This window comes from Pseudomonas sp. NPDC086278 (genome assembly GCF_050280905.1).
Lineage (GTDB): Bacteria > Pseudomonadota > Gammaproteobacteria > Pseudomonadales > Pseudomonadaceae > Aquipseudomonas.
On record NZ_JBNNWE010000022.1, the window covers coordinates 1 to 55,782 of the forward strand.

General features: G+C 60.5%; 52 protein-coding genes, 2 tRNA genes and 3 pseudogenes. 36 read left to right on the forward strand and 21 right to left on the reverse strand.

Features of this window, described 5'->3' with window-relative positions; translation table 11 throughout:
• Positions 1-78 (forward strand): annotated as a pseudogene (locus ACQKP4_RS09275) (hypothetical protein); the annotation flags it as partial.
• Positions 79-95: 17 nt separating this feature from the next.
• On the forward strand, positions 96-758 hold the full coding sequence (locus ACQKP4_RS09280) for an ABC transporter ATP-binding protein (RefSeq protein WP_427632541.1): 663 nt from the start codon (positions 96-98) through the stop codon (positions 756-758).
• Positions 759-954: 196 nt separating this feature from the next.
• Here ACQKP4_RS09280 and ACQKP4_RS09285 read toward each other — a convergent pair whose 3' ends face one another.
• Positions 955-1,863 (reverse strand): LysR family transcriptional regulator, encoded by a 909-nt coding sequence (locus tag ACQKP4_RS09285; protein ID WP_427632429.1) that lies wholly within the window; start codon positions 1,861-1,863, stop codon positions 955-957.
• A gap of 105 nt (positions 1,864-1,968) precedes the next feature.
• Here ACQKP4_RS09285 and ACQKP4_RS09290 point away from each other — a divergent pair, with 105 nt between their 5' ends.
• A complete protein-coding gene (locus ACQKP4_RS09290) occupies positions 1,969-2,565 on the forward strand; it encodes a short chain dehydrogenase (protein ID WP_427632431.1) in 597 nt (198 codons plus the stop codon).
• Positions 2,566-2,586: 21 nt separating this feature from the next.
• Here the strand turns inward: ACQKP4_RS09290 and ACQKP4_RS09295 are convergent, their stop codons facing one another.
• Positions 2,587-3,687: an acyltransferase family protein gene (locus ACQKP4_RS09295; RefSeq protein WP_427632433.1), complete on the reverse strand. Its 1,101-nt coding sequence runs from the start codon at positions 3,685-3,687 to the stop codon at positions 2,587-2,589.
• A gap of 134 nt (positions 3,688-3,821) precedes the next feature.
• On the opposite strand from ACQKP4_RS09295, the gene ACQKP4_RS09300 reads away from it, so the two are divergent.
• Both ACQKP4_RS09300 and ACQKP4_RS09305 read left to right on the forward strand, forming a co-directional pair.
• Positions 3,822-4,487: a COG3650 family protein gene (locus ACQKP4_RS09300; RefSeq protein WP_427632435.1), complete on the forward strand. Its 666-nt coding sequence runs from the start codon at positions 3,822-3,824 to the stop codon at positions 4,485-4,487.
• A 95-nt stretch (positions 4,488-4,582) separates the two neighbouring features.
• On the forward strand, positions 4,583-6,196 hold the full coding sequence (locus ACQKP4_RS09305; RefSeq protein ID WP_427632437.1) for an NAD(P)/FAD-dependent oxidoreductase: 1,614 nt from the start codon (positions 4,583-4,585) through the stop codon (positions 6,194-6,196).
• Positions 6,197-6,327: 131 nt separating this feature from the next.
• On the opposite strand, the gene ACQKP4_RS09310 is transcribed toward ACQKP4_RS09305, so the two are convergent.
• Positions 6,328-7,425, reverse strand: a complete 1,098-nt coding sequence (locus ACQKP4_RS09310; RefSeq protein ID WP_427632543.1) for a PLP-dependent cysteine synthase family protein — start codon at positions 7,423-7,425, stop codon at positions 6,328-6,330.
• Between the two features lie 246 nt (positions 7,426-7,671).
• Here ACQKP4_RS09310 and nhaA point away from each other — a divergent pair, with 246 nt between their 5' ends.
• From nhaA to ACQKP4_RS09330, 4 genes and pseudogenes are all read left to right on the forward strand, one after another.
• The gene (nhaA, locus tag ACQKP4_RS09315) at positions 7,672-8,859 is read left to right on the forward strand and encodes a Na+/H+ antiporter NhaA (protein WP_427632439.1); all 1,188 of its coding nucleotides are present in this window, start codon (positions 7,672-7,674) and stop codon (positions 8,857-8,859) included.
• Positions 8,860-8,979: 120 nt separating this feature from the next.
• Positions 8,980-9,111: pseudogene (locus tag ACQKP4_RS09320) on the forward strand (toxin); the annotation flags it as partial.
• Between the two features lie 38 nt (positions 9,112-9,149).
• Positions 9,150-9,209, forward strand: a pseudogene (locus ACQKP4_RS09325) (hypothetical protein); the annotation flags it as partial.
• On the forward strand, positions 9,206-9,475 hold the full coding sequence (locus ACQKP4_RS09330; RefSeq protein WP_427632441.1) for a pyocin S6 family toxin immunity protein: 270 nt from the start codon (positions 9,206-9,208) through the stop codon (positions 9,473-9,475). The pseudogene ACQKP4_RS09325 and the gene ACQKP4_RS09330, both read left to right, overlap by 4 nt.
• Before the next feature lie 68 nt (positions 9,476-9,543).
• Here ACQKP4_RS09330 and ACQKP4_RS09335 read toward each other — a convergent pair whose 3' ends face one another.
• Positions 9,544-10,008: a glycine zipper 2TM domain-containing protein gene (locus tag ACQKP4_RS09335; protein WP_008086349.1), complete on the reverse strand. Its 465-nt coding sequence runs from the start codon at positions 10,006-10,008 to the stop codon at positions 9,544-9,546.
• Between the two features lie 165 nt (positions 10,009-10,173).
• Between ACQKP4_RS09335 and ACQKP4_RS09340 the strand changes: the two genes are divergently transcribed.
• Positions 10,174-10,419: a hypothetical protein gene (locus ACQKP4_RS09340; protein ID WP_427632444.1), complete on the forward strand. Its 246-nt coding sequence runs from the start codon at positions 10,174-10,176 to the stop codon at positions 10,417-10,419.
• On the opposite strand, the gene pdxH is transcribed toward ACQKP4_RS09340, so the two are convergent.
• The 5 genes from pdxH to dinG form a co-directional block, all read right to left on the reverse strand.
• On the reverse strand, positions 10,416-11,063 hold the full coding sequence (gene pdxH / locus ACQKP4_RS09345) for a pyridoxamine 5'-phosphate oxidase (protein ID WP_427632445.1): 648 nt from the start codon (positions 11,061-11,063) through the stop codon (positions 10,416-10,418). The genes ACQKP4_RS09340 and pdxH overlap by 4 nt on opposite strands.
• 24 nt (positions 11,064-11,087) lie before the next feature.
• On the reverse strand, positions 11,088-12,200 hold the full coding sequence (locus tag ACQKP4_RS09350) for an OmpA family protein (protein ID WP_427632447.1): 1,113 nt from the start codon (positions 12,198-12,200) through the stop codon (positions 11,088-11,090).
• Between the two features lie 113 nt (positions 12,201-12,313).
• Positions 12,314-13,459 carry a serine hydrolase domain-containing protein gene (locus ACQKP4_RS09355; protein WP_427632545.1) on the reverse strand — a complete coding sequence of 382 codons (1,146 nt, stop codon included), beginning with the start codon at positions 13,457-13,459 and terminating at the stop codon, positions 12,314-12,316.
• A 195-nt stretch (positions 13,460-13,654) separates the two neighbouring features.
• Positions 13,655-16,168 (reverse strand): beta-agarase, encoded by a 2,514-nt coding sequence (locus ACQKP4_RS09360; RefSeq protein ID WP_427632449.1) that lies wholly within the window; start codon positions 16,166-16,168, stop codon positions 13,655-13,657.
• A 95-nt stretch (positions 16,169-16,263) separates the two neighbouring features.
• Positions 16,264-18,408: an ATP-dependent DNA helicase DinG gene (gene dinG / locus ACQKP4_RS09365; RefSeq protein WP_427632451.1), complete on the reverse strand. Its 2,145-nt coding sequence runs from the start codon at positions 18,406-18,408 to the stop codon at positions 16,264-16,266.
• A gap of 99 nt (positions 18,409-18,507) precedes the next feature.
• Between dinG and ACQKP4_RS09370 the strand changes: the two genes are divergently transcribed.
• A complete protein-coding gene (locus ACQKP4_RS09370) occupies positions 18,508-18,972 on the forward strand; it encodes a CopD family protein (RefSeq protein WP_427632453.1) in 465 nt (154 codons plus the stop codon).
• Positions 18,973-19,101: 129 nt separating this feature from the next.
• Here the strand turns inward: ACQKP4_RS09370 and ACQKP4_RS09375 are convergent, their stop codons facing one another.
• The 4 genes from ACQKP4_RS09375 to ACQKP4_RS09390 form a co-directional block, all read right to left on the reverse strand.
• Positions 19,102-19,860, reverse strand: coding sequence for a collagen-like triple helix repeat-containing protein (locus tag ACQKP4_RS09375; RefSeq protein WP_427632455.1), 759 nt, complete (start codon positions 19,858-19,860; stop codon positions 19,102-19,104).
• Positions 19,853-20,131, reverse strand: a complete 279-nt coding sequence (locus ACQKP4_RS09380; RefSeq protein ID WP_427632457.1) for a DUF1145 domain-containing protein — start codon at positions 20,129-20,131, stop codon at positions 19,853-19,855. Before ACQKP4_RS09380 ends, ACQKP4_RS09375 begins: the two co-directional genes overlap by 8 nt.
• A 147-nt stretch (positions 20,132-20,278) precedes the next feature.
• Positions 20,279-21,001 carry an OmpA family protein gene (locus ACQKP4_RS09385; protein WP_427632459.1) on the reverse strand — a complete coding sequence of 241 codons (723 nt, stop codon included), beginning with the start codon at positions 20,999-21,001 and terminating at the stop codon, positions 20,279-20,281.
• Positions 21,002-21,091: 90 nt separating this feature from the next.
• Positions 21,092-21,787, reverse strand: coding sequence for an OmpA family protein (locus ACQKP4_RS09390; RefSeq protein ID WP_427632461.1), 696 nt, complete (start codon positions 21,785-21,787; stop codon positions 21,092-21,094).
• Between the two features lie 189 nt (positions 21,788-21,976).
• Between ACQKP4_RS09390 and ACQKP4_RS09395 the strand changes: the two genes are divergently transcribed.
• From ACQKP4_RS09395 to ACQKP4_RS09410, 4 genes are read left to right on the forward strand one after another with little or no spacing between them, the layout of a single operon-like run.
• On the forward strand, positions 21,977-22,474 hold the full coding sequence (locus ACQKP4_RS09395; RefSeq protein WP_427632463.1) for a DUF6231 family protein: 498 nt from the start codon (positions 21,977-21,979) through the stop codon (positions 22,472-22,474).
• A 4-nt stretch (positions 22,475-22,478) separates the two neighbouring features.
• Complete coding sequence (locus ACQKP4_RS09400) at positions 22,479-22,955, forward strand: YchJ family protein (protein WP_427632465.1); 477 nt, start codon at positions 22,479-22,481, stop codon at positions 22,953-22,955.
• Between the two features lie 46 nt (positions 22,956-23,001).
• Positions 23,002-23,496 (forward strand): LEA type 2 family protein, encoded by a 495-nt coding sequence (locus ACQKP4_RS09405; protein WP_427632467.1) that lies wholly within the window; start codon positions 23,002-23,004, stop codon positions 23,494-23,496.
• Entirely contained in the window at positions 23,493-23,708 is a 216-nt protein-coding gene (locus ACQKP4_RS09410) for an SEC-C metal-binding domain-containing protein (protein ID WP_427632469.1), read from the forward strand. The genes ACQKP4_RS09405 and ACQKP4_RS09410 overlap by 4 nt, the downstream gene beginning before the upstream one ends.
• 139 nt (positions 23,709-23,847) lie before the next feature.
• Here ACQKP4_RS09410 and ACQKP4_RS09415 read toward each other — a convergent pair whose 3' ends face one another.
• The gene (locus ACQKP4_RS09415) at positions 23,848-24,468 is read right to left on the reverse strand and encodes a cysteine hydrolase family protein (RefSeq protein ID WP_427632471.1); all 621 of its coding nucleotides are present in this window, start codon (positions 24,466-24,468) and stop codon (positions 23,848-23,850) included.
• Between the two features lie 145 nt (positions 24,469-24,613).
• Between ACQKP4_RS09415 and ACQKP4_RS09420 the strand changes: the two genes are divergently transcribed.
• The 11 genes from ACQKP4_RS09420 to pdeM all read left to right on the forward strand — a co-directional run bounded on the left by ACQKP4_RS09420 (position 24,614) and on the right by pdeM (position 38,933).
• On the forward strand, positions 24,614-25,258 hold the full coding sequence (locus tag ACQKP4_RS09420) for a glutathione S-transferase N-terminal domain-containing protein (protein WP_427632473.1): 645 nt from the start codon (positions 24,614-24,616) through the stop codon (positions 25,256-25,258).
• Between the two features lie 538 nt (positions 25,259-25,796).
• Entirely contained in the window at positions 25,797-28,247 is a 2,451-nt protein-coding gene (locus ACQKP4_RS09425; protein WP_427632475.1) for a penicillin acylase family protein, read from the forward strand.
• 155 nt (positions 28,248-28,402) lie between these two features.
• Positions 28,403-29,437, forward strand: a complete 1,035-nt coding sequence (locus tag ACQKP4_RS09430; protein ID WP_427632477.1) for a ligase-associated DNA damage response exonuclease — start codon at positions 28,403-28,405, stop codon at positions 29,435-29,437.
• Positions 29,434-31,122 carry an ATP-dependent DNA ligase gene (locus tag ACQKP4_RS09435; RefSeq protein WP_427632479.1) on the forward strand — a complete coding sequence of 563 codons (1,689 nt, stop codon included), beginning with the start codon at positions 29,434-29,436 and terminating at the stop codon, positions 31,120-31,122. Before ACQKP4_RS09430 ends, ACQKP4_RS09435 begins: the two co-directional genes overlap by 4 nt.
• Positions 31,123-31,397: 275 nt before the next feature.
• Positions 31,398-32,180: a transporter substrate-binding domain-containing protein gene (locus ACQKP4_RS09440; RefSeq protein ID WP_427632481.1), complete on the forward strand. Its 783-nt coding sequence runs from the start codon at positions 31,398-31,400 to the stop codon at positions 32,178-32,180.
• A 56-nt stretch (positions 32,181-32,236) separates the two neighbouring features.
• On the forward strand, positions 32,237-32,965 hold the full coding sequence (locus ACQKP4_RS09445; protein WP_427632483.1) for an ABC transporter permease: 729 nt from the start codon (positions 32,237-32,239) through the stop codon (positions 32,963-32,965).
• Positions 32,962-33,672, forward strand: a complete 711-nt coding sequence (locus ACQKP4_RS09450; RefSeq protein WP_427632484.1) for an ABC transporter permease — start codon at positions 32,962-32,964, stop codon at positions 33,670-33,672. The genes ACQKP4_RS09445 and ACQKP4_RS09450 overlap by 4 nt, the downstream gene beginning before the upstream one ends.
• A gap of 30 nt (positions 33,673-33,702) precedes the next feature.
• Positions 33,703-34,821 (forward strand): succinylglutamate desuccinylase/aspartoacylase family protein, encoded by a 1,119-nt coding sequence (locus ACQKP4_RS09455; protein ID WP_427632486.1) that lies wholly within the window; start codon positions 33,703-33,705, stop codon positions 34,819-34,821.
• 13 nt (positions 34,822-34,834) lie between these two features.
• Positions 34,835-35,599 carry an ABC transporter ATP-binding protein gene (locus ACQKP4_RS09460; protein ID WP_427632487.1) on the forward strand — a complete coding sequence of 255 codons (765 nt, stop codon included), beginning with the start codon at positions 34,835-34,837 and terminating at the stop codon, positions 35,597-35,599.
• Between the two features lie 194 nt (positions 35,600-35,793).
• Positions 35,794-38,280, forward strand: coding sequence for a ligase-associated DNA damage response DEXH box helicase (locus tag ACQKP4_RS09465; protein ID WP_427632489.1), 2,487 nt, complete (start codon positions 35,794-35,796; stop codon positions 38,278-38,280).
• The gene (pdeM, locus tag ACQKP4_RS09470; protein ID WP_427632491.1) at positions 38,280-38,933 is read left to right on the forward strand and encodes a ligase-associated DNA damage response endonuclease PdeM; all 654 of its coding nucleotides are present in this window, start codon (positions 38,280-38,282) and stop codon (positions 38,931-38,933) included. Before ACQKP4_RS09465 ends, pdeM begins: the two co-directional genes overlap by 1 nt.
• A gap of 42 nt (positions 38,934-38,975) precedes the next feature.
• On the opposite strand, the gene ACQKP4_RS09475 is transcribed toward pdeM, so the two are convergent.
• Positions 38,976-39,185: a hypothetical protein gene (locus ACQKP4_RS09475; protein ID WP_427632493.1), complete on the reverse strand. Its 210-nt coding sequence runs from the start codon at positions 39,183-39,185 to the stop codon at positions 38,976-38,978.
• Between the two features lie 106 nt (positions 39,186-39,291).
• Complete coding sequence (dcd, locus tag ACQKP4_RS09480) at positions 39,292-39,858, reverse strand: dCTP deaminase (RefSeq protein WP_074874089.1); 567 nt, start codon at positions 39,856-39,858, stop codon at positions 39,292-39,294.
• Positions 39,859-40,212: 354 nt separating this feature from the next.
• Between dcd and ACQKP4_RS09485 the strand changes: the two genes are divergently transcribed.
• Positions 40,213-40,422, forward strand: a complete 210-nt coding sequence (locus ACQKP4_RS09485) for a cold-shock protein (RefSeq protein ID WP_002554837.1) — start codon at positions 40,213-40,215, stop codon at positions 40,420-40,422.
• 115 nt (positions 40,423-40,537) lie between these two features.
• Here the strand turns inward: ACQKP4_RS09485 and ACQKP4_RS09490 are convergent, their stop codons facing one another.
• The gene (locus tag ACQKP4_RS09490) at positions 40,538-41,545 is read right to left on the reverse strand and encodes a DUF481 domain-containing protein (protein ID WP_427632495.1); all 1,008 of its coding nucleotides are present in this window, start codon (positions 41,543-41,545) and stop codon (positions 40,538-40,540) included.
• A gap of 164 nt (positions 41,546-41,709) precedes the next feature.
• On the opposite strand from ACQKP4_RS09490, the gene ACQKP4_RS09495 reads away from it, so the two are divergent.
• From ACQKP4_RS09495 to ACQKP4_RS09510, 4 genes are all read left to right on the forward strand, one after another.
• Positions 41,710-42,063 (forward strand): MGMT family protein, encoded by a 354-nt coding sequence (locus ACQKP4_RS09495; protein WP_427632497.1) that lies wholly within the window; start codon positions 41,710-41,712, stop codon positions 42,061-42,063.
• A gap of 44 nt (positions 42,064-42,107) precedes the next feature.
• Entirely contained in the window at positions 42,108-43,667 is a 1,560-nt protein-coding gene (locus ACQKP4_RS09500) for an AmpG family muropeptide MFS transporter (protein ID WP_427632499.1), read from the forward strand.
• A 130-nt stretch (positions 43,668-43,797) separates the two neighbouring features.
• Positions 43,798-45,513 (forward strand): proline--tRNA ligase, encoded by a 1,716-nt coding sequence (locus tag ACQKP4_RS09505; RefSeq protein ID WP_427632501.1) that lies wholly within the window; start codon positions 43,798-43,800, stop codon positions 45,511-45,513.
• Positions 45,514-45,530: 17 nt separating this feature from the next.
• Positions 45,531-46,484 carry a hypothetical protein gene (locus ACQKP4_RS09510; RefSeq protein WP_427632502.1) on the forward strand — a complete coding sequence of 318 codons (954 nt, stop codon included), beginning with the start codon at positions 45,531-45,533 and terminating at the stop codon, positions 46,482-46,484.
• A gap of 114 nt (positions 46,485-46,598) precedes the next feature.
• On the opposite strand, the gene dinB is transcribed toward ACQKP4_RS09510, so the two are convergent.
• Entirely contained in the window at positions 46,599-47,660 is a 1,062-nt protein-coding gene (dinB, locus tag ACQKP4_RS09515; protein ID WP_427632504.1) for a DNA polymerase IV, read from the reverse strand.
• A gap of 301 nt (positions 47,661-47,961) precedes the next feature.
• Here dinB and ACQKP4_RS09520 point away from each other — a divergent pair.
• From ACQKP4_RS09520 to ACQKP4_RS09535, 4 genes are all read left to right on the forward strand, one after another.
• A tRNA-Met gene (locus ACQKP4_RS09520) sits at positions 47,962-48,038 on the forward strand.
• A 193-nt stretch (positions 48,039-48,231) separates the two neighbouring features.
• A tRNA-Met gene (locus ACQKP4_RS09525) sits at positions 48,232-48,308 on the forward strand.
• Positions 48,309-48,586: 278 nt separating this feature from the next.
• Complete coding sequence (mprF, locus tag ACQKP4_RS09530; protein ID WP_427632506.1) at positions 48,587-51,229, forward strand: bifunctional lysylphosphatidylglycerol flippase/synthetase MprF; 2,643 nt, start codon at positions 48,587-48,589, stop codon at positions 51,227-51,229.
• On the forward strand, positions 51,229-52,539 hold the full coding sequence (locus ACQKP4_RS09535; protein WP_427632508.1) for an AcvB/VirJ family lysyl-phosphatidylglycerol hydrolase: 1,311 nt from the start codon (positions 51,229-51,231) through the stop codon (positions 52,537-52,539). Before mprF ends, ACQKP4_RS09535 begins: the two co-directional genes overlap by 1 nt.
• 124 nt (positions 52,540-52,663) lie before the next feature.
• On the opposite strand, the gene ACQKP4_RS09540 is transcribed toward ACQKP4_RS09535, so the two are convergent.
• From ACQKP4_RS09540 to ACQKP4_RS09550, 3 genes are read right to left on the reverse strand one after another with little or no spacing between them, the layout of a single operon-like run.
• Entirely contained in the window at positions 52,664-53,335 is a 672-nt protein-coding gene (locus ACQKP4_RS09540) for a PP2C family protein-serine/threonine phosphatase (RefSeq protein WP_427632510.1), read from the reverse strand.
• Positions 53,332-54,030 (reverse strand): hypothetical protein, encoded by a 699-nt coding sequence (locus ACQKP4_RS09545; RefSeq protein WP_427632512.1) that lies wholly within the window; start codon positions 54,028-54,030, stop codon positions 53,332-53,334. Before ACQKP4_RS09545 ends, ACQKP4_RS09540 begins: the two co-directional genes overlap by 4 nt.
• Position 54,031: 1 nt before the next feature.
• The gene (locus ACQKP4_RS09550; protein ID WP_427632514.1) at positions 54,032-54,799 is read right to left on the reverse strand and encodes a MarR family transcriptional regulator; all 768 of its coding nucleotides are present in this window, start codon (positions 54,797-54,799) and stop codon (positions 54,032-54,034) included.
• A gap of 495 nt (positions 54,800-55,294) precedes the next feature.
• Here ACQKP4_RS09550 and ACQKP4_RS09555 point away from each other — a divergent pair, with 495 nt between their 5' ends.
• The gene (locus ACQKP4_RS09555; RefSeq protein WP_427632515.1) at positions 55,295-55,621 is read left to right on the forward strand and encodes a DUF3077 domain-containing protein; all 327 of its coding nucleotides are present in this window, start codon (positions 55,295-55,297) and stop codon (positions 55,619-55,621) included.
• Positions 55,622-55,782: the final 161 nt, after the last annotated feature.

Consider the following 55,782-nt stretch of genomic DNA (forward strand, 5'->3'; position numbering starts at 1 on the left):
TGGCAGATCGCCTTCGGCCCTTACGTGGCTGACTATTCGCGTTACCTGCCGAGCAAGACTTCTTCGGTGAAAACGTTTCCACCTTCTACGGCAAGATCCAGGCGCTGCACAGCGTCAACGTCGAAGTCCGCCAGGGCGAGATCGTGACCCTGATCGGCGCCAACGGTGCCGGCAAGTCGACCCTGCTGATGACCCTCTGCGGTTCGCCGCAAGCCCACAGCGGCAGCATCCGCTACATGGGTGAAGAGCTCGTCGGCCAGGACTCGTCGCAGATCATGCGTAAAAGCATCGCCGTCGTGCCGGAAGGTCGTCGGGTGTTTGCGCGCCTGACCGTGGAAGAGAACCTCGCCATGGGCGGATTCTTCACCGACAAGGGCGATTATCAGGAACAGATGGACAAGGTTCTCGGACTTTTCCCACGCCTGAAAGAACGCTTTGCCCAACGCGGCGGCACCATGTCCGGCGGCGAACAGCAAATGCTCGCCATCGGCCGTGCGCTGATGAGCAAACCCAAACTGCTGCTGCTCGATGAGCCGTCGCTGGGCCTGGCGCCGATCATCATCCAGCAGATCTTCGACATCATCGAACAGCTGCGCAAGGATGGCGTGACGGTGTTCCTGGTCGAACAGAACGCCAACCAGGCGCTGAAAATCGCTGACCGTGCGTACGTTCTGGAAAACGGCCGGGTGGTGATGCAAGGCACTGGCGAAGCGCTGCTGACTGATCCGAAAGTGCGCGAAGCGTATCTGGGTGGATGAGGTTTTGCGGTAAAACAAAAAACGGCCTTCGGGCCGTTTTTTTGTGCCTGCCACACCCCCCAAAACAATGGAGATCCCCTGTGGGAGCGGGCTTGCTCGCGAAAGCGGTGGGCCAGTCAGCATTGATGTGTCTGATAATCCGCTTTCGTCGGATCGCCGCCCGGAGCAAGCCCGCTCCCAGGGTCGGCGTGCAGACTCAAAGTCGATCCAGCGCCTCGCCGCTGCGCTTGAACCAGCCCATCAGATAATCCGCCAGCACTTGCGTGCGTTTCGGCAAACCGCCCTGATACGGATGCACCAGGTACATGGGCATGCGCCGCGTCTGATAGTCGCGCAGCAACCAGCGCAATCGCCCGTCAGCCAATTCCGCTTGCAGCAGGTACGACGGCAATCGCGCAATGCCGGCGCCGGCCAGTGCGGCTTTTTTCAGCAAGCTGTAATGGTTGCTGGCGAACGGCCCCGACACACGAACCCGCAATAATTCGTGTTGCTGGTGATACAGCCATTCTTCGCGGCCGCTGTAATGGCTGTTGAGCAGGCAGTGGTGTTCGGCCAGGGACTGGGGCGTCGTCGGTTCGCCGTATTGCTCAAGATAGGCCGGGCTGGCACAGGTCATTTCGTGCCAGGCCAAGAGCGGTCGGGCCACCAGGCGTTCGTCGTTGCCTACCTCGGAGCGCACCGCCAGGTCAAAACCATCGCGGGATAAATCGTGATAACTGTTGTTGAGGTCCAACTCAATCTGCACTTGCGGGTACTTGCTGGAAAACTCCAACAACAAACCATCAAAGAAGGTTTCTCCCAGCGACACCGGCACCGTCATCCGCACCGGCCCGGCCATGTCGTCTTTCAAGCGCGCCAATGCCTGACGCGCCCTCTCGACTTGGACCACCAGCGCCTGCGCCTGGGGCAACAGCGCCGCGCCGGCTGCCGTCAGACTCAAACGGCGTGTGGTGCGTTGCAGCAGCACCACCGAAAACCGCGCTTCCAGCAAGCTGATGCGCTTGGACAGTTGCCCCTTGCTGCAACCCAATTGCTGAGCGGCCAGGGTAAAACTCCCGGCCTCGATCAGCACTGCAAACGCCGCCAGATCGTCCATCTCACTCATGGATTGTTTCCATTTGAAAACCAAAGGTTGCCTATTAGCACGCTTATCAATCGAAAAATCCACTCTAGACTGAGGCCTCGTTCAACCACTTCGAGGAACAGCACGATGAAAATTCTTTTGATAGGCGCAGGCGGCACCATCGGTTCGGCCGTCGACAAAGAGTTGTCGCAACGTCATGAGGTCATCCGCATTGGCCGTAACAGCGGTGACTTCAATGTGGATATCAGCGACAGCGCCTCGATCCGCAAGCTGTTTGAACAAACCGGCAAGTTCGATGCGCTGGTCTGCGCCGCCGGCAACGTGACCTTCGCCCCGCTGGGCGAAATGACCTCGGACAGCTTTGCCCTGGGCCTGAAAGACAAGCTGATGGGCCAGGTCAATTTGCTGCTGATCGGCCGTGAGTTCGCCAACGATGGCGCCTCGTTCACCTTCACCACTGGCGTGCTCAGCCACGACCCGATTCGCAGCGGTGCCTCGGCGGCACTGGTCAACGGCGCGATTGACAGCTTCGTGCGCGCTGCCGCCATCGAACTGCCACGCGGCCTGCGGGTGAACTCGATCAGCCCGACCGTGCTGCTCGAAGCCATGGGCAGCTACGCGCCATACTTCCGTGGCTACAAGCCGGTTCCCGCAGCGGATGTGGCACTGGCCTACGCCAAAAGCGTCGAAGGCCTGCAAACAGGTCAGACCTTTCACGTCTGAACGACCTCGCTGACCCGCGCGTTACTGGCGAGCGATTGCACCGCTCGCCAGGCGTTCATGCCCCAACCGCCGCAGCCACTGTTGCATCGGCCGCTCGAACACGCGATGGCAGATCAGGCTGGCACCGATCAACACCGCAAAGAACAGCAGCAGTGTCCACGGCTGATAAAACACGCCGCGCCCCTGGAAAAATTTGTCAGCCAGCAGCGCCGCAATGATTTGCAGCGGAAAGTGCAGCAAATAGGCGGCGTAGCTGATGTCGCCCAGCCACGCCAAGCGTCGGGCCACCGGTTCGAGTAGTTGATGACAGGCGGCAATGGCCATGATCGTCAGCGGAAACAGCAACGCAAACTTGATCAACGGCTGATCAGCGCCGAATAGCCACCAGCCCGCCACGCACAACATCGTCAAGCCACTGCCCACCCAGCGTGCGGGTGCCCGTTGCAGCCACCACGTCACCGCGAGATAACCCACGCCTCCACAGAAAAAACTGAACACGCCAAGGGTAAGTTTGTACTGCGCAGGAAAGAGGCAAGCGGCCACGGCGATCAACACCATGCTGATCAATAGCGGAAACGGCGAATAACGCCACAGCAGGAAAAACGCCGCGTAGAGCAGCACTTCTATTGAGATCGACCAGGCCGGCCCGTTGAATGACCAGCCTTGCTCGAAGCCCCACGCCGGAGCCAGAAATACGTTTAGCGCAGCGTGATAGAGGTCATTGAACGGATAGACAAAGGCATGACCCGTATACCGTGTGTAGGCCATCTGCAAAAAGGCAACGGCCGCGAAGGTTGCCAGGTGCAGCGGATAAATCCGGCTGAATCGCTCAATGAAAAACTGTTTCCCGGTCAATTGCCGCCGCGCCACCGCCTGCCCGAACAGCCAGAAAAAGATGAACCCCGAAAGGCTGAAGAACAACGCGACCGCATCGCCACCGTGTCGATAAAACAATGAGAACACGTTGTACAACGGTTGCTGTTCGGTGAGCAGTGGCCCCGGCAGTGCCCCTTGAAAGAAGAAGTGCTGCCAGTGCCAGAACACCACCGCCAACGCCGCGATACCGCGCAAAGCGTCCAGTGCATAAAGCCGTTTGGGGAAAACCGACGAAGGTGGGTGCATGCCGAAGTGGGCCCGATCCTGGACAAGGTCGCCACTATGCTGGGACGCACCGCGCAACTCAATGCCTGACACACAAGCCTTGTGATCGCAGGCTCGCCTGAGTAACGTGGCGGCACTTGTCTGGAGAACCAAAGATGCGTGTCGCCCGTTCCTTAGTCGTTGTTGCCCTGCTCCCGCTGTTTGCCGCCTGTCAGTTGCTCGATGGCCCGCGCGAAAGCGCCTCCCACGTGGGGCAGACCCGCATGCAGGGCCAGTTGACCGCGGCGGACGGCAAGCTGTTGTTTCAGCCGTGCAATGAACAGCGCAGTTATGTGGTCAACGACACCGGCGGCACCAGCGTTCTGCAGGAAGCGGCGAGCCTCGCCGATGGACAAGCCAAACTGTTTGCCGATGTGCGCGGTCGCATCGTCGGCAATGGCGCCGACAGCCGCCTCGACCTGGAGCAGCTGTACCGCATCGAACGTTCGGGCACCGCGTGCGACGATCCCAATTTCAAACTGCTGATCCTGCGTGCTGCCGGGCACTCGCCGGAATGGAACGTCAAGGTTAGCGGCAAAGGCATGGTGGTCGACCGTGCGGGCCAGCCACCGCTGGCGGTGCCGTATGTTGAAGAACAATTGGGCGATGGCCGTTTCAATCTCAGCACCGAAGCCAACAACCAGCGCATCGAACTGTGGGTCGCGCCGCAACGTTGCGTCGACAGCACCACCGGCGCCATCGAGTCCATGAGCGCTGAACTGCGCGTTGACGGGCAGGTGCAGCGCGGCTGCGGGTATTTCGGCGGCTCGCGTAACGACTGATCGTTTTAGCCTCACGGGGATCATCCTTTGAGGCTTATAATCGCGGGCTTCAAACGCCTTGGCGCAGTTGTGCGCCCCGCGAACCGGATCCTGTCATGTTACGAATCACCGAACTCAAGCTGCCGATCGACCATCCTGAAGAAGACCTGCGTCCTGCCATCGTGCAGCGCCTGGGCATCGCCAGTGATGACCTGCTCGATTTCACCTTGTTCAAGCGCAGCTACGATGCGCGCAAAAAATCCTCCGAACTGTGCTTCATCTACACCATCGACCTCACCGCCAAGGATGAGGCGGCGTTGCTGCACACGTTCGCCGATGACCGTAACGTCAACGTCGCGCCGGATGTCAGCTACAAAGTGGTCGGCCAGGCGCCGGCCGATCTCGCGCAACGCCCGGTGGTCGTCGGTTTCGGCCCGTGCGGGATTTTCGCCGGGCTGCTGCTGGCACAAATGGGCTTCAAGCCAATCATTCTGGAGCGCGGCACTGAAGTCCGTCAGCGCACCAAGGACACCTGGGGCCTGTGGCGCAAAAGCGTGCTCAACCCCGAGTCCAACGTGCAGTTTGGCGAAGGCGGCGCGGGCACCTTCTCCGACGGCAAGCTCTACAGCCAGATCAAGGACCCGAAATTCATCGGCCGCAAAGTCCTGCATGAGTTCGTCAAGGCTGGCGCGCCGGAAGAAATCCTCTACGTCAGCAAACCGCACATCGGTACATTCCGCCTGACCGGCGTGGTCGAAAACATGCGTGAGCAGATTCGTGCGCTCGGCGGTGAAGTGCGCTTCCAGCAACGCGTCACCGATGTGTTGATCGAGGACGGTCAACTGGTCGGCGTCGAGCTCGATGGCGGCGAACAGATTCATTCGAAACACGTGATTCTGGCCCTCGGCCACAGCGCCCGCGATACCTTCCGCATGCTCCACGGCCGTGGCGTGTTCATGGAGGCCAAGCCGTTCTCGGTGGGTTTCCGCATCGAACACCCGCAATCGCTGATCGACCGCGCACGCCTGGGCAAGTACGCCGGCCACCCGAAACTGGGCGCCGCCGACTACAAACTGGTGCACCACGCCAAGAACGGCCGTTCGGTCTACAGCTTCTGCATGTGCCCGGGCGGCACCGTGGTCGCGGCGACGTCCGAGCCGGGGCGCGTGGTCACCAACGGCATGAGCCAATACTCGCGTAACGAGCGCAACGCCAACTCCGGCATCGTCGTCGGCATCACCCCGGAAGTCGATTACCCGGGCGGTCCGCTGGCGGGCATCGAGTTGCAGGAACGCCTGGAATCCCACGCGTTTGTGCTGGGCGGCAGCAACTACGAAGCGCCGGCGCAACTGGTCGGCGATTTCATCGCGGGCAAGCCATCCACCGCATTGGGCAGTGTCGAGCCGTCCTACAAACCGGGCGTTGCCTTGGGCGATCTGGCGTTGGCCTTGCCGGCGTTTGCCATCGAAGCCATCCGCGAAGCCTTGCCGGCGTTCGAGAAACAGATTCGTGGTTACTCGCTGCACGACGCGGTGTTGACCGGCATCGAGACGCGCACGTCGTCGCCGCTGCGAATCACCCGGAACGAGTCGATGCAGAGCCTGAACGTGAAGGGCTTGTTCCCGGCGGGCGAAGGCGCGGGTTACGCGGGCGGGATTCTGTCGGCGGGCGTGGACGGGATTCGCATCGCCGAAGCGGTTGCCCGAGACATCCTGGGGCTCGAAGCCTGATCCGGAGCAGAACCTTGTGGGAGCGGGCTTGCTCCGGGCGGCGATCCGACGAAAGCGGTGGATCAGTCAACACTTTCGTTGAATGTCAGACCGTATTCGCGAGCAAGCCCGCTCCCACAGTTTAGGGTGCGTCAGATGTTGGCGCGCAGCACGCTCGCTGGCAGCGGTTCACCGCGTTCGACGGTTGCCGCCACCGCATTCATCAACTCACTCAATTCATACCCCTGGGCCTTGAGCCAGTCCTGATCGTAATAGCTGGTTTCATAACGCTCGCCGCCATCACACAGAATCGCCACGATAGACCCCGTCTCCCCCGCCGCCGCCATCTGCCCGGCCGCCATCAACGCACCGATCAGGTTGGTCCCGCTCGACCCGCCAACACGACGTCCCAGGTGCTGCGCCAGGTAATGCATGGCCGCCAGCGACAGTGCGTCCGGCACTTTGACCATCGCATCAATCACCTTGGGCAGGAACGACGCCTCAACCCGAGGCCGGCCAATGCCTTCGATTCGCGAACCGTGGTCCAGGCGCAGGCTGGCATCGCCCGTCTTGTAGAAATCGAAGAACACCGAACGCTCGGCATCGGCGCACAAGACACGCGTGCCGTGCTGGCGATAACGCACGTAGCGACCCAGCGTGGCGGTGGTGCCGCCGGTGCCGGGGCTGGAAATCAGCCAGCTCGGCTCCGGGTGCTTCTCGAAACGCATCTGATGGAAAATCGATTCGGCGATGTTGTTGTTCGCCCGCCAGTCAGTGGCGCGCTCGGCATAGGTGAACTGGTCGATGAAATGCCCGTCGTGCTCGCGCGCCAGACGCTCGGATTCGGCGTAGATCTGCGTCGGATCGTCGACCAGATGACTCTTGCCGCCGTAAAAGGCGATCTGCGCGATCTTCTCCTTGGAGGTGGTCGCCGGCATCACCGCAATAAACGGCAAGCCCAGCAACCGGGCGAAGTACGCCTCGGAAATGGCGGTCGAACCACTCGACGCTTCAATCACCGGCGCGCCGGGTTTCAGCCAGCCGTTACACAACGCGTAAAGGAACAGCGAGCGCGCCAGTCGATGTTTCAGGCTGCCGGTGGGATGACTCGACTCATCCTTGAAATACAACTCGATGCCCGCAAAACCCGGCAGCGGCAAAGGGATCAGGTGGGTGTCGGCGCTACGCTGGAAGTCGGCTTCGATGATCCGGATGGCTTCGCGGGCCCACTGTCGGTTGTCGCTCATGATGGTTTTCTCGTTGAATCGGGCAAGAGTCGGCCGGGTCGCCAGGCTCAGTTCGCAAGCTTAGGAAAAAACCCGCGTCACGCACAGATACAGCTGAGCTCCAATACGTCCGGCAACTGCTAGGCTCAGCACCGTGCCTGGTCTCTGCGTCGCAACGGCATATAACAAAAAAGAATATAACTTTTGTTTTAACAACTAACGGTACGGGTTAGGGTGTGCCACCTTTTTGATTACTGATGGAGAGCGACCTTGCCTCTGCGTAGCACTTTCACGCGTTTCTTTCAGTTGGAAGCTGCCAGCGGTCTGCTGTTGATCGCCGCGGCCGCTCTGGCGCTGATCATCAACAACTCCCCGCTGTCGTGGCTGTACGCCAGTTTTCTGGAAACTCCGGTGGTGGCCCAGGTCGGTGCCTTGCAAATCGCCAAACCGGCGCTGCTGTGGATCAACGACGGGCTGATGGCCCTGTTCTTCCTGTTGATCGGCCTGGAAGTGAAACGCGAAGTCCTCGACGGCCAGCTGTCCAAGCCGTCGCAGATCGTCCTGCCCGGCGCGGCAGCCATTGGCGGCATGGTGGTGCCGGCGCTGGTGTACTGGTTTCTCAACCGCGAAGACCCGACAGCCCTCGGTGGCTGGGCCATTCCGATGGCCACCGACATCGCGTTCGCCCTCGGTGTACTGGCCCTGCTCGGCAAGCGTGTGCCGGTGTCGCTGAAACTGTTCCTGATGACCCTCGCGATCATCGACGACCTCGGCGCCATCATCGTCATTGCGATCTTCTACTCCGGCACCCTGTCGACCCTTTCGCTGGCACTGGCCGCGGCGTGCATCGTGGCATTGATCGCGATGAACCGGCTCGGCGTGGTCAAGCTCGGGCCGTACATGATCATCGGCCTGATTCTTTGGGTCTGCGTACTCAAAAGCGGCGTCCACGCCACGCTGGCCGGTGTCACGTTGGCGTTCTGCATACCACTGCGCACGAAAAACGCCGAACCGTCGCCGCTGCTGACCCTCGAACATGCGCTGCACCCGTGGGTGGCCTACGGCATTCTGCCGCTGTTCGCCTTCGCCAATGCCGGCTTGTCCCTGACCGGCGTAACCCCCGAAAGCTTCACCCACCACGTGCCGATGGGCATCGCGGTCGGCCTGTTGCTCGGCAAGACCCTCGGTGTATTCGGCCTGACCTGGCTCGCGGTCAAGACCGGGATCGCCGCCCTGCCGCAAAACGCCAATTGGGGCCAGGTGCTGGGGGTGGCCATTCTCTGCGGAATCGGCTTCACCATGAGCCTGTTTGTCGGTTCGCTGGCTTTCGAGCCGGGTGTCAGTGAATACGCCGGGATGGACCGGATGGGCATTTTGACCGGTTCGATATTGGCGGCATTGATCGGGTATGTGGTCACGGCAGCGGCCAGTCGCAACAGCACCGCGCTGCGGTCCTGAGCGAAAGCGAATCCTCTGAGCGATATCAAGGATTCGTCCTACAGCCACGATTAACCCCGTTCGTTAACGTCGCACAGCTCCTTTTCAGGGGTTGTGCACGGACGAACGAAAGGAAGATCAGTGGCTGGCAACAAGGATATCCCCAGGGTTAAAAACCCGCCGTCCGGCGACGGACATCACGTCACCCATCGCTTCATGACGGCCACAGAACTGGCCGATCGCGACGCCCGCCAAAACGCCTACGACGCAATGAGCGATATGACAAGTTAGGGAACCACTTAGGAGAGTTCAATCACATCACAGGCGAACAAACCAAACCTGCAAAACCATGCAGAACGACCCCTAGATGACTCAAGGGGAAAATATGCGCTACCTATCCATCACCGGTTTTCTTCCAGACGATAAACAAGATGACTCATTGCAATTTGAGCTCACGATCAAGGACAACGACTTAAACCAAGCCCTCGCCTATCTGACAGAATCGAAATCTTTAGAAAAGATAGAGCCTGGAGAGCTTGAGCTGACAGATAGCCAGGTCAAACAGATTTCAGAACTACTCAAGGCCAACTTCCCTGAAGGCCTGGAGTACTTCATAGGTCCCCGGGCTCTGTCCTGAAAAACCCCGACAAAACAAAAAACCCCGACCAGTCACCTGATCGGGGTTTTCTTTTACCGGTTATCCGCTTAGTGCGAAACGCGGCTCGTGCCACCAACAGTGGAAATCCGCACCCGCTCGCCAACGCGGAATACTTCGTTTTCCTGAACCTGCTGCACATAGGCGCGCATGCTGCCGTCGTCTTCGCGGACGGTGATTTCCACGCCTTGTGTACGGGTCAGGCCTTCTTCAGTGGCCGAGCCGATCAGGCCGCCAGCGACCGCGCCGATCACAGCAGCAACGATGCTGCCTTTGCCGCCGCCGATGGCGCTGCCGCCAACACCGCCGACCGCTGCACCGGCGATGCCGCCGATTGGGGTCTTGGTGCCTTCGATTTTCACTGGGCGCAGGGATTCGATGGTGCCCATGCGAATCGTCTGCACACGACGCGCTTCGTCACGGGAGTAGGAGTCACCGGTCAGGCTCGATTGGCAGCCAGTGAGCAACATCGCCATCGTGGAAAAGGAAGCAACCAGCAGAACAGACTTACGCATAGCATCAACTCCAAAGGACAGGTGTTCATTAAACTCCGCGGCTTGACGCCTGTCACGGCATCGCCCGGATAAAATTGGTTTCATTCAGGCCCGGTACAGGGGCCTCGGAACTCACACACAGTAGCGGCAAAATCAGAAATACGCGCCATTGACCCAAGGATTTTCATGGATTACTTCATCATTGTCGTCACGACCGTCGCCGGTTTGTACTTCCACGGGTGGTTGTACGTGCGGATCAAACGCTGGATGGATCGCGATCTGGCGTTGGCCCTGGCGGGCCAGAACGAGCAGAAAAAAGCCTTCATGCTTGAGCAATTGGCGAACGCTCACGCGCAGAAGATCAAGCGTCGGGACCTGCCGCAATGGCTTGAAAGCGCTGCCGCAGGCTTTCCCGATCGGAAGACGCCCTAGGGTGCCAGACGCTCAAGAATCCACTCGGCGTCCTGCAAACGGTAGTTGAGGCGATCGTGCAGACGGCTCGGACGGCCCTGCCAGAACTCGATACGCTCGGGTAACAAGCGGTAGCCACCCCAATGCTCCGGGCAATGCGGCTGAGTATCGCTGAAACGTTGCTCGGTAGTTTTGAGCAACGCTTCCAGCTCGGCGCGATCGGCGATCACCCGGCTTTGCGGCGAGGCCCAGGCACCCAGGCGACTGCCCAGCGGACGAACCTGGAAGTAAGCGTCGGATTCTTCAGGCGAGACCTTCACCACCCGCCCCTCGATACGCACCTGGCGCTCCAAGGTGGGCCAGAAAAAGCTCATGGCCGCGAACGGGTTCGCCGCCAGATGCTGCCCTTTGGCACTGTCGTAGTTGGTGAAGAAGGTGAAGCCCTGCGCGTCCAGGCCTTTGAGCAACAGAATGCGGCAATGCGGTCGACCGTCCTGATCGACCGTGGCCACGGTCATCGCGTTCGCTTCCACCGGTGCCTGCTCGGTTTTCACCGCGTCGGCGAACCACTGATGGAACAGCGCGAACGGCTCGGCCGGCGCTTGCGCCTCGGTCAGGCCATCTCGGGTGTAGTCGCGGCGCATATCAGCCAGGGCCTGGGTCATGACGCATTCCTTTTGGTTAACGAATTACTGCTTGGCCGCATCGGCTGCGGCGACTTTCTTGTCAGCGGCAGCGGCTTTGGCGGGTGCGGTTTTCTTCGCCGGCGTCGCCGCTTTGACCGGGGCTTTCTTCGCTGGAGCCTTGGCAGCGGCTTTTTTCGCCGGGGCCTTTTGCGCGGCAGGCGCTGCGGCTTTTTTCGCGGCGGGCGCAGGGGCAACAGGTGCCGCCGCTGGCTTGACGTCCTGAGCCGCGACCATCCGCACGGGCGCCGGCGCCGGCATGTTGTACTTGCTGAGCAGCGCGACCATGGTGTTTTGCGGGGTCACCAGCAGCTCCACGCGACGGTTCAGTGCGCGACCTTCAACGCTGTCGTTGGCCGCACGCGGGGCATCGCCGCCCATGCCGCGCAGCATCAGGCGATCACGTTGCAAGCCGCTGAGGCGGAAAATCGCGGCGACGGCCTGCGCACGTTCCTGGCTCAGCTTCACGTTGGCCGGTGCCACACCCGAGGTGTCACTGTGACCGAGCACCAGCACTGCGGTTTTCGGATCGACTTCGAGGATTTTCGCGACACGCGTGAACGGGCCGAGGGTGACTGGCAGCAACATGGCCGGACGGTCCGGGTTGAACGAGCCTTCTACCGGCGCAATCACCACCAACACGTTTTCGCGACGTTCAAGTTGCAGGTTGCTGTCCTTGATCGCTTCGCGCAGGCGCGGTTCGTAATCGTCGAGCCAGGCCTGGGTCACTTGCGGGTCCGGCATCGGCACGGCTTTGGCGGCCGGTTGATCTTTACCACCGAACGGCCACCACCACTTGGCACCGGTATCGGCGTCCGCCTTGGCCACTTCGACAGGCTTGGCTTCAGGTTTTACTTCAGGCTTTTTGTCGAGCACTTCGTCAGAGCCAAACGGCCAGTACCACGGATTCGAGCTTTCAGCCTTGGCCACCGGGGCAGTTGCCGCAGGTTTCAGCGGCGCCGGGGCTGGGGCTGGAGCCGGGGCGGGTTCTTTCGCAGCCACTTTGTCGGAAGAGCCGAACGGCCACCAACTGCCGCCATCGGCATCATTTTTTGGGGTCTGTGCACAACCGGTAATGGCGAAGCACAGGGCCAGAGCGAGCGTTGGTTTGGATGACATTGGATATCCACAAAAATGAAGTAATAAAAATCAGACCGCACTGGCCCGCATAAACAGACACTTTGAAACTGAAAAGGCCGTCGGGTTCCGGTTCCGGGCCCCTTGAGCGGGGTTTACAGACAAGTGGCCAGTACTCGCGCAAGTTTTTGCGCGCGCGGATCCATCAAGACGTACGGCCCCAGGGTATTTGTCACAAAACCGAAGGCGACATCGTGTTCCGGATCAGCAAAACCGATGGAGCCGCCAGCGCCCGGATGGCCGAACGCACGTGGGCCGAGGCCGTAAGTGGCGTTAGCGACGTCCGGTTGATCGAGCATGCAACCCAGGCCGAAGCGGGTCCGGGTCAATAAAGTCTTGTCTTCGCCCAGGCTGTGTTCGCGGGTCAGCTCATCGAGCATTTCGCTTTCCAGCAGGCTGCCGTCGAGCAGGCCAGCGTAAAACCCGGCGAGGCTGCGGGCATTGCCGTGGCCGTTGGCGGCCGGTTGCTGCATACGGCGCCATTCCGGTTTGTTGGTGCTGGTCAGGACGGATGGCGGGTTGGTGAAAGCGCGCGTGGTCATCGCCGTCGGTTCGCGCATCGTCACTTGCAACAAACGTTGAGCCGCCGCATCCCCGACATTGCCCTTGCCGCGAGCGATATGTGCCACACGGTAGAACTCTTCGTCTGCCAGCCCCACATGGAAGTCCAGCCCCAATGGCTTGGCGATCCGCGCCACGATGGACTCGCCCGGCCCGCGACCGTCGGCACGGCGCAGCAGTTCGCCAACCAGCCAGCCGTAAGTGATCGCCGCGTAGCCGTGGCCCTCACCCGGCGTCCACCACGGCGCTTCGGCCGCGAGGGCATCGACCATGGTTTGCCAGTTGTAAAGCGCTTCCGGTGCCAGCAGTTCACGCAGCGCCGGCAGGCCGGCCTGGTGGCAGAGCAACTGACGCAGGGTGATGGATTCTTTACCGGCGGCGGCAAATTCGGGCCAGTAGCGGGCAACCGGAGCGTCCAGTTGCAACTTGCCTTCGGCCACCAATTGCAGCGCGGTGACGGCGGTGAAAGTCTTGGTGCAAGAGAACAGGTTGGCGATGGTATCGCTGTGCCAGGCTTCGGTTCCGTCCTTGTCGGCGGTCCCGGCCCAGAGGTCGACGACGGTCTCACCGCCGACCTGGATGCACAGCGCCGCGCCACGTTCTTGGGGATCGTCGAACAGTGCGGCGAAGGCTTCGCGCACGGCTTCGAACTTAAGCTCGTAATGACCCTGAATCTGCACCCGCAACTCCCTGGATAAACGCTCTACAAAGTGGCCCGCATTGTTCCAGCCCTTGAGGGTTTTGGGAACAGGGTTGGGCCGGGCGGTCGAGCTGCTCATGGATTTAATGTCATTGGCTTGTGGCGTGGCCGAGGAAATGCCAGGAGCGCTTCGCACTCCAACGGGGGCAAGCCCCCTCACCACAGGTCTCAGAAATTAATGGCCATTGCCCGAATGCCCACCCGCATGGCCGGTGCCCTGCCCCGGGCCTTTGCCGGCTTCAGCTTTTCGGCCACCTTCTGCTGCGTCATGGCTGGCTTTATCCGCCACGGCTTTAGCCTTCTCGGCCTCTTTGCCCAATTGGTCGACGGTCGCCAGGTTGCTTTTGCGCACGCTGTCGACAAACCCCTGGAACGGCAGATCGGTAATCCCCACCAGGCCAAAGTGACCGTTTTCACCATCCAGCAAACGTCCGGTCACCGGTTGATCGAGGTACTGGAACCAGTGCACACCGACAATCGACGGCTCGCTGATCGCCTGCTTCAGGAAGTTGGCGTAAGCCGGGCCACGGTCTTCTTCCTTCGCCAGTTGTGTCACGCCGCCCCAGAACGGGCCGCGATCCGTCGAGCCGAAGTTGAATTCGGTGATCAGCACCGGCTTGTCCAGCGCGCGCAGTTTGGCGAAGTCGTAACCGTCCTGCGGTTGCAGGGTGTACAGGTTGAAGCTCAACACATCGCAATACCGGGCACAGGACTCAACCGCTTCCGGGGTGCTGATGGCAAAACGACCGCCCAGCAGCAATTGGTTCGGCGCGTGCCATTTCAGCGAATCGGAGATGGTTTTGAAGTAGGTGTCGGCGAACACCTTCTGGAAGTATTTGAAGTCGGCTTCGATTTCCGGGTGGTCGGCGCTTGGCAGCGGCGGCACGAACCCCGGGTCTTCCATCAATTCCCAGGCCGGCAGGTCAATACCCCAGGCTTTCGACAGGCCTGCCTGATTGCGGTATTTGTCGCGCAGTTGCTTGAGGAACGCGCGCTTGGCCGGCACGTCAGTGGTCATTTTCAGAGTGCCGTAGGCCAGCGCGTAGCGGGCTTTCGGGTCATCACCCGGACCGGCCCAGGCCAGTTCGTTGTCGGCGAAGTAACCGATCAGCCAGGGGTCGTCGCGGTGATCGCGGGCGGCGATGGCCACGGCACGCTCGGTGGCCATGGCGAAGCGCGGGTCGAACGGGTCGGGCATGCCGCCCCACCAGTCGGTGCCGGTGCTGATGCTGGCGTAATCGCCGACGATCGACAGTGGCATGGTATAGGGCACGCGGCCCGCGTTGCCCAGCGCCGGGTCGCTCCAGTTACCGACGGTGTTGAAACCCCAGGCTTGCAGGCGATCCAGGGTGTGGCCGGCCCAGCGTTGTTCATCCACCACGGCTGTGCAGGGTTGGGCAGGCTTGTGCTCGGCGGCGTTGGCGACGGTGGCTTCGGCGGCGCCCGCCTTGGCGGCTTCGGCAACCCCGGCTTCGGCGGTGGCAGGAACGACGGGCTGCTCGGTAGCCTTCTCGACCGCCGCTTGTGCCGCGTCGGCCTTGGCCGCTTCGGCGACACCGGCCTTGGTTTCGCTGCCCGGCGCACAAGGTTCGCCATACAAGCGCTGCAAGTTGGCGCCATAGAAATCGTACCAGCGACCGGCGTTGTAGCCGCGCCCCTGATCGGCGCCGTTGCCGCCACGGTTGTCACCGTCGCCAAAGTGACTGGCCAGCGGTTCGTCGGGTTTTGGCAAGGATTCGAACATCGACTCGCGGCCCGCCACGTAGGTCTGGCTGACGTCCGGCGCGACAGTGTTAACCCCTAACGAATAGAACGGATGCCCTTGCGGCGTCACCAGATACCAGCGACCGTCACGCTTTTCGGTGCGGAAGAAGCCACTTGCCTTGAACGCTGGACCTTTGCTCCAGCCACCGTACGGGTCCAGCGACGATTTATCGCGCTCGGCCAGCCAGGTTTTCAGTTGCTGCTGTTCTTTGGCGGCAGAAGATTTGAGCTGTTCATCACTGCTGACTTTCTCCGGCCATTTCGCGCGGGTCGATTGGCCGTAAGCGTCTACCAGGCCGCCATAAACCGCGCTGGTCACGGTCTCGCCGTCCTGCACACCAAAGCGCTCAAGCAGAATGCTTTGCGCGACTTTCGGCTGGTCCATGGACAAGGTCACCGACACCACTTGGCTGCGATCCAGTTCACCGGCGCTGCTGGCCAGCAAAATCCGCTGGCCGTCGACCGTCATTGGCATCGGTGGCCCGGCTTTCATGCCCTGGCTCAACGGCGAACTCGCCACCAGCGGCACCAACAGGGTTTGCGCCGGGCCAGCGGGCAAGTCGACCCGGCTAATCAGGGTCTTGCCGTCATTGCTCTGGATTTTCACGTACAGGGTCAGCGCCCAGCTCATCGCGCTCTGCACGCGCAAACTCATGACACCCGACTGCGACCAGTCCCAGGCACCGGTTTGCGGGGTCAGGCGCAGCGTCGGTTGCGCCACCGGGTTGAAGGTCACCCGGCGCAGCACTTCGCCTTCAGCTGTTTGCTCTGCATTGGATTGCGGCAGGCTGGCATCCTGAGTCGCCACCCGGACCACATCGGCGGGGCGGACAAAATTGAACAGCGTCTGTTGGCTGGCAGGGGCCGCCAGCAATGGGGCCGTGAACATCAGGGCAAAAACAGCAGGTAACGAACGGCGAATCATAGGAACGAAGTTCTCCCTAACGACCAACAATGGCCAGTGGAAAAGCGATGGCAGAGAGATAGACAACGCGGTGGGCTTATTTGCCCACCGCTGTATCAGGAAATTTCGCGACGGAAGGGTGGCAACGCGTTGAGGATGGCTTTGCCGTAACGCTGGGTCACCAGGCGTCGATCCAGCAGGGTGATGGTGCCCCGATCTTCTTCGGTGCGCAGCAGGCGACCGCAGGCCTGGACCAGTTTCAGCGAGGCGTCGGGCACGGAGATTTCCATGAACGGATTGCCGCCACGGGCTTCGATCCACTCGGCCAGCGCTGCTTCCACCGGATCGTCCGGCACCGAGAACGGGATCTTGGCGATCACCACGTGTTCGCAGTAGGCGCCCGGCAAATCCACGCCTTCGGCGAAACTCGCCAGGCCGAACAAGACGCTGGAATCACCACCATCGACCCGCGCCTTGTGCTTGTTCAGGGTTTCCTGTTTCGACAGGTTGCCCTGAATGAACACTTGCTTGCGCCAGTCGCGGTCCAGACCGTCGAACACGTCCTGCATCTGTTTGCGCGAGGAGAACAGCACCAGCGTGCCGCGCGAGCCTTCGACCAGCGCCGGCAAATCACGAATGATCGCGGCGGTGTGGGCCGGCGCATCGCGCGGGTCGGCTTTCAGGTCCGGCACCCGCAGCACGCCGGCGTCGGCGTGATGGAAGGGGCTCGGGACCACGGCCGTCACGGCTTTTTTGGGTAAGCCTGCGCGCATGCGGAAGCGGTCGAAGGTGCCGAGTGCGGTCAGCGTCGCCGAAGTCACCAGCGCGCCATAGGCCACGTTCCACAGGTTGCGCCGAAGCATTTCGGCCGCGAGGATCGGGCTGGCGTTGACCTCGATATCAAACAGCGAACCGCTTTCAGCCAACGTCAGCCAACGCGCCATGGGCGGGTTGTCTTCCGGGTCTTCGACGGTGAACGCGGTCCACAGCTCCCAGTTGCCCGAAGAGCGGGACAACAGGCTGCCGAACAGCGGATACCATTCTTCGGCCTGGTTGCTGGCGATGCCGATGTTGACCTCGCCGTCCATGCCTTCCTTGAGCAATTCAGTGAGCCGGGTGAACACATCGGTCAGGCGGGCAAAGCCCTTTTTCAGCTCGATACCCATTTCACGCATGTGGTCGGGAATCACCCCACCGACGAAACGGTGGCGCGGTCGCTCGCGGCCTTCGACATCTTCACCGGGTTTGAAATCGGCAACCTGCTCACACGCGGTGAACATGAATTGCTGCTGGGTCTTGATCTCACGCGCCAGTTCGGGAACCTGTTCGATCAGCTTGCCCAAGTCGCCTGGCAACGGGTGTTGGGCGAGCAATTTGGTGAGGTTCTTGGCGGTGGTTTCCAGCCAGTCGGCGGTGGAGCGCAGGCGCGTGTAGTGCGCGAAGTGGCCGATGGCTTTGTCTGGCAGGTGATGACCTTCGTCGAACACGTAGATGGTGTCGCGCGGGTCCGGCAACACCGCGCCGCCGCCCAGTGCCAGGTCGGCCAGCACCATGTCGTGGTTGGTGACGATGACGTCGACCTTGCCCATGCCTTCGCGGGCCTTGTAGAAGGCGCACTGGCCGAAGTTCGGGCAATGACGATTGGTGCATTGGCTGTGGTCGGTGGTCAGGCGCGCCCAGTCGGCGTCTTCCAGGGCGGTGGACCAACTGTCGCGGTCGCCGTCCCATTTATTGCCGGCGAGCTTTTCGATCATGCTGGTGAACAGCTTCTGGCTGGCCTCATCCACCTCGATCTTGAAGCCTTCTTCTTCGAACAGCTGCGCGGTGGCGGTTTGCGCGTGGCCTTCCTGGAGCAACATGTCGAGCTTGGACAAACACATGTAGCGCCCACGGCCCTTGGCCAAGGCGAAGGTAAAATTCAGCCCGCTGTTGCGCATCAGGTCGGGCAAATCCTTGTAGACGATCTGCTCTTGCAGGGCCACGGTGGCGGTGGCGATGACAAGCCGCTTGCCAGCAGCCTTCGCGGTCGGGATCGCCGCCATGCTGTAGGCCACGGTTTTACCGGTGCCGGTGCCGGCTTCCACCGCGACAATCGCGGGGTCGCCACTGCGCCGGCCTTCGTCGTCGGTGTCGATGTCACCGAGGACTTTGGCAATTTCGGCGATCATCAGGCGCTGGCCGTAGCGCGGCTTGAGGCTCTTGGCTTCAAGAAAACGCGTGTAGGCGCCCTGGATCGTGGTTTTGAGTTCGGTGCTGATCATGGATTGTCGGGCGCAAAAAACGCTGGATAAATTTTCAGTGGTTTCGGATGGCGGCTATCATACCCCGCTAATTAATCCCGCGCAGAACGGAGTACCTCAATGACCGCTTTTAGCCTCGTGTATACCCTGCATGTCCTGTCCGCCCTGGTCTGGGTCGGCGGCATGTTTTTCGCCTGGATGGTCCTGCGCCCCGCCGCGATGAAGGCGTTGGAAGGCCCGGCCCGGTTGAAGTTGTGGGCAGAAGTGTTTCAAGGTTTTTTTCGCTGGGTGTGGGTCGCGGTAGTGCTGTTGCCGATCAGCGGTGTCGGCATGATTCATCTGCAATACGCCGGTTTTGAAACCGCGCCGCGTTATGTGCAAGTGATGATGGGTTTGTACGTGGTGATGACCACGCTGTTCATCCGGATTCAGGCGTTGCTGTTGCCACAATTGCGCACGGCGGTGACGGCGCAGGATTGGCCGGCGGGTGCGGCGGTGCTGGGAAATATTCGGAAGTTGGTGGGAATCAATTTGCTGGTCGGATTGGTGCTGGTGGCGATCGCGTCGGCACGGCCGATGTTTTAAAGGTTGGCTGTTTTGGTGCCGCTTCGCGACACAACGGGGTGATGCGGCATTCCGACAAGCCCCCTCGCCACAGAGGCTTGCCCCCCTCGCCACAGGGCTTGCCGCCTCGCCACAGGGTTTTTATTGCGCTTACAACCGCTGCACTGTCACCGAACCCGCCGCACCGGCTGGCCCTGGCTGGCCATCAGCACCCGGCTTGCCACTCTTGCCGCCATCAGCCTTGTAGACGAAGCAGCCCTTGGCCTTGCCGCCGGCGCCCGGCTTGCCGCCAGGACCTGCCAGGCCACCGGCACCGCCGGCCACCTGAACCTTGATCTGTTCAGCCGGGTAATCGCGCGGCACTTCGAGCCTTATCAGCGCACCCGGCGCGCCCGGCTGGCCGTCGCTGCCGTCACTGCCATCGGCGCCGCGACCGGCCTGGCCCCAGGTGCAACCCGGCGCCTGGCCGTTGGCGCCATCGAGGCCGACAAAGCCCGGCGCACCCGCGCCGCCGCGAGCATCCACCGACAGCAGCGGCGCATTCAGCGCCTTGATGTGCAAATTCAGGTTACGCCCGGAGCGAGCCGCCTTCAGATAAGTCCCCGGCGCCCCGCGCGCGGTGATCTGGCTGCCTTCAGACAATTGGGCGCGGCTGACTTTCAGCTCCAGCGCCTGCTCGCCCGGCACAATGGCAATCCGCGCATCACGCCCCAGATGCAATTCGCCGACCGTCACTTCGGTCACGTTCGATGGAATCAGCAAGGTGCCGTAGTCGGCTACTTCCAGCCGTTCCAGTTGCAAGGTGCTGGCGGTGCTGGGCAAACGCATCAAGGAGTTGGTTTCGACGCTGACCACCTGGGCGCAAGCCAGTGGACTGATGAGTGCGGCGAGCAGGCAGAGTTTACGCATGGGAAGCCTTCGGTGCGGTAGGAGCCGGGAGGGTTTGCAGGTGGAAAACGCCGAAGAAGACAATCTTCAGGCGATCGCGCCACGGGTGGGCGCGCCCCCGAAGGCTGCGAAAACAGAACAGCGCCTCTAGAACATGAAGCGCCGCCAACGCACCGCCAGCCAGATTGACCAACAGGTGCAGCGGATTGACGAACGGCATCAGCACATTGACCAGCACCACCAGCCAGAACAGCAGGGTCAACAACTTCCCCAGGCCCCAAAACACCTTCATACGCTCCCCCGTTGAGAATTATTCTTTGGGCGCACAGTAACGGCTTCCGCGAGGGATGCGCCAGAGGGCAACGGAAAATTCTTCGTGAAGGCCGCCGAATGGCCGTCGGATAACTGTCAGAAGTATCCGACGGCTCTATTTCGGGGGTTAGCGATTGATGTGTATTTCCACGCGACGGTTTTTCGCGCGTCCTTCTTCCGTTTCGTTATCGGCCACCGGCTCACTCTCACCTTTGCCTTCGCTGGTGAGTTTGTTCGGCGCCAGCCCCTGGCTCAACAAATACGCGGCCACGCTGCTGGCGCGACGTTCCGAGAGTGCCTGGTTATAGGCATCCGAACCCACGCTGTCGGTGTGACCGACCACTTTGATGCTCACCACGTCGGCGTTTTGCAACTTGGCCATCAGCGCATCCAGCTGACTGCGCGCAGCGGGGGTCAGGTCGGACTTGTTGAACGCGAATAACACGTCGCCCGCATCACTCAAGGTCACGACTTCGGATTGCGCCGGAGCAGGTTCGGCTTTGACGCTGGCCGGATATTGCGGCAGCGGACAGCCACGGTGATCGACCGGGGTGTTGGCCGGGGTATCCGGGCAACGGTCACGTCGATCGAATACGCCATCGCCGTCTTCATCGCCATCTTGCGCGTAGCAGATCAAGCCGCCGGTCAAGATCCCAAGCGCCGCACCACCGCCCGCCCAGCCGGCACTTTCGATTGCGCCCAGACCGCCACCGACCAGTCCGCCAATGACGCTGCAGATCGGCCAGGTTCTTTGATTGAGGGGGGCAGTGCCATCGCTGTGAGTTGCGCAACCGGTCAACAAGCTGCCAAGCAGCAGAACCGGTAAGACGGTCCTTGTGAGAACGCTCATTGTGAAAGCTCCTGTGTTACCGGCCCATACCGGTTACACAGGAGTAAAGACCCGCATCCGCGACTGCACAAGCCGCGGAGCGGAAGGGATTTAACGGTTGATTTTGATTTCGGTGCGACGGTTCAGCGCGCGGCCATCCGCGGTTTTGTTATCAGCGACCGGCTGGCTTTCACCGGCCCCGGTTACCGACACGAAGCTGCTGCGTGGCACGCCTTGCTGGATCAGGTACTCGACCACCGAGTGCGCGCGTTTATCCGAGAGTTTTTTGTTGTAGGCATCGCTGCCCACGCTGTCGGTATGACCGGTCACGGTCAGTTGCGCAGTGGAAGATTCCTGTTTCAGGCGAGTCGCAATGGTGTTGAGGACGTCTTTGTCGGACGGCGTGAGCGTGGCTTTGTCGAACTGGAAGTGGACATCGCGGATGACAATGGTTTCTTCTTTGACCACTACAACCTCTTCAACCACGGGTTCAGGCACCGGTGGAGGGCAGCCGTTGGCGTCGACTTTCACGCCACGAGGTGTGTGCGGGCACTTGTCGCGGCTGTCCGGCACGCCATCGCCGTCTTCGTCGCCATCACCATGAACCCAGCAATAGGCCGCTGCCGTGCCACCGACGAGCAGCGCGCCATACCCCGCCCATGCCGAGCTCTCGGTCGCGCCGAGCCCTGCACCCACGACACCGCCGACCGCCGCACAGGTCGGCCAGTCGGTTTTCTGCAAACCTGCGCAACCAGTCAACACACTGGTTAGCAGAACCAAGGGTAATGCTGTCCGAACTATGCTCATCTAGTTTTCTCCTGAGGGATCGGCTTAGAACCGATTCAGGGAGTAAAGACCGGAGTTTTAATCTCCGCCAGCAATAGGCCATTGCTCTTTTCGCCCGTGTTCACGGCCGATGGCGCGTTTTGGCGCAAACCTGCTCTAGGCCCAAGCGTTTGGGCAGGCTAGTCTTGGCGCTCTGATTGAGGATCTTCGATGATTGCAGGTATTTCTTCGCGCACACCCCAGCAGGCGCTGGCTGCATTGCTCGATCGTTACGCGCCCGCGCGCCTGTTGCTGATCGGCGCCAGCGAGTTCCCCGCGCTGGAGGCATTCAAGCTTGCGCACCCGGACAGCTGCGTTGCACACGCGGCGCCCGGCCCGTTGCCGGCCGAACTGGCCGCGCGCCGGTTTGACCTGGCGCTGGTGGTCGATTGCCTCGAACACTTGCCCAAGCGTGATGGCTTGAATTTGCTCGGCGGCATCCGCAACCTCAACGCCAGCCGCATCGCGGTGCTGGCGGACCTGCCGGCCAGCGGTTGGCAGGAGACGGATTTTTTCTCCCTGGCGCTGCAAGCCAGCGAGCGCTTCCAGCGCGATGATCAAGTGCTGACGCTGTTTACCTACGATCTGCTTGACTACAAACAAGTCCCTGACTGGCTCAATGCTCGTTTCTGGGCCAATCCGGAAAACTTCGGGAAATATTGGTGGTAACGCAATGAGTACATCCATTTGCCCTTGCGGCAGCGGCACGCTGCTTGACGCCTGCTGCGGTCATTACCATGCCGGACACCCGGCACCGTGCGCCGAGGCCCTGATGCGTTCGCGCTACAGCGCTTATGTGCTGGGGCTGATCGACTATCTGGTGGCCACCACCCTGCCCGCGCAACAGGCGGGCCTGGATCGGCAATCGATCAGCGACTGGAGCGCGCAGAGCACCTGGCTGGGCCTGGAGGTGGAACGCTCCGAAGTCCTCGGCGGTCAACCCGAGCACGCCTTCGTGACCTTCACCGCCCGTTGGCACGACAGCACGGGCGAACACAGCCACCGCGAGCGCTCCTCGTTTGTGCAGAACGCCGGCCGTTGGTATTTCATCGACCCCACCGTGCAACTCAAGGCCGGACGCAACGACGTGTGCCCCTGCGCCAGCGGGCAGAAATTCAAGAAATGCTGCGCAGGGTATTTCGGCAGTTGAGCTGATCCGGGAGGACTAGCCTGGGTTTCAAGGGAGAAATGACACCATGCTCACCCAGCGTCGCGCCCTACAGACTTTCACGCTGTTCCTGTTTTTGGGACTCGGCGGCTGCGCGTCCTGGTTCGGTGACGATGAGCCGGACCCCGCGGTGCACCTGGTCAAGGTCGAGGTGGTGCGCGCCAAGCTGATGGAGCAAAAATTTCTCCTGCACTTTCGCATCGACAACCCCAATGACAGTGACTTGACGGTACGCAGCCTCGACTACCGGATTTATCTGGGCGAGCTGCTGCTGAGCGAAGGCGAGTACGAACACTGGTTCACGGTCGGCGCCAAACGCAGCGCGTATTTCAAAGTACCGATCCGCACCAATCTGTGGCCGCAGGTGCGGGAACTGATGAAACTGCTGAAGAAACCCGACCAACCCATTCCCTATCGTCTGGAAGGTGAGCTCGAAACCGGTTTATTCATCGCGCACTACGTGCACCTGGCGCGCAATGGCGTGATAATCCCCGCCGATTTAATTCCGGAGCAACACCGATGACCCAGCAACCTCATGTCCATGGCCCTGACTGCAATCACGACCATGACGATCATGGCCACGATCACCATGATCACGACCACGGCCATGTCCACGGCCCGAACTGCGGCCACGCCCACCAGGAACCGGTGCGCAATGCCTTGAAAGACGTCGGCCGCAACGACCCTTGCCCCTGCGGCAACGGCAAGAAATTCAAGAAGTGCCACGGCGCGTGATGCGTTAGGCGAAGACCTGCTTCGCCCGTTGAATCGCTATCGCGAGCAAGCTCGCTCCCACAGGTTTTTGTGGCGGACACCGCATTTGTGACCACCCGAACTTCAATGTGGGAGCGGGCTTGCTCGCGATGACGAATGGTCATTCAACATTCATGTCGTCTGACCCAGCGCTTTCGCGAGCAAGCCCGCTCCCACGGGGTTCTTGGTCTGTCTTCAGGATCTGCGCACTGCTGACGACCGTCGCATATTCCCCGTGCAGATTCCCCAATGACATCGCATGCACCTCCTGCGCCGAATGCGCATTGCCGAAGTAATCGGCCTTGTCGAAGGTAAAGCACGCGTCCTCTGCCACCCATGCGTCAAACCCCAGATTGCCCGCCGTTCGCGCGGTGGACTCCACCGAGTTGTTCGTCGCCACGCCCACAATCACCAGCTGATCAATCGCCGCCCCGCGCAGACTTGCCTCCAGCCCCGTCGAACAAAACGCGTCCGGCACCTGTTTCTGAATAAGTTGCTCACCGGCCATTGGCGTAAATCGCTGTTGAAACTCAACGCCCGACTGCTGCGGCCAGAACACCGAATCCGGCGAGCGGGAAAGGTGCTGCACATGAATCACCGGCCGCCCGGTGCGGCGCCAATGGGCCAGTAACTCAAGGATGCGCGCCTCGGCTTCAGGGTTATTCCGGCGTCCCAGTTTCGGATGCAGGATGCCTTTTTGCTGGTCGATGATGATCAGCGCTGCGCGGGTCTTGAGCTCCATGGCGGTTTTTTCTCCTGCGGGTCATTGAATTTGTCGCACTTCAGCATCACCTCCTCTGACAGGCAAGCCATCGAACGCAATCAGGACGACCTAATGCCGGCGGTTGCTGTCCGACCTTAACGATGCCCATGATTTGGAGTACTCCATGATCGACCTGTATTACTGGACCACCCCCAACGGCCACAAGATTTCGCTGTTCCTGGAAGAGGCCGGCCTGCCCTACGACGTGCACCCGATCAACATCAGCCAAAACGACCAGTTCAAACCCGAGTTCCTGAAAATCTCGCCGAACAACAAAATCCCCGCGATCGTCGATCATGAGCCGGCGGATGGCGGTGCGCCGCTGTCAGTGTTCGAGTCGGGGGCGATCCTGCTTTACCTGGCGGAAAAAACCGGCAAGTTCCTGCCCAAGGACCTGCGCGGTCGCCAACTGACCTTGCAATGGCTGTTCTGGCAGATGGGCGGCCTCGGGCCGATGGCCGGGCAGAATCATCACTTCAGCCAGTTCGCGCCGGAGAAAATTCCTTACGCGATCAAGCGCTATGTCGATGAGACCGCGCGCTTGTATGGCGTCCTGGACAAGCAACTGGCGAACAATGCCTTTGTCGCCGGCAGCGAATACAGCATTGCCGACATGGCGATCTACCCTTGGATCGTTTCCCACAAATGGCAAAGCCAGGACCTGGAAGACTTCCCGAACGTGTTGCGCTGGTTCAACCACATCAAGGACCGCCCGGCGACCGTCAAAGCGTATGCCCTGGCGGCCAAAATCAACCCACCAAAATCCTGAGAACAACGCCTCGCCTGAGGTGAGGGGATTTCTGTAGCAAGGAGGCTTCTGGTGATGAGGGGGCTTCTGTAGCAAGGGGGTTTCTGCTGATAAGGGGGCTTCTGTGGCAAGGGGGTTTCTGCTGATAAGGGGGCTTCTGTAGCAGGGGGTTTCTGCTGATGAGGGGGCTTCTGTAGCAAGGGGGTTTCTGCTGATAAGGGGGCTTCTGTGGCAAGGGGGCTTCTGCTGATAAGGGGGCTTCGGTGGCGAGGGGGCTTGCCCCCGTTGGGTCGCGAAGCGGCCCTAAATCCTTTCAACGCAGTCTTTCAGTGATACCGCGCCTGTAGGAATGCGACGGCTTCGCCGCCGAACGGGGGCAAGCCCCCTCGCCACAGAATCCCCTCACCACCAGAAGCCCCCTCACCACAGGTCACCGCATGTCCGTGACTTTGGGTTTATCGGACAAATCTTGAAATAACCCCGCCCGCCGCTTGCGCGGCTTCCTCCTGCTCACTAACGTAGCGGCTTTATTGCGTTACCACCCCGCAGGAGCTTTGCCATGGCCTCGCCAGCCCTTACACATTTTCTCCCCCGGTTCGGCGTTGCCGCAGCAGTGGCCGGTGTTTTGAGCCTGACCGGTTGTCAGACCTGGGACGCCAAGGACACCCTCCCGCCGACCTCCGGCGTGCAGCCGCTCAAGGGCCTGGCGCAGAACGTTTCGGTGCGCCGCAATGCCATGGGCATGCCGTTGATCGAAAGCAACAGCTTCCACGACGCGCTGTTCACCCTTGGCTATGTCCACGCCAGCGACCGCCTCACGCAAATGGTCACCTTGCGCCTGTTGGCCCAGGGCCGTTTGTCGGAGATGTCCGGTTCCGAGCTGCTGGACGCCGACCGCTACATGCGCGCCGTCAACCTGAAGAAAAGCGCCAGCGAGCTGTACAAAGCCTCGTCGCCGCGCCTTAAACGCTTCTTCGAAGTCTATGCGCGCGGGGTCAACGCCTACCTGTTCCGCTACCGCGACAAACTGCCGGCCGACCTCGCCGCCACCGGTTACAAGCCTGAATACTGGCAGCCGGAAGATTCGGCGCTGATTTTCTGCCTGCTGAACTTCAGCCAATCCGCCAACCTGCCGGAAGAAATCTCCGCATTGGTGCTCGCCCAGACCGTCACCACGGACAAACTGCCGTGGCTGACACCCTCCGCGCCCGACGAAAAACTGCCGGCAGGCGAAGCCGACAAACTGCAAGGCATCAAGCTCAACGGCGCGGTTCCCGGCCTGACCGAGATCAGCAAAGCCACCGCTCAACTGTCCGAGCTGAACCTGCTCGGCGCCACCTCGTCGAACAACTGGGCGATTGGCCCGCAGCGCAGTCGCAGCGGCAAGAGCCTGCTGGCCAGCGACAGCCATGGCCCGCTGGGCGTGCCGTCGTTGTTCAGCTACGTGCAGATCCGCGCACCGAAATATCAGGCCTCCGGCGTGACGATTGCCGGGTTGCCGATGGTACTTGGCGGTTTCAACGGCAACGTGGCGTGGAGCATGACCTCGGTCATGGGCGACAACCAGGACCTGTTCCTGGAAAAGATCAAACGCCAGGGCAACGGCCTCACCTACGAAGTCAACGGCAAATGGCAGCCGGTGACCGTGCGCAACGAAACCTACTTCGTCAAAGGCCAGCGGCCGCTTCGTGAAGCGGTGTATGAAACCCGCCACGGCCCGCTGCTCAACAGCGCCCAGGGCCTGACGATGGCCAATGGTTTTGGCCTCGCGTTGCAAACGCCGAACTTCACCGACGACAAGACCCTCGACGCCTTCTTCGACCTGTCCCGGGCGCAGAACGTCGAGAAAGCTTCGGACGCCAGCCGCGAAATCCGTGCCATTGCGCTGAACCTGGTGTTCGCCGACGCCAGCAACATCGGCTGGCAAGTCACCGGGCGTTACCCGAACCGCCGCGAAGGCGAAGGCTTGCTGCCGTCGCCGGGCTGGGAAGGTCGTTACGATTGGGACGGTTACGCCGACCCGATGCTGCACCCGTACGATCAAGACCCGGCGCAAGGCTGGCTTGGCACCGCCAACCAGCGGGTCATCCCCCATGGTTACGGCATGCAGCTGTCCAATTCGTGGTCGGCGCCGGAACGTGGCGAACGCCTGGCGGAACTGGCCGGCGTCGGTAAACACGACACCCGCAGCGTGATCGCGATGCAGTACGACCAGACCACCACCTTCGCCGCCAAACTGAAAAAGATGTTTGAAGCGCCGGGCATGGCCCAGCCACTCAAACAGGCGATCCAGGCATTGCCTGCGGCCGATCAGGCGAAGGCGCGCGAAGCGTATACGCGCTTGATGGCGTTCGACGGCAAACTCAGCCCAACTTCGGCCGATGCGGCGATTTACGAGTTGTTTCTGCAGGAAAGCATGAAGCAAATCTTCCTCGACGAACTGGGCCCGGAAAGCAGCCCGGCGTGGAAAGCGTTCGTGGCCAACGGCAAGTTGTCCTATGCGGCACAGGCCGATCACTTGCTTGGGCGCGAAGACAGCCCGTTCTGGGATGACGTGCGCACGCCGCAGAAAGAAGACAAACCGGCGATCCTCGCCCGCAGCCTGGCGGCGGCGATCAGCGCCGGCGACAGTCAGTTGGGTGGCGATCACAAAGCCTGGCAGTGGGGCAAGCTGCACCGCTACGAGTGGAAAAACACCAGTGGCCAGGTCGTTCGCGGCCCGCTCGCTGCTGGCGGCGATCACACCACGCTGAACACCGCAGCGTTCGCCTGGGGCCAGGATTTCAACACCACGCTGGTGCCGGCCATGCGCTTTATCGTTGATTTCGGTCAGGCAGAACCGCTGATGGGGCAGAACGGCACCGGCCAGTCCGGCAACCCGGCGAGCCCCCATTACCTCGACAGCATTGATCCGTGGCTCAAAGGGCAATACATGAGCTTGCCGATGCAGCCGCAGAACTTTGACAAGGTGTACGGCAAGACGCGGTTGACGCTGACACCCGGTAAATAAGCATCACCGCCCACCCCATGTGGGAATGATCTGTGGCAAGAGGCTTGCCACAGATCATTCCCATATTTGAAATTTCATTTGCCATGAAATCTCAATAGAACTTCCCGCCCCACGCCCACCTCCTAGCTAACAAGCCCCCCTATTTTGGTAGCGACGTGGATCTTGTCATTGCGCGTCCCGAAGGTTTGTATTGCCCCGCCGGCGATTTCTATATCGACCCGTGGCGCCCCGTCGAGCGCGCGGTGATCACCCATGCTCACGGCGACCACGCCCGCACCGGCAACGAGCATTACCTGGCCGCCGCCCCCGGTGAAGGGATTTTGCGCGCGCGACTCGGTCAGGACATCGACCTGCAAACCCTCGCGTATGGCGAGCGCTTGCTGCATCACGGCGTCACCCTGAGTTTTCACCCCGCTGGCCATGTGCTCGGCTCAGCCCAGGTGCGCCTGGAATACGGCGGCGAAGTCTGGGTCGCTTCAGGGGATTACAAAGTCGAGCCCGACGGCACGTGCGCACCGTTCGAACCGGTGCGCTGCCACACCTTCATCACCGAATCGACCTTCGGCCTGCCGATCTATCGCTGGCAACCTCAAGCCGAGGTGTTCGCCGAGATCAATCAATGGTGGCAAGCCAACGCCGCTGAAGACAAAGCCAGCGTGCTGTTCTGCTATTCCTTCGGCAAGGCGCAACGGATTTTGCACGGCGTCGATGCCACTATCGGCCCGATCCTGAGCCACGGCGCGGTCGAGCCGCTGAACCGGGTTTATCGCGACAGCGGCATCTACATCCCGCCGACGATCTACGCCGGTGACGTCAAGAAAAACGACCCGATGATGCGCAAAGCGTTGGTCATCGCCCCGCCCTCGGCGGGCGCCAGCACCTGGATGCGGCGCTTCGGCGATTACAGCGACGGCTTCGCCAGCGGCTGGATGCGTTTACGCGGCACCCGGCGCCGGCGGGGTGTCGACCGTGGTTTTGTCTTGTCCGACCACGCCGATTGGCCGGGCTTGCTGTGGGCCATCGAACAGACCGGTGCCGAACGGGTGATGGTCACCCACGGTTCGGTCGCGGTGTTGGTGCGGCATCTGCGTGAGCAAGGTCTGGACGCGCAAGGCTTCAGTACGGAGTACGGCGACGATGAGGAAGAGACTGCCGTAGCCGCACCTGAAACCGCCGAGGTGCCGGCATGAAAGCGTTCGCCGAGCTGTACGCCGAACTCGATGCCACCACCTCCAGCAACGCCAAACTGGCGGCGATGCAACACTATTTCGCCCAGGCTGCGCCCGACGATGCCGCGTGGGCGGTGTACTTTCTGTCCGGTGGCCGACCCCGGCAATTGGTCCCGGTGCGGGTACTGCGCGAGCTGGCGGTCGCGTTTTCCGGTTTGTCGCCGTGGCTGTTCGAAGAGAGCTACCAGGCGGTCGGCGACCTGGCGGAAACCATTTCGCTGGTCTTGCCCGAAGCGGAGCACAGTTCCACCGACGGCCTGGCCACGTGGATTGAAGACAAACTGCTGCCATTGCGCGGCGAATCCCCGCAAGTGCTCGCCGAACAACTGCCGCAACTTTGGGCGCAACTGGATCGGCATAGCCTGATGTTGTGCATCAAGTTGATCACCGGCAGCTTTCGCGTCGGTGTTTCGAAATTGCTGGTCACCCGCGCACTGGCGGCCATGGCCAGCCTCGACAGCAAACGCGTGGCCCAGCGGATGGTCGGTTACACCGACTTGTCCCATCGCCCGAATGCGGCCAGTTATCTGAAATTGATCGCCGCCGAATCCGCCGGCGAACATGCCGAACGCGGCGGTCAGCCCTACCCGTTTTTCCTCGCCCATGCGTTGTCGCAACCGGTGGAACAGTTCGAGGCGCTGCTTGGGCCCGCCAGTGATTGGCAAGTGGAATGGAAGTGGGACGGCATCCGCGCGCAAATCGTCAAGCGCGACGGGCGCCTGTGGGTGTGGTCGCGGGGTGAGGAGCTGGTGACCGAACGTTTTCCCGAGTTCGACAGCCTGCTTCACGGCTTGCCCGACGGCACGGTAATCGACGGCGAAATCGTCGTCTGGAAAGCCGCACAACCTGCCACCGAAGATGCCTTCGACCCGCAATCGCCCGGCGCGCCGGCGGTACAACCGTTCGCCTTGCTGCAACAGCGGATCGGCCGTAAAACCCTCGGCAAGAAAATCCTCGATGAGGTGCCGGTGGTACTCCTCGCCTACGACTTGCTGGAATGGGCCGGTGAAGACTGGCGCAATCAGCCTCAGGTCAAGCGTCGCGCGCAACTGGAGCAGGTGATCGCCGCCTGCAACAACCCGGTGTTACTGGCGTCTCCGGTGCTGACCGGCGACGACTGGTTCGACCTCGCCACGCAGCGCGAAGCCTCTCGCCGGCTCGGCGTCGAAGGCATGATGCTCAAGGCGCGCAATGCGTTGTATGGCGTGGGGCGGACCAAGGACATGGGCGTCTGGTGGAAGTGGAAAGTCGACCCCTTCAGCGTCGACGCGGTGTTGATTTACGCGCAGCGTGGTCATGGTCGCCGGGCCAGCCTCTACAGCGATTACACCTTCGCCGTGTGGGACGGGCCAGCGGACGCCAGCGAACGCACACTGGTGCCGTTCGCCAAGGCCTATTCCGGTTTGACCGACGAAGAAATCCGCAAGGTCGACAACATTGTGCGCAAAACCACCGTGGAGAAATTCGGCCCGGTCAGCAGTGTGACGCCGAGCCTGGTGTTTGAGCTGGGATTTGAAGGTATTGCCCTGTCGAAACGGCACAAGAGCGGAATCGCGGTGCGCTTTCCAAGGATGCTGCGCTGGCGGCAGGACAAGTCCGTCGAGGACGCCGACAACCTCGGCACGTTGCAGGATTTACTGACCTGAACCGAATCCCACAGGGAATTGGATCAGGTTGATTTATCGGCGAAGGTGCCGAATATTGTCGAACTGTTTTCGTGTCGATCCGCACTGTTATGGTGCGCCAATTCTCCGCTGCCCATTTTCGTGCACAAATGCGTCACTCCCTGTTGTTTAATCACCTTTTAAAACGCTTGTTCGGGACTATGGTTCGGAAATTGCTACTTTCATTAGGTCTTACGCTTTCCAGTAACAATAATTCTGCGCCACAAGCGCTCATATTGGTTCTTAGGGATTGAATAATGAAAAAAGCATTGCTGACCCTTTCTGCACTGGCGTTGTGCATGGCTGCCGGCTCCGCCATGGCAAAGGAATACAAAGAACTGCGTTTTGGCGTCGATCCTTCTTATGCACCGTTTGAGTCGAAAGCGGCCGACGGCAGCCTGGTGGGCTTTGACATCGATCTGGGGAACGCAATTTGCGCCGAGCTGAAGGTCAAGTGCAAATGGGTCGAAAGTGATTTCGACGGCATGATTCCGGGCCTCAAGGCCAACAAATTCGACGGTGTGATCTCTTCGATGACCGTCACCGAAGCCCGCGAAAAAGTCATCGACTTCTCCAGCGAGCTGTTCTCCGGCCCGACCTCCTTCGTATTCAAGAAGGGTGCCGGCATCACCGAAGACACCGCATCGCTCAAGGGCAAAACTGTCGGTTACGAGCAAGGCACCATCCAGGAAGCCTACGCCAAAGCCGTACTGGACAAGGCCGGTGTGAAAACCCAGGCCTACGCCAACCAGGATCAGGTCTACGCTGACCTGACTTCCGGTCGTCTGGACGCCTCGATCCAGGACATGCTGCAAGCCGAACTGGGCTTTTTGAAGTCGCCTCAGGGTGCGGATTACGAAGTCAGCAAGGCAATCGACGCTCCGTTGCTGCCAGCCAAAACGGCTGTCGGTATTAAGAAAGGTAACACCGAGCTGAAAGCGCTTTTGGATAAAGGTATCAAAGCGTTACACGACGACGGCAAATACGCCGAGATTCAAAAGAAACACTTTGGCGATCTGAATCTGTACAGCGGCAAATAATGCCCGGCGCCCATCTCGCGATGGGCGCTTTTTTCATCCGATCAGGTTGCTGATTTATGTTCGAAAACCTATTACAAAACCTGGGGCTCTCAGCCTTCAGCCTCAAGGGTTTCGGCCCGTTGCTGATGGAAGGCACCTGGATGACCCTCAAATTATCGGTGTTGTCGCTGTTGGTGGCCGTTTTGCTCGGTCTGCTGGGCGCCAGTGCCAAGCTGTCAAAAGTCAAACTGGTGCGCGTGCCGGCGCAGGTCTACACCACGCTGATTCGCGGCGTGCCGGACCTGGTGCTGATGCTGCTGATTTTCTACAGCCTGCAGACCTGGCTGACCTCGCTCACCGACTACATGGAATGGGAATACATCGAGATCAACCCGTTCAGCGCCGGGGTCATTACCCTGGGCTTCATCTATGGCGCGTATTTCACCGAAACCTTCCGTGGGGCGATTCTCGCCGTGCCGCGCGGGCAGGTCGAAGCCGCCACCGCTTACGGCCTCAAACGTGGCCAGCGGTTCCGGATCGTGGTGTTCCCGCAAATGATGCGGTTCGCCCTGCCAGGCATCGGCAACAACTGGATGGTGATGCTCAAGGCCACGGCGCTGGTGTCGATCATCGGCCTCGCCGACCTGGTCAAAGCCGCGCAGGACGCCGGTAAAAGCACCTATCAACTGTTCTACTTCCTGGTGCTGGCGGCCCTGATTTACCTGCTGATCACCAGCGCTTCCAACTTCGTCCTGCGCTGGCTCGAGCGCCGCTACGCCGCCGGCTCCCGGGAGGCCGTCCGATGATCGAACTCTTGCAGGAATACTGGAAAGCCTTCCTTTATACCGATGGCAACAACATTACCGGTCTGGCCATGACCCTGTGGCTGCTGAGCGCGTCGATCTTCATCGGTTTTCTGGTGTCGATCCCGCTGTCCATCGCCCGGGTATCGCCGCACTTCTACGTCCGCTGGCCGGTGCAGTTCTACACCTACCTGTTCCGTGGCACGCCGTTGTATATCCAGCTGCTGATTTGCTACACCGGCATCTACAGCCTGGCGGCGGTGCGCGCACAACCGGTGCTGGACGCGTTCTTTCGCGATGCGATGAACTGCACCATCCTCGCCTTTGCCCTGAATACCTGCGCCTACACCACGGAGATTTTCGCCGGGGCGATCCGCAGCATGAACCACGGTGAAGTCGAAGCGGCCAAGGCTTATGGCCTGACCGGATGGAAGCTGTACGCCTATGTGATCATGCCGTCGGCCCTGCGTCGCTCGCTGCCTTATTACAGCAACGAAGTGATCCTGATGCTGCACTCGACCACGGTGGCGTTCACCGCAACCATCCCGGACATTCTGAAAGTCGCGCGGGACGCCAACTCGGCGACCTTCCTGACGTTCCAGTCGTTTGGCATCGCCGCGCTGATCTACCTGACCGTGACCTTTGCGCTGGTCGGCCTGTTCCGCTTGGCCGAACGCCGATGGCTGGCGTTCCTCGGGCCGACCCACTAAGGCCCGCTTCCAGGAATTAAAGAGACAAACATGCGCCACCACCTACATGAGTTGCTGGCCCCGCTGCCGGGGACCGCACGACAGATCCACAGCTTCCACTTCGGCCCGGACCCGGCCAAAGGCAAGATCTACATCCAGTCGTCCCTGCACGCCGATGAAATGCCCGGCATGCTGGTCGCCTGGCACCTCAAGCAACGCCTGGCGGAACTCGAAGCCGCCGGCCGGCTGCGCCGCGAAATCGTACTGGTGCCGGTCGCCAACCCGGTCGGCCTCGAACAAGTGCTGATGGACGTGCCGCTGGGTCGTTACGAACTCGAAAGCGGCCAGAACTTCAACCGCCGGTTCGTCGACTTGAGCGAAGCGGTGGGCAACGAGATCGAAGGCCAACTCGGCGACGATCCGCAACGCAACCTCGACATCATCCGCGGCAGCCTGCGCCGGGCGCTGGCTCGCGAGACGGCCGACACCCAATTGCAATCCCAGCGCCTGACCCTGCAACGGCTGGCCTGCGATGCGGACATGGTGCTGGACCTGCATTGCGATTTCGAAGCGGTCGCGCACCTTTACACCACGCCCGAAGCCTGGCCGCAGGTCGAGCCACTGGCGCGCTACATCGGTGCCGAGGCCAGTCTGCTGGCCACCGATTCCGGCGGTCAGTCGTTCGATGAATGCTTCACCCTGCTGTGGTGGCAGTTGAAAGAACGCTTCGGCGAACAGTTCGACATTCCGCTCGGCAGCTTTTCGGTCACCGTCGAATTGCGCGGCCAGGGTGACGTCAATCACCCGCTGGCGCGTCTCGATTGCCAGGCGCTGATCGACTACCTGATTCACTTCGGCGCCATTGCCGGCGAACCGGCGCCACTGCCCGAACTGCCCTACCCGGCCACGCCGCTGGCCGGTGTCGAACCGGTGGCAACGCCGGTTGGCGGGCTGTTGGTGTTCACCGCGCTGCCGGGGGAATACCTCGAAGCCGGGCAACTGATCGCCGAAGTCATCGACCCGATCACTGATCGCGTCACCCCCGTTCATTGCACCGCCGCCGGGCTGATGTACGCCCGCTCGCTGCGGCGCATGGCCACTGCCGGCATGGTGATCGCCCACGTCGCGGGCACCGAAGCCTATCGCAGCGGCTACCTACTTTCGCCTTGAGGATGCATGCCCCATGTACAAACTGACCATCGAAGGCCTGCATAAAAGCTACGGCGATCACCAAGTGCTCAAAGGCGTTTCGCTCAAGGCCAAGACCGGCGACGTCATCAGCCTGATCGGCGCCAGCGGCTCGGGCAAAAGTACCTTTTTGCGTTGCATCAACTTCCTGGAACAACCCAACGACGGCGCCATGAGCCTCGACGGGCAAAACATCCGCATGATCAGCGACCGCCACGGCATGCACGTGGCCGACCCGGATGAATTGCAGCGAATCCGCACGCGCCTGGCCATGGTGTTCCAGCATTTCAATCTGTGGAGCCACATGACCGTGCTGGAAAACATCACCATGGCCCCGCGCCGGGTGCTGGGTTGCAGCAAACAGGAAGCCGAAGACCGTGCGCGGCGTTATCTCGACAAGGTCGGGCTGGCGTCACGCGTGGCGGATCAGTACCCGGCGTTCCTGTCCGGCGGCCAGCAACAACGCGTGGCGATTGCTCGCGCACTGGCCATGGAGCCGGAGGTGATGCTGTTCGACGAACCGACCTCGGCGCTCGACCCGGAACTGGTCGGTGAAGTGCTGCGCGTGATTCAGGGCCTGGCCGAAGAAGGCCGGACGATGATCATGGTCACCCACGAAATGAGCTTCGCCCGTAAAGTGTCGAGCCAGGTGTTGTTTCTGCATCAAGGCCTGGTCGAGGAAGAAGGCGCGCCGGAAGACGTGCTCGGTAATCCGAAGAGCGAGCGGTTGCAGCAGTTCCTCAGCGGCAACCTCAAATAACGCGCTGCGCTGGCCCCTGTGGGAGCGGGCTTGCTCGCGAAAGCGGTGGGTCATTTAGCGATGTTCTGACTGCCAAACCGCTTTCGCGAGCAAGCCCGCTCCCACAAAAGCGCAGCCGTTCCACCCAAGAAATTAAACTAGTCCCCTGCCGGCGCGGTCACTGAAAGAACACTTTCAGAGCGCACGCCGCCGGCATGGGAACCTCCACCGACTACGCAAGACAATGGTTCGCCGCTCGCGGCTGGCAGCCATTCGCCTTTCAGAAGCAGGTGTGGGCGGCGGTCAAGCGCGGTGAATCCGGGTTGCTGCATGCCAGCACTGGCGCCGGTAAAACCTACGCGGTCTGGTTCGCCGCACTGAATCGCTTTGCCTCAGCCGTCGTCCCTGTTGAAACACCGCGCAAACGAAAACCGCTCGCCGCGCCGCTGACGGTGCTGTGGATAACCCCGATGCGCGCCTTGGCGGCGGACACGGCTCGGGCGTTGGAGGCGCCGCTGGACGATTTGCAGTTGACCTGGAGCGTCGGCATGCGCACCGGCGACACCAGCAGCAGCGAACGCGCGCGACAGAGCCGGCGCCTGCCGACCACGTTAATCACCACGCCCGAAAGCCTGACCCTGATGCTCGCCCGGGCCGATGCGCAAACGGCGTTGGCGACCTTGCGCATGGTGGTGATCGACGAATGGCACGAACTGCTCGGCAACAAGCGTGGCGTGCAACTGCAACTGGCCCTCGCCCGCCTGCGGCGCTGGAATCCGCACCTGATCGTGTGGGGCGTTTCCGCAACGCTGGGCAATCAGGCCCACGCCGAACAAGTCTTGATCCCGCAAGGTGGCGGCATCAGCGTCCAGGGCCAGACCTCGAAAAAACTGTTGGTCGACACTCTGTTGCCACCCGCCATCGAGCGATTTCCCTGGGCTGGGCACATCGGTTTGAAAATGTTGCCGCAGGTTGTCGCAGAACTGAACTCCAGCCTCAGCAGCCTGGTCTTCACCAACACCCGCGCACAATCCGAGATCTGGTATCAGGCCTTGCTGGAAGCTCGTCCCGATTGGGCCGGGCTGATCGCCTTGCACCACAGTTCGCTGTCGCGTGACACCCGCGACTGGGTCGAGCGGGCATTAAAGGAAGGGCAACTCAAAGCCGTGGTCTGCACCTCCAGCCTCGATCTGGGCGTGGACTTTCTGCCGGTGGAGCGGGTGCTGCAAATCGGCTCGGCCAAAGGTGTGGCGCGGCTGATGCAGCGTGCCGGTCGTTCCGGGCATGCGCCGGGACGAGTATCGCGGGTGACGCTGGTGCCGACCCACAGCCTGGAATTGATCGAAGCCGCCGCTGCGCAAGACGCCGTGGCACAGCGCCGGATTGAACCCCGCGCGTCGCCGTATAAGCCGTTGGACGTGCTGGTGCAGCATTTGGTCAGCATGGCGCTGGGCGGTGGATTTATACCCGATGAGTTGTACGAAGAAGTCCGTGGCGCCTGGGCCTATCGTGACCTGACCGTGGAGGACTGGACGTGGGCGCTTGCCTTCGTACGCCACGGTGGGCTTTCTCTGACGGCCTATCCGGATTACCGCCGGGTCGAACCGGATGAGCACGGCGTGTGGCGCGTGCCGGATGCGCGACTCGCCCGGCGCCATCGCATGAGCATCGGCACGATTGTCAGCGACGCGAGTATCCAGCTGAAATTCTGGAGCAAGGGCGGCGGTGGCAAGCAACTGGGCAGTGTCGAGGAAGGCTTTATCGCCCGGCTCAAACCGGGCGACGGCTTCTTGTTCGCGGGGCGCTTGCTGGAATTGGTCCGGGTGGAAAACATGACCGCCTACGTCAAACGCAGCACCGCGAAAAAAGCCGCCGTGCCGCGCTGGAATGGCGGGCGCATGCCGCTTTCAAATGAGCTGGCGCAAGCGGTGGTCGAGCGTTTCAGCGCGGCGGCGGACGGCGAATTTGCCGGCCCGGAAATGCGCGCGCTGCGGCCACTGCTGGAGATACAGCAACGTTGGTCGGGGCTGCCGACCTCGGACACCTTACTGGCCGAAACGCTGAAATCCCGCGAAGGCTGGCACCTGTTCCTGTATCCCTTCGCCGGACGCCAAGTGCATCTGGGGCTGGCGAGTCTGTTGGCGTGGCGGGTCAGTCAGCAGCAAGCGGTGACGTTTTCCATCGCGGTGAACGACTACGGACTGGAGCTGCTCAGCGCTACGCCTGTGGACTGGTCGCAGCTGTTGAATCCCGAGCTGTTGAGCCCGCACCATTTGTTGCGGGATGTCCTCGCCAGTTTGAATGCCGGCGAACTGGCGCTGCGCCGCTTTCGGGAAATCGCCCGAATCGCCGGGCTGGTGTTTGCCGGCTATCCCGGCGCGCCCAAAAGCACGCGTCAGGTTCAGGCGTCGAGCGGGTTGTTCTTCGAGGTGTTTAAACAGTACGACGCCGGCAATCTGCTGCTGGCTCAGGCCGGGGAAGAAGTGTTGCGCGAGGAACTCGACATTCATCGCCTCGAACAAACCCTGGAGCGGATCAATCGGCTGGCAACGGACCTGCATCTGATCAAACGTCCTACGCCGTTGGCCTTTCCCTTATTGGTCGAGCGCATGCGCGAGAGCATGAGTTCGGAGAAGCTCGCCGACCGGATCAGACGCATGGTGACCGACCTTGAGAAAACCGCAGAGTCCGGGAAATCCTGATGAGTACACCGTATCCCGTGCGATTGGCCGGTGAAGAACTGTGGTTGCTGCCGGAAAAAGCCATCTACTGGCCTGCTCAGCAAGCGCTGCTGATCGCCGATGTGCATTTTGGCAAGGCGGCGGCGTATCGCAGCCTGGGCCAGCCGGTGCCCCAGGGCACCACTGCCAGCAATATCGCGGTGCTCGACGGGCTATTGGCCAACCTGGCGTGCCGTCAGCTGATTTTTCTCGGTGACTTCCTGCACGGGCCTGGCTCCCACGCCAGCGCTACGTTAAGCGCCCTGGCGCAGTGGCGAGCGCGCCACGCCGAACTGCCGATGACGCTGATTCGCGGCAACCACGACAAACGCGCGGGAGACCCTCCGGCGTCGCTGAACATCCGTGTGGTGCCTGAACCGTTGCTTTTGGGGCCCTTTGCCTTGCAGCACGAACCGGCCCCGCATCCGCACCGGCATGTATTGGCCGGGCATGTGCATCCGGTTTATCGGCTGCATGGCAGGGGGCGGCAACGGTTGCGATTGGCGTGTTTCAGGTTGGGAGAGGCGATCAGCCTGCTACCGGCCTTCGGTGCGTTCACCGGCGGGTATCAGGTGGAACGGGACACCGGCTGCAAGGTATTTGTCATCGGCGATAACGAGATATGGCCTCTGTAGGGGCAGCGCTTGCTCCTACAGGCCATTCGTCATAACAGCCGATCAAGCGACAGGCGCAGGGGGCGGTTCATCCGGCAACATCGGCTCACCGGGTTCGGTCGGTTGTTCGTTCGGGGTATCGGGATCAGGTTGACCCGGGATGCCACCCGCCATGCTGACAGGCGGATGTGCCAACAAGGACCAGGCCAGCACGCCAATCTGATTGGGCTCAAGCCTTGCCAGTTCGGCACTTATTTGCGGATCGATCTTCATAGAGCACTCCTGAGCAAAGACCCGATTCGCTGTACGCGAACCGGGCAGTACACCCAATAGAGTGTCTTCCCGCTCAAGAATTCCCGCGACCTGCCAGATGGACGAATCAGGTGCGTGGCAAGGTGACGCCGCGCTGGCCCTGATACTTGCCGCCACGGTCTTTGTAGGAGACTTCGCACTCTTCGTCGGACTCGAAGAACAGCATCTGCGCCACACCTTCGTTGGCGTAGATCTTCGCCGGCAACGTGGTGGTGTTGGAGAACTCCAGGGTCACGTGGCCTTCCCACTCAGGCTCAAGCGGCGTCACGTTGACGATAATGCCGCAACGGGCGTAGGTGCTTTTACCGAGGCAGATGGTCAACACGTTGCGCGGAATGCGGAAGAACTCCACGGTACGCGCCAGGGCGAAGGAGTTTGGCGGGATGATGCAGACATCGCTTTTGACGTCGACGAAGCTTTTCTCGTCGAAGTTCTTCGGATCAACGGTTGCCGAATTGATGTTGGTGAACACCTTGAATTCATCGGCGCAACGCACGTCGTAGCCGTAGCTCGAAACGCCGTAGGAAATCACCCGGTCGGCGCCCTCGCCGCGCATCTGGCGCTCTACAAAGGGCTCGATCATGCCGTGCTCTTGCGCCATGCGGCGAATCCACTTGTCCGATTTGATGCTCATGGCGGGTGTCCTGAATAGCGAGGTGGAAAAATTCTGTCCGGCATCTTACCGGGCGCGCGCTCCGGGTTCAAAGCGCGGGGCGCAATTCTCGCCGATCCCCCGTGAATTCCGGGCCGTCGCTGCAATTCGATGGACCGTCAGTCATGAAATCAGAGAAACCTTCGCAGGAAGCATTGGCACGTCCCGGAAAAAGGGTTAAGGTGGCGCCACTGTGCTGCTTGTGTCACTGAGAATCTCTACACGATATGTTGAATTTCGATCCAACCATCTACAAGAATTTTTCCTGCTCTTTGCACTCAGTCTCGGCCAGGGTTCTTCCTGAGTCGCAGTTATCTTTGTTCAAGGAGTTACACCATGTCTAATCGCCAAACTGGTACCGTTAAGTGGTTCAACGATGAAAAAGGCTTCGGCTTCATCACTCCACAATCCGGTGACGACCTGTTCGTTCACTTCAAAGCTATCCAATCCGACGGCTTCAAAAGCCTGAAAGAAGGCCAACAGGTTTCTTTCATCGCTACCCGCGGTCAGAAAGGCATGCAAGCTGAAGAAGTTCAAGTTATCTAACTTGTACTTGCTTTAGTAAAAAGCCCCGCCCTCAAAAGTGGGGCTTTTTTGTGCCTGAGTGTTTTTCAGGCACAAAAAATCGCAGCCAGTGGCTGCGATTTTTTTGCGCCCTACCTTACCAAGCCACGCCAAACCCTGCGGTGTAGCGGGTTTTGCTGTAGTCGGCTTCATGGCTGCCGGAGATGACGTCCCGCTCGGCTTTCAGGTTAAGCGACGCCCAGTCGGTGACCTTGTAGCGCAACCCGATCTCGCTATCGAGCGCGTAGTCGGCGACACCCGACAATGGCTTGCCCAACTCGCCATTGGTGAAGAACTCGACTTTCTTGCCAATCAGGTAACGGTTGTAATCCCACTTCATCGCCAGCGAATAGAAGTTTTCCTTGGCGCCGTTGGTGTACTCGTAATCCGTGCGGTTGACCAGCGAGCCCAGGGAGAATGCCCCAAGTTCGTCATCCCAGAATTGATAACCCGGACCCGTACCGACGGTGCGCTGGCGTGAAAGATCTTCAACCTTGTCGCGTACGTAGACCAGACGCCCTTGCCAGAACCACTTATCCGTCAGGAAGCGGTCGAGCGAGTACTCAGCGCGCCAGTTGTCGGTGGTCACCACGTCATCCTGGAATTCCCGGTTGTACTCACCTGCCGCCGTGTGGCGCCATTTGCCATGACGCGCCGTCGTCTTGAAATCGATGTCGTAATCATCGGTGTCTTTATCGGCCCGCTGATAATCCAGGGCGGCGTCGATATTGCCTTTCCACACCAGGTCTTCAACCACCGGTTTGGGCTTGAGGATCTGCTCGATACTCGCCAGCTCCACCGTCTTTGGCGCCTCGCCATTGGCCAGGATCACCTTGCCGTCTTCAGCCGCGTGCAGCGACTTGGCTTTCTCGCCGGTGTAAGCGTCTTGTTTGACCAGCAATTCCTGGTCACTTTCCAGGGTCTTGACCTGCTTCCAGTCAATCGGAATCGCGCCGGCGTATTCAGTCTGGATCAGCAGTTTGCCGCCATCGAAAAGCGAAATCTTGCCGCTTACTTTGTCACCGTTCTTCAACCAGACGGTGTCAGCGAGCAAGGGCGTGGAGGCGCTGAAAACAGCGAGGCACAGCAAGGTTCTGGAAAACATAAGCAAATCTGGGGCTCAAGTTTGCGAAAAAAAGTCGGCATTAACCGTAGGAATAAAGTCTGAACAAGGACTGACCCGACTATTTCTATTGAGTTCATTTCTCAATTACCGAACCAGGACTTACTCTACAAACGGCAACGCGCACTTCTTCAGGAACTATCGACGTGACCGATCCAGCCTTTGAAACCGAAAGCCCGGCGCAAATCCGACGCACGGCGCTGTACCTGACCCTGGCGCAAGTGCCGGCAGGCAAAGTCGTGAGCTATGGTCAGTTGGCCGAGCTGGCCGGACTCGGTCGCGCCGCGCGCTGGGTCGGACGCACGCTGAGCCAATTGCCGGGTGACAGTAAATTACCCTGGCACCGCGTACTCGGCGCCGGCGGCCGGATCAGCCTGCCGGTGGGCAGCGCTTCCGGGGACGAACAACGCGCACGATTACGCGAGGAAGGCATCAGTATCCTGAACAATCGTGTTGATATTCAGCGCCATGGCTGGCGTCCGGTAGAGCACAGCGGTTAGAGTGCGCGCTTTGTTTCCGTATTCCTTGAGGCAGACTCCAGCCCATGCCCCGTAAAACCTGGCGCGCCGCGCTCGCCGCCTATGCCAGCCCCTCGACGCTCGTGTTGTTGTTGCTTGGTTTCGCCGCCGGCCTGCCCTACATGCTGGTGTTTTCGACGCTTTCCGTCTGGCTGCGTGAGGCCGGTGTGGCCCGCGAAACCATCGGCTATGCAAGCCTGATCGGCTTGGCCTACGCCTTTAAATGGGTCTGGTCCCCGCTGCTCGACCAATGGCGCCTGCCGTTTCTCGGCAAGCTCGGCCGCCGGCGTTCCTGGCTGGTGCTGTCGCAGTCACTGGTGATCCTCGGCCTGATCGGCATGGGTTTCTGCGACCCGCAAAAGCATTTGTCCTGGCTGATCGCCATTGCGGTGATCGTCGCCTTTGCCTCGGCGACACAAGACATTGCCGTCGACGCCTACCGCCTGGAAATTGCCGAAGACAGTCGCCAAGCGGCGCTGGCGGCCAGCTACATGTCTGGCTATCGCATCGCGGCACTGCTGGCCACCGCCGGCGCCTTATTCTTCGCTGAAGGTTTCGGCTCTACCGGTTTCAACTACCAGCACTCCGCGTGGGCCGGCACCTATGTGCTGTTTGGCGCACTGATGATCCCGGCGCTGCTGACCACTTTTTTCATGCGCGAACCACCCGTGCCACTGCGCACTCAACTTCAGGCCGGCCGCTACACGTTTGTGCATCAATTGGCGTCCGTGTTCGTACTGATCGTACTGCTGGTGTCCGTACCGGCGATGTTCACCCAGCTCTACAACACCGATTTCGCCAGCGTGCTGTTCGAAGGCGTGAGCCTGCTCGACCTGCTGCTGCAAGACCGCGCGTTCCTGCGGGCGATTCTTTACATCACGCTCACCGCGCTGTGCCTGTCAGCCATCGGCCGTCGCGGCCTGGCGCCCGTGCTGACACCGGTCAACGACTTCATTCTGCGTTATCGCTGGCAAGCGTTCCTGCTGCTCGGGCTGATCGCCACCTACCGCATGTCCGATACGGTGATGGGCGTCATGGCCAACGTGTTCTACATCGACCAGGGTTTCACCAAGGACCAGATCGCCAGCGTCAGCAAAATTTTCGGCCTGATCATGACGCTGGTAGGCGCCGGCATGGGCGGCCTGCTGATCGTGCGCTTCGGTATCCTGCCGATCCTGTTTATCGGCGGTGTCGCGTCCGCCGGCACTAACCTGCTGTTCCTGATGCTCGCCGACATGGGCGCCAACCTGGACATGCTGATCCTCACCATTTCCCTGGACAACTTCAGCTCAGGCCTCGCGACTTCGGCGTTCGTGGCTTACCTGTCGAGCCTGACCAACCTCAAATTCTCCGCGACCCAATACGCCCTGCTCAGCTCGATCATGCTGTTGCTGCCGCGCCTGATCGGCGGCTATTCGGGCGTCATGGTGGAGAAATTCGGCTACCACAACTTCTTCCTGATCACCGCCCTGCTCGGCGTCCCGACACTGGTTTTGATCGCCCTGCACTGGTTCCAGGAGAGCCGCCGCGCGGGGCCGACACCCAAGCCGGAACCGGTGTCGACCCAGGTCGCGGAAGAATCGTAGGACATTTCAACGAGGGCCCGGGGAATCCAGCCCTCCTGCCACACCGCCGACCGCGCGCCTGTACGCCAGCAGATCTCGCCCGTACAATGCTCCGTCATTTCTCGTCATCAGCAACCGACAACGGCCAACCATGCGCACCAGTCAATTTTTGCTCGCCACACAGAAAGAAACGCCTTCCGACGCGGTCGTGATCAGCCATCAGCTGATGCTGCGCGCCGGCATGATCCGCAAACTCGCCTCGGGCCTCTACACCTGGCTGCCGATGGGCCTGCGAGTCATGCGCAAGGTCGAAGCCGTCGTTCGCGAAGAAATGAACGCCGCCGGCTCGCTTGAAGTGTTGATGCCGAGCACCCAACCGGCTGAGCTGTGGCAGGAATCCGGTCGCTGGGAAGAATACGGCCCGGAATTGCTGCGCTTCAAGGATCGCCACGGTCGTGATTTCTGCGCCGGCCCGACTCACGAAGAAGTGATCACCGACCTGATGCGCAACGAGTTGAGCAGCTACAAACAGCTGCCGATCAACCTGTATCAGATCCAGACCAAGTTCCGTGACGAAATCCGCCCACGCTTCGGTTTGATGCGCGGCCGCGAATTCATCATGAAGGACGCCTACTCGTTTCACGCCGACCAGCCTTCGCTGCAGGTCACCTACGACCGCATGCACCAGGCCTACTGCAACGTGTTCACTCGCCTGGGCCTGAAATTCCGCCCGGTTGAAGCGGACAACGGCTCGATCGGTGGCGCCGGCTCCCACGAGTTCCACGTGCTGGCCGAATCCGGCGAAGACGACATCGTCTTCAGCAACGGTTCCGACTACGCCGCGAACATCGAGAAGGCCGAAGCCGTACCGCGTGAGACGTCCCGCGCCGCGCCTGCCGAAGAGCTGCGCTTGGTCGACACCCCGAACGCCAAGACCATTGCGCAACTGGTTGAAGGCTTCGGCCTGCCAATCGAAAAAACCATCAAGACCCTCGTGGTTCACGCTGAAGAAGCAGGCAAGCTGATTGCCCTGATCATCCGTGGCGATCACGAGCTGAACGAAATCAAGGCTGCCCGGCAGCCAGGCGTTGCCAGCCCGCTGGTCATGGCCTCGGAAAGCGAATTGCGCGACGCCATTGGCGCGGGCGCTGGCTCCCTCGGCCCGTTGAACCTGCCGCTGCCAATCATCATCGACCGCTCCGTCGAGCTGATGAGCGATTTCGGTATCGGCGCCAACATCGACGACAAGCACTACTTCGGCGTGAACTGGGAGCGTGACCTGCCGGTTCCAACCGTTGCCGACCTGCGCAACGTGGTCGCTGGCGACCCGAGCCCTGACGGCAAAGGCACCCTGGAAATCAAGCGCGGCATCGAAGTCGGGCACATTTTCCAGCTGGGCAACAAATACAGCAAAGCGATGAAGTGCGAAGTGCTGGGCGAGAACGGCAAACCCGTCACCCTGGAAATGGGTTGCTACGGCATTGGCGTTTCCCGCGTGGTGGCAGCAGCCATCGAGCAGAGCAACGACGCCAACGGCATCATCTGGAGCGACACTCTGGCGCCGTTCCAGATTGCCCTGGTACCGCTGCGCTACGACAACGAGCAGGTTCGCGAAGCCACCGACACGCTGTACGCAGAACTGACTGCGGCCGGTTTCGAAGTGCTGCTGGACGACCGCGACAAGAAAACCAGCCCGGGCATCAAGTTCGCGGACATGGAGCTGATCGGCATTCCTCACCGGATCGTGGTCAGTGACCGCGGCCTCGCCGATGGCAATCTGGAATACAAGAGCCGCACCGAGGCCGAGCCGCAAGCGCTGCCGGTCGCTGACGTGCTGTCTTTCCTCCAGGCCCGAATCCGCCGCTGACACCAGATAGAGAAGTCATGTTCAAGCGAAACACCTTAGGCCTCGGTGGTGCCGCCCTGTGCGGCACCCTGCTGGTCAGCGGCTGTGCCAATCAAATGTCACAACGCAGCGAGCACGAGGAACGTGTCGAGCGCAAATTGCTCGATCACAGCCTGCAGATCGATGTCGGTGAGCCCAAGGAGCTGGAGCTGCCGCAACGCCGGGTGAAGATCCACGAGCAGAAGACGTTCGAAGTCACCGAGTTCGAGGTCACGCGCCACTACGATCGCTACACGCCTTACCAACCCTGGCGCGAGGTCTATGAGATCCCGCTGGGGATGGTGGCCATCGTGGCCGGTGTCGGCGCGAACGTGGTCAACGTGTTTACCCTCGGCAACTTGCCGGACAGCGTGACCAAGGATTGGCTGAGCTACGGTTTCGCCGGGGTTAACCCGTTCATGAACGTGCAATCCCACGGCCGTGCGCAACAAAACCTCGCTGGCATCGATGAGGTGCAACTCGACAAGCGCACCGAATATTCGAGCCTGCCATGGAGCGAGCGCCCGGTTCAGGTCAAGGCGGGCAAGGAAACGTTCGATCTGACCACCGATAAGAACGGTGTGCTGCGCTTGAACCTGTTGGACAGTCCGTTCGCCGAACATGACATCAATCATCTGACCCGCCTGCTGATCAGCGTCGAAGATGCGCAGGACGATGTGCACACCGACTCGTCCCTGGCGGTCAGCAGCGGCTTGCGTGGCAAATTGCTCGAAGCCCACGGGCTGATTTACGACGACCTCGAAGACGACGAAGTGAGCCAGTGGGTACACCGGGTCAAGCGTCTATCGGAACTGGGTCTGGAAGAAGAAGCCAGCGAGCTGGAGCAGAGTTTGATTGAACTGACTCGCAACGATCCGGAGTTACAGACCGAATTTCTCAGATCATTGACGCGGGATGGCGGACGATTGGTGGCGGATCCAAACCCGAATTAAAAGCTAAAGCTTCGCGAGCAAGCCCGCTCCCACAGCGACCACGTCAATAAGACGAACGCGGTCAACGGTGGGAGCGGGCTTGCTCGCGAATAGACCTTTGGATTCACCACACATCTAGCGCTCAAACAACTCCATCTGCTCAAACCCGCCCCGCAAATCCTCCAGCCTGACCCCAACCCCCAACAATCGCACCGGTTTGCCGCCGCGATTGAACGCCTGGGTCAGCAACAACTGATAACTTCCCAAGTCCCGCCCTGCCCCGGCCTGCTCAAGTGTGGTCTGGGTAAAGTCATGGAATTTCACTTTCACGAATGGTTTGCCCGGCCGATAGCTGCTGTCGATCCGCGCCATGCGGCCCGCCAGGGTGTCCAGCAACTCGGGTAATTTATTCAGGCAGCTCAGCAGATCTGGCAAGTCCACGTCGTAGGTATTTTCGACACTGATCGACTGACGCCGGCTGTCGTTATGCACCAAACGCTCATCGATCCCACGCGCGAGGCTCCAGAGTCGCTCGCCGAAACTGCCGAATTCGCGCACCAGCGCCAACTTGTCCCACTCGCGTAACTGCGAGCAATCGACGATGCCGAGCCGCCCCAGCTTGTCGGCGGTGACTTTGCCGACGCCGTGCAGCTTGCTCACGGGCAAACCGCTGACGAAATCCTCGACCTGATCCGGGGTAATGACGAACAACCCATTGGGCTTCTTCCAGTCGCTGGCGATTTTTGCCAGAAACTTGTTCGGCGCCACGCCGGCGGAAACCGTGATGTGCAATTGATTAGAGACACGCCGGCGAATGTCCTGGGCGATTCGCGTGGCGCTGCCGCCGAAATGCGCACTGTCCGACACGTCGAGGTAGGCCTCATCAAGCGACAGCGGCTCGATCATGTCGGTGTAATCGCGAAAGATCGTGTGAATTTCCTTCGACGCTTCTCGATAGGCGTCCATGCGCGGCTTGACGATGGTCAAGTCAGGACAGAGTTTCAAGGCATGCCCGGACGACATCGCCGAGCGCACGCCATACGCGCGCGCCTCATAGTTACAGGTGGCGATCACCCCACGCCGATCCGCCGACCCGCCCACCGCCAGCGGCTTGCCGGCGAGGCGCGGGTCGTCACGCATCTCGATGGCGGCGTAGAAACAGTCGCAATCGACGTGGATGATTTTTCGCTGAGTCATATAAAAGCGGTGTTCATGGCGAAGAAAAGGAGTGTCGGCGCGTCGGATCGGCAGTATCTCACTGACACCTGTATATAGCACCAGTAGTCTGAATCTTCTTTCCCGGCCGTAGGAAAGGTACTAGATGAATTTATATTTTCAATCGAAAGCCGCCTCTCGATAGAGCTACAACCCTTGCCGCGCCTGCGTTGCAGCCGGTCCAGACGCCGCCATTACCCGCTAAGCGATTGAAGCAGAACAGGTTTTATCCGGATTGAAGGTTGACAGCCCGGCGATCCTCTGTAGAATGCCGACACACAGACGCGGGATGGAGCAGTCTGGTAGCTCGTCGGGCTCATAACCCGAAGGTCGTCGGTTCAAATCCGGCTCCCGCAACCAAACATCAAAAAAGGCTACTCGAAAGAGTGGCCTTTTTTGTGCGCGTCGGTTTTTGCTCGAAAGGAGAAATCGTTCGGATTCCGAAACTTAACCCTCCCCCGTGACCGTTCGACGCTCATTTACGCTTATTTGACCTATCTCAGGATTAACGGTTGACACCCAAGCGTATCTCTATAGAATGCCGCCACACAGACGCGGGATGGAGCAGTCTGGTAGCTCGTCGGGCTCATAACCCGAAGGTCGTCGGTTCAAATCCGGCTCCCGCAACCAAACATCAGAAAAGGCTGCTCGAAAGAGTGGCCTTTTTTGTATCTGTTGAAAAAGTCCTTTCGCAACAATGACCTGTCACTGTGTAGCGAGTCGTTCGGGATCACCCATTTTCTGAGATCAGACTATGCTGAGTCGCAGACAGAACCCGCCACGACGCAAGACATGCCATCGCCCTTACCCGGTGAGAGGCGTTAATATTTGTGATTATTTTTTTCTACAGGGATTGGTAACTTGGCTCGATACCTCCATCCTGTCGCGCACAATCCAAGAGGTGATTGATGCGCGCCAACTCGTCTGATTCACAAGACACCGTCACAGCGACGCAACCGCTCAAGGCCGAGCGCTTGCGCCTGCTTGATCTGATCAGCAAATACCGTCAGCCCATCGGGCTTGCGGTCACTCTGCTGCTGTTCGCTATTGCGCTGATTGCCTGTCGTCACCTGCTGAGCGAACTCGATCTTTACGCGCTGCACGACTCCATTCTCGACGTCCCGAGACCGGCCTTGCTCGGCGCCTTGGGCGCGACCGTGGTCGGCTTCATCATTCTGCTGGGCTACGAGTGGTCGGCCAGCCGCTATGCCGGCGTGACACTGGCGCCGCGCACCCTGGCGCTGGGCGGGTTCACGGCATTTGCCATCGGCAATGCCATCGGTCTGTCGATGCTCTCGGGAGGGTCGGTTCGCTACCGTTTATATGCGCGTCATGGACTTGGGGCTTCTGAAGTCGCACACATGACGTTGTTCGCCAGCCTGTCGCTTGGCTGCGCGCTTCCGCCATTGGCCGCCCTGGCGACCCTCAGCAACCTTCCTGCCGCCTCCAGCGCCCTGGGTCTGTCCGAAGTGTTGCTGGGCGTGATTGCCGCCGCGGTGTTGCTGCTGTTCAGCGTCGTGGCCATCGGTATCTATCGCCGTCGCCTGCCGGAACAGCCTTACAAGGATAATTTGCTGGTCAAGGTCGGACGTCGCACGCTGCGCTTGCCGGGCCGCCGGCTGACCTTCCTGCAACTGATCATCACCGCGCTGGACGTGGCGGCGGCGGCGACCGTGCTTTATCTGCTATTGCCTGAAGCCCCGCCGTTTGGCGCGTTCCTGCTGGTGTATCTGCTGGCATTGGCGGCCGGTGTTCTCAGCCATGTGCCCGGCGGTGTCGGGGTGTTCGAAGCGATTCTGCTGGCCGCGTTCGCCGACACGCTCGGTGCGGCGCCACTGGCGGCTGCGCTGCTGCTTTATCGCCTGATCTATGTCGTGTTGCCGTTGTTGGTGGCTTGCCTGTTCTTGCTGATCAACGAAGGCCAGCGGCTGTTTCAGACACGTCAGTCCTTGCGCGCCGCCTCTGGCCTGGCTGCGCCGATTCTGGCGGTGCTGGTGTTTCTTTCCGGCGTGGTGTTGCTGTTCTCCGGCGTGACCCCGGAAATCGACACGCGCCTGGAACACATCGGCTTTCTGATTCCGCACCGCTTGGTCGACGCTTCGCACTTCGGCGCCAGCCTGGTCGGCGTGCTCTGCTTGCTGCTGGCGCAAGGGCTGCGCCGGCGCTTGTCGGCCGCCTGGATGCTGACCACGATTTTGTTGCTGGTCGGCGCCGTACTCTCGCTGCTGAAAGGTTTCGACTGGGAAGAAGCAAGCCTGATGACCCTCACCGCGAGCCTGCTGGGGGTTTTCCGGCGCTCGTTTTATCGCGCCAGCCGTCTGACCGAGTTGCCGTTCTCGCCGCTGTACCTGGTGGCGAGCCTGTGCGTACTCGGCGCGTCGATCTGGCTGCTGTTATTCGCCTACCAGGACGTCCCGTACAGCCATCAACTCTGGTGGCAGTTCACCCTCGACGCCGATGCGCCGCGCGGTTTGCGCTCGCTGCTCGGCGCTGCGGTGTTGCTGGTCGTGGTGTCCCTGACCTGGCTGCTGCGCACCGCGCGGCCGATCATTCATCTGCCGACGCCCGATGAACTGGATCGCGCCGCGAAGATTCTGATGGCCTCCTCCCAACCGGATGGCGGCCTGGCATTGACCGGTGACAAGGCGTTGCTGTTTCACCCCAACGACGAGGCGTTTCTGATGTACGCCCGCCGTGGGCGCAGCCTGGTGGCGCTGTATGACCCGATCGGCCCGACCCAGCAACGGGCCGAGATGATCTGGCAGTTCCGCGACCTCTGCGACATTCACCACGCCCGTCCCGTGTTCTATCAAGTGCGCGCCGAAAACCTGCCGTACTACATGGACATCGGCCTGACCGCGATCAAGCTCGGCGAAGAAGCCCGGGTCGATCTGCAGCGCTTTGATCTCGAGGCCAAGGGCAAAGAGATGAAAGACCTGCGCTACACCTGGAACCGTGGCACCCGCGATGGCCTGTCGCTGGAGATCCACGAACCCGGGCAAGCGCCGATGGACGAGCTGAAGGTGATTTCCGATGCCTGGCTGACCGGCAAGAACGTGCGCGAGAAAGGCTTCTCCCTCGGCCGCTTCAGTGATGAATACCTCAAACACTTCCGCGTGGCGGTGATTCGTTTCGAAGGGCGCCCGGTGGCCTTCGCCAACTTGCTCGAGACTTACAGCCACGACCTGGCCAGCCTCGACCTGATGCGCGCGCACCCGGACGCCCCCAAGCTGACCATGGAGTTCATGATGGTCGGCCTGATTCAACATTATAAAAATCATGGATACGCACGATTCAGCCTGGGCATGGTGCCGTTGTCGGGGTTGCAACCCCGTCGTGGCGCACCGCTGACCCAGCGCCTGGGCTCGATGGTGTTCCGCCGTGGTGAGCAGCTCTACAACTTCCAAGGCTTGCGCCGCTTCAAAGACAAATTCCAGCCTGACTGGGAACCCCGTTATATGGCCGTGCCCGCCGGACTCGATCCGCTGGTTGCCCTGGCCGATACTGCTGCCCTGATTGCGGGCGGCTTGACCGGATTGGTGAAACGCTGATGATTCAACGCTCCTTGCGGTACGTACTGGCCACTCTGGTAGTGCTGGCCCTGATTCTCGGTGGCGGTTACTGGTACCTCAAACGCCCGGCACCGGCACCGACCCTCGAAACGCTGACGCCCGCCGATGGCATCGCCATGACCCGCGTGATTCCCGGCACCACGCCGAAGGCTCAGGTGCTGGTGGCGGTGAATGCCGACCAGAAGCTCAGCGATCAACAATTGATCACACTGAGCCGCTCCGGTTCGGCGCAGATTGTTCAAGTGATTCTGCCCAAGGAATGCCTGCTGCAAAGCCGTGCACTGCAATCGGGCCTGCGCGAGCTGAAAGGCCCGGCGACCCTGGTCAGCGGCATCGGCCCCGGTGCCGTGTTGGCCTGGCGCTGGTTGTCCGAGCAGAAAAACGACAAGGCCCAGGCTGTGTCCGTCGACCTCGCGCTGGAAAAAGGTGGCTGCACTCACCTGCTGCCCAAAAGCGCCGCGCACGGCCACTGGCTGGTGGCATGGAACGACAACCCGGACGACGCCAGCGCAGGCTTCGTGCGCGACCAGCCCAATGCCGAAACCAGCATCAGCGACTACGACATCAACCTGCCGCAAGTGCTGAACAACGAATTGCGCAAGATCCTCGTCGGCGGCGACAAAGCCGCTGGCGGTCTGCAAATCCCCGTGGTCGAAGTGCCGGCCGGCCAAGCCAGGGACACTGTCACCCTGTTCCTCTCCGGTGACGGCGGCTGGCGCGACCTCGACCGCGACGTGGCGGGCGAGATGGCCAAGATCGGTTACCCGGTGGTCGGCATCGACACCCTGCGCTACTACTGGCAGCACAAGAGCCCGGAGCAAAGCGCCCTGGACCTCGCCGAACTGATGCAGCACTACCGCCAGAAATGGGGCACCAAGCGCTTCATCCTGACCGGTTACTCGTTCGGCGCCGACGTACTGCCGGCGATCTACAACCGCCTGGCCGAGTCGGAACAGCAGCGCGTCGACGCGATCATCCTGCTGGCCTTCGCCCGCACCGGCAGCTTCGAAATCGAAGTCGAAGGCTGGCTCGGCAACGCCGGCAAAGAAGCCGCCACCGGCCCGGAAATGGCCAAACTGCCTGTCGATAAAGTGGTGTGCATCTACGGCGAAGAAGAATTCGACGAAAGCGGCTGCACCGACAAGACCGCCGTGGGCGAAGCCGTGAAACTGCCTGGCGGCCACCACTTCGACGAGAACTACCCTGCCCTCGCCCAGCGCCTGGTAGATATCATCGTCAAGCGCCAGGCCAAGCAAGACGCGCCGGCAGATGCCGCCGCTCAAGAATGATCTGAGCGACACGTAACAAAAAGCCCCCGCAGCCGTTTGGTTGTGGGGGCTTTTTTTTACAGATACCAACATTAAGCGCTTCCAGCTTGCCGGACTTCATGTCGGTGATCTGTGTTTTACAGGGTTAAAGCTGAACATCTATCCACGTTACATCATCCTCAACAGCAATAAAGTCGCTGTTCGGTGCTGCCAACAAACGACTTTGCTGCGACTCCGTCAACTCCGCCCAGAAGCCATCGGTTACGAACACTAGTCGCTCACCAACAGCCAACGGGTGAAATACAAAGTCAGCGTCCGGGGCACGATTAACCTTCAGGCATCGGGTTACCCGGTTTCGAGCAGGATCTTGCGCCAGCTCGCGGTGAGAACGGTCGCGCCTCCAATTGGCCTTGCAGTGGGGCGGCGTAATCCACTCGATTGTGCCCGCCGGTGTCACAACACCGCACGAACAGTCCCCCTCATACGCAAGCGTGAGCTTCCCATGAGCAGCGAAACCGATCAGGTAACACGTGGTCCCTGTCTGGTCCGCAAACAAAATGGGGTGAAGCTCCGCCAGCAATGAACAAAGCAGCCGCTCAACTGCTTCGTGCGCGGTGATATCGCCCCCTCGATGCATGTGTTTCGGGTAGGCCGCTAAAACACCTTTTACGAAGCATTCAGCCAGTTGGCCACTGCCGGGCTTCGACGTGCCATCCGTAATGACGAACAGCCCTCTGCCATCGACGCACAGAGCACCAGCAGAGTCATGATTGGCTTTCTTGGTCCGACCTATCACTGATCTGGTGATGTATCTCATGCGTTGCTGAGGTCTTTCATGCGCATGTGAATAATTCGGCCTCTACCCGGATTGGCCTGCACCGAGCCCGAGCTTTCAATCACGTAGTCGATACCGTTGAGCACCGTGAGCTCTCGTATTCCAGTCGTGATGAACTTCTTAAGCTCAGGCTCAGCTTGACGAACTTCTTCTAAAAGCTCTGTACGACCATCAATCAAGATGAGGATATCTTCGACGTCTTTGTGGTAAGGATCTCCCTCACCGCGACCACTAAAAGCCTCTAGTTTCGTCGCAAGAAAGTAGGTCGGTTTAAATATCTGGATGACTGCCCCACTGGGTAACGTAAATTTATCGGACCTCGCCAGCCCCTCCACAAACCAACGGTTTGCATACCCGAGAACTGCGGGGTCAGAAGGCATCACGTCAACAACGACGTCGTTGAAACGGAAACGACAGTTGACTTCATCCTCTCCGGTGATCTTGAAGTTCTTTGCCGCCAGCCGTTCTATGAGATGTTGCCAGGCGCTAATGCCTGCCAGCTCGATGACCAAGTCAACATCATCGGTGAAACGAATGTCGTCCAACACAGCAGCATCAGTGACCAGCATGGCTGTCGTACAACCACCGACAAAAGCAACCTCGGTAAGAAACGCCGCCCCCAAACCGTCTGCAACAAACTCTATGAGCTCGTAGTTGTGATCAGCGTTTGATGACATTTTATTTCAACCCCATCCCTGCTTTTAGAATGTTAATCGCCACACCACACTCTCGCGGGCCACCAAGACGGATCGCGTCAGCAAGCGCAAGATAGTGATAAAGGATCCTGTCCCGCTTCACTGCTTCCGGCACCGTCTTGTAGAGCGGCTCTATCGCCTGGCCGCGCTCAGTTCCGAGTGCATCAGGCCAAACCGGAATCAACCCGCCAGCGCTCTTGATGCTTTTGGACAGAGCGGGGGCAGCGAAGCCTGTTGGAATCCCGCGAACCATCGCGCCCGGCTTCACTGGGAAAAAGTATTTAAGAGCGTGCTCGGTGATTTTCAGCAGCTCTCGCCGATTAACTTTCGGGAGCCCGGTGTCGTAGTCATTGGTCAGCAATCCGGACTCACGACACCGGGCTATAGCGTTTGAAATCTCGCTTTTGCTCAGACCAAGAGACGCCGACAACGCACGCAACGAGTAGCCTTCACTCCAGCTCCCCAGCGACGCAGAAGGTACAGACTCCGACCACCCTTCCCAACCTTCCTCGTCACCCAAGGATGAGTCGAACGCCTGGCGCTGAAATACGGCTTCTTCACCATCGGCGGGGTAGGTGACTACCGGCTGACCCACTCGCCCCCCTGCCGTCATTTGATTTATCTGTTGAGGCTTCAACAATTCCTCAACCATGTTCGAATTCGACTCTGATTCCATTTTCCCAATGAGATTTTCTTCCTGAGCGTGCAGGCTGGCCATCTTGAACAAAAGCAAAATGTCTTGACTCTTCATGAAGCTAGAAACTCCAAGTGTCCACATTCCATAAAACGTGGACACTTGTCTCATTGAGAATATTGAGCCGTCAAGACCTTTCGATATTTGCAACAACGCGAAAACTCCCGCGACTTATCAAAATCTTTCACCGCATTTAGTTTCGTTTAACTTAACGTGGCGCAATATCGGATGACGCCCGCAGACCTTGTAGGCAAACTCCGAATCTCGCGTGTGGGCACTTTGATGCCTTGTTGCGCTTTTCTTTGACGGGATACTCTCCGGACGTCGCTGCAAATGCAGTGACCGGGTGTGGTAACCCGGAGAAACCAGCGCAACAGGCTTCATAGCGGACACAGGCATGCTTCATGTCTGCGATCTCCAGTTGTGGCGGCTGTGCGTGGGACGCCCTCGGGCGTGCCGGTTTCCTTGGTTCCCGGTTTACCACCCTGCGTACAGCTGCCTCCTTTCGTGTGGTAACGAAAATGGCAGCTCCTCGAAACCAGGAGAACGACCATGACCAAACCAGATTTATCCGCGTTTTCAAACCTGAAAACCATCGGCTTCACCCCGCTCATCTACTGCTCCGATCAGGCGTTGTTCAACGTCCGCTCCGGCGCCCCCATCGTTGAGGCATTGTCACAAGCCTCCGATCTGCTGTTCCTGGCCAAATCCTTCGCCGAGGATGCCGCTTACGCAAAAGACACCGACCGCCACGCCTGGGCCGCGCATTACCTGTCGGCCATGGGCAAGGCTGTGATCGATGATGTGGTGAAGGTGCTGACGCCGCGACCGGAACGGACAAAGACTGAATCTGCAGCCGAGCAGCCTGAGCGCCAGTAACACCATAGAAACCCTTGTGGGAGCGGGCTTGCTCGCGAAGAGGCCGTGTCAGTCGACATCATTCTTGAATGACACACCGCATTCGCGAGCAAGCCCGCTCCCACAGGGATATTCGTTGCGCCGGGACAATCTGATCAGACACAAAAAAGCCCCCGCTACCT

What these genes read in the sequence shown, in the direction of transcription:
- ACQKP4_RS09485 (WP_002554837.1), top strand. Translation starts at nt 40,213, where the DNA reads ATGTCTAATCGCCAAACTGGTACCGTTAAGTGGTTCAACGATGAAAAA.
- ACQKP4_RS09400 (WP_427632465.1), top strand. Translation starts at nt 22,479, where the DNA reads ATGAGTACATCCATTTGCCCTTGCGGCAGCGGCACGCTGCTTGACGCC.
- ACQKP4_RS09505 (WP_427632501.1), top strand. Translation starts at nt 43,798, where the DNA reads ATGCGCACCAGTCAATTTTTGCTCGCCACACAGAAAGAAACGCCTTCC.
- ACQKP4_RS09330 (WP_427632441.1), top strand. Translation starts at nt 9,206, where the DNA reads ATGACTCAAGGGGAAAATATGCGCTACCTATCCATCACCGGTTTTCTT.
- ACQKP4_RS09350 (WP_427632447.1), bottom strand. Translation starts at nt 12,200, where the DNA reads ATGTCATCCAAACCAACGCTCGCTCTGGCCCTGTGCTTCGCCATTACC.
- ACQKP4_RS09395 (WP_427632463.1), top strand. Translation starts at nt 21,977, where the DNA reads ATGATTGCAGGTATTTCTTCGCGCACACCCCAGCAGGCGCTGGCTGCA.
- ACQKP4_RS09455 (WP_427632486.1), top strand. Translation starts at nt 33,703, where the DNA reads ATGCGCCACCACCTACATGAGTTGCTGGCCCCGCTGCCGGGGACCGCA.
- ACQKP4_RS09340 (WP_427632444.1), top strand. Translation starts at nt 10,174, where the DNA reads ATGGATTACTTCATCATTGTCGTCACGACCGTCGCCGGTTTGTACTTC.
- ACQKP4_RS09305 (WP_427632437.1), top strand. Translation starts at nt 4,583, where the DNA reads ATGTTACGAATCACCGAACTCAAGCTGCCGATCGACCATCCTGAAGAA.
- ACQKP4_RS09445 (WP_427632483.1), top strand. Translation starts at nt 32,237, where the DNA reads ATGTTCGAAAACCTATTACAAAACCTGGGGCTCTCAGCCTTCAGCCTC.
- ACQKP4_RS09295 (WP_427632433.1), bottom strand. Translation starts at nt 3,687, where the DNA reads ATGCACCCACCTTCGTCGGTTTTCCCCAAACGGCTTTATGCACTGGAC.
- ACQKP4_RS09300 (WP_427632435.1), top strand. Translation starts at nt 3,822, where the DNA reads ATGCGTGTCGCCCGTTCCTTAGTCGTTGTTGCCCTGCTCCCGCTGTTT.
- ACQKP4_RS09335 (WP_008086349.1), bottom strand. Translation starts at nt 10,008, where the DNA reads ATGCGTAAGTCTGTTCTGCTGGTTGCTTCCTTTTCCACGATGGCGATG.
- ACQKP4_RS09510 (WP_427632502.1), top strand. Translation starts at nt 45,531, where the DNA reads ATGTTCAAGCGAAACACCTTAGGCCTCGGTGGTGCCGCCCTGTGCGGC.
- pdxH (WP_427632445.1), bottom strand. Translation starts at nt 11,063, where the DNA reads ATGACCCAGGCCCTGGCTGATATGCGCCGCGACTACACCCGAGATGGC.
- ACQKP4_RS09410 (WP_427632469.1), top strand. Translation starts at nt 23,493, where the DNA reads ATGACCCAGCAACCTCATGTCCATGGCCCTGACTGCAATCACGACCAT.
- ACQKP4_RS09465 (WP_427632489.1), top strand. Translation starts at nt 35,794, where the DNA reads ATGGGAACCTCCACCGACTACGCAAGACAATGGTTCGCCGCTCGCGGC.
- ACQKP4_RS09385 (WP_427632459.1), bottom strand. Translation starts at nt 21,001, where the DNA reads ATGAGCGTTCTCACAAGGACCGTCTTACCGGTTCTGCTGCTTGGCAGC.
- ACQKP4_RS09290 (WP_427632431.1), top strand. Translation starts at nt 1,969, where the DNA reads ATGAAAATTCTTTTGATAGGCGCAGGCGGCACCATCGGTTCGGCCGTC.
- ACQKP4_RS09460 (WP_427632487.1), top strand. Translation starts at nt 34,835, where the DNA reads ATGTACAAACTGACCATCGAAGGCCTGCATAAAAGCTACGGCGATCAC.
- ACQKP4_RS09390 (WP_427632461.1), bottom strand. Translation starts at nt 21,787, where the DNA reads ATGAGCATAGTTCGGACAGCATTACCCTTGGTTCTGCTAACCAGTGTG.
- ACQKP4_RS09420 (WP_427632473.1), top strand. Translation starts at nt 24,614, where the DNA reads ATGATCGACCTGTATTACTGGACCACCCCCAACGGCCACAAGATTTCG.
- ACQKP4_RS09285 (WP_427632429.1), bottom strand. Translation starts at nt 1,863, where the DNA reads ATGAGTGAGATGGACGATCTGGCGGCGTTTGCAGTGCTGATCGAGGCC.
- ACQKP4_RS09380 (WP_427632457.1), bottom strand. Translation starts at nt 20,131, where the DNA reads ATGAAGGTGTTTTGGGGCCTGGGGAAGTTGTTGACCCTGCTGTTCTGG.
- ACQKP4_RS09370 (WP_427632453.1), top strand. Translation starts at nt 18,508, where the DNA reads ATGACCGCTTTTAGCCTCGTGTATACCCTGCATGTCCTGTCCGCCCTG.
- mprF (WP_427632506.1), top strand. Translation starts at nt 48,587, where the DNA reads ATGCGCGCCAACTCGTCTGATTCACAAGACACCGTCACAGCGACGCAA.
- ACQKP4_RS09405 (WP_427632467.1), top strand. Translation starts at nt 23,002, where the DNA reads ATGCTCACCCAGCGTCGCGCCCTACAGACTTTCACGCTGTTCCTGTTT.
- ACQKP4_RS09535 (WP_427632508.1), top strand. Translation starts at nt 51,229, where the DNA reads ATGATTCAACGCTCCTTGCGGTACGTACTGGCCACTCTGGTAGTGCTG.
- ACQKP4_RS09490 (WP_427632495.1), bottom strand. Translation starts at nt 41,545, where the DNA reads ATGTTTTCCAGAACCTTGCTGTGCCTCGCTGTTTTCAGCGCCTCCACG.
- ACQKP4_RS09550 (WP_427632514.1), bottom strand. Translation starts at nt 54,799, where the DNA reads ATGAAGAGTCAAGACATTTTGCTTTTGTTCAAGATGGCCAGCCTGCAC.
- ACQKP4_RS09360 (WP_427632449.1), bottom strand. Translation starts at nt 16,168, where the DNA reads ATGATTCGCCGTTCGTTACCTGCTGTTTTTGCCCTGATGTTCACGGCC.
- ACQKP4_RS09500 (WP_427632499.1), top strand. Translation starts at nt 42,108, where the DNA reads ATGCCCCGTAAAACCTGGCGCGCCGCGCTCGCCGCCTATGCCAGCCCC.
- ACQKP4_RS09475 (WP_427632493.1), bottom strand. Translation starts at nt 39,185, where the DNA reads ATGAAGATCGATCCGCAAATAAGTGCCGAACTGGCAAGGCTTGAGCCC.
- ACQKP4_RS09425 (WP_427632475.1), top strand. Translation starts at nt 25,797, where the DNA reads ATGGCCTCGCCAGCCCTTACACATTTTCTCCCCCGGTTCGGCGTTGCC.
- ACQKP4_RS09440 (WP_427632481.1), top strand. Translation starts at nt 31,398, where the DNA reads ATGAAAAAAGCATTGCTGACCCTTTCTGCACTGGCGTTGTGCATGGCT.
- pdeM (WP_427632491.1), top strand. Translation starts at nt 38,280, where the DNA reads ATGAGTACACCGTATCCCGTGCGATTGGCCGGTGAAGAACTGTGGTTG.
- ACQKP4_RS09375 (WP_427632455.1), bottom strand. Translation starts at nt 19,860, where the DNA reads ATGCGTAAACTCTGCCTGCTCGCCGCACTCATCAGTCCACTGGCTTGC.
- dinG (WP_427632451.1), bottom strand. Translation starts at nt 18,408, where the DNA reads ATGATCAGCACCGAACTCAAAACCACGATCCAGGGCGCCTACACGCGT.
- ACQKP4_RS09540 (WP_427632510.1), bottom strand. Translation starts at nt 53,335, where the DNA reads ATGAGATACATCACCAGATCAGTGATAGGTCGGACCAAGAAAGCCAAT.
- dcd (WP_074874089.1), bottom strand. Translation starts at nt 39,858, where the DNA reads ATGAGCATCAAATCGGACAAGTGGATTCGCCGCATGGCGCAAGAGCAC.
- ACQKP4_RS09435 (WP_427632479.1), top strand. Translation starts at nt 29,434, where the DNA reads ATGAAAGCGTTCGCCGAGCTGTACGCCGAACTCGATGCCACCACCTCC.
- ACQKP4_RS09415 (WP_427632471.1), bottom strand. Translation starts at nt 24,468, where the DNA reads ATGGAGCTCAAGACCCGCGCAGCGCTGATCATCATCGACCAGCAAAAA.
- ACQKP4_RS09450 (WP_427632484.1), top strand. Translation starts at nt 32,962, where the DNA reads ATGATCGAACTCTTGCAGGAATACTGGAAAGCCTTCCTTTATACCGAT.
- dinB (WP_427632504.1), bottom strand. Translation starts at nt 47,660, where the DNA reads ATGACTCAGCGAAAAATCATCCACGTCGATTGCGACTGTTTCTACGCC.
- ACQKP4_RS09555 (WP_427632515.1), top strand. Translation starts at nt 55,295, where the DNA reads ATGACCAAACCAGATTTATCCGCGTTTTCAAACCTGAAAACCATCGGC.
- ACQKP4_RS09545 (WP_427632512.1), bottom strand. Translation starts at nt 54,030, where the DNA reads ATGTCATCAAACGCTGATCACAACTACGAGCTCATAGAGTTTGTTGCA.